Annotated in this window: 53 protein-coding genes, 2 tRNA genes and 1 pseudogene; 30 read left to right on the top strand and 26 right to left on the bottom strand. The window is 72.7% G+C overall.

Annotated elements, in window-relative coordinates:
- Positions 1-95: 95 nt before the first annotated feature.
- The gene (locus EIO00_RS06565; RefSeq protein ID WP_140176171.1) at positions 96-1637 is read left to right on the top strand and encodes a HEAT repeat domain-containing protein; all 1542 of its coding nucleotides are present in this window, start codon (positions 96-98) and stop codon (positions 1635-1637) included.
- A 141-nt stretch (positions 1638-1778) separates the two neighbouring features.
- Positions 1779-2153: a hypothetical protein gene (locus tag EIO00_RS06560; RefSeq protein ID WP_140176169.1), complete on the top strand. Its 375-nt coding sequence runs from the start codon at positions 1779-1781 to the stop codon at positions 2151-2153.
- Positions 2154-2456: 303 nt separating this feature from the next.
- Here EIO00_RS06560 and EIO00_RS06555 read toward each other — a convergent pair whose 3' ends face one another.
- The gene (locus EIO00_RS06555) at positions 2457-3053 is read right to left on the bottom strand and encodes a hypothetical protein (protein WP_140176167.1); all 597 of its coding nucleotides are present in this window, start codon (positions 3051-3053) and stop codon (positions 2457-2459) included.
- Between the two features lie 419 nt (positions 3054-3472).
- Between EIO00_RS06555 and EIO00_RS06550 the strand changes: the two genes are divergently transcribed.
- Positions 3473-4213 (top strand): PIG-L family deacetylase, encoded by a 741-nt coding sequence (locus tag EIO00_RS06550; protein WP_140176165.1) that lies wholly within the window; start codon positions 3473-3475, stop codon positions 4211-4213.
- Between the two features lie 109 nt (positions 4214-4322).
- On the opposite strand, the gene EIO00_RS06545 is transcribed toward EIO00_RS06550, so the two are convergent.
- The 3 genes from EIO00_RS06545 to EIO00_RS06535 form a co-directional block, all read right to left on the bottom strand.
- Positions 4323-5828 (bottom strand): glycosyltransferase family 39 protein, encoded by a 1506-nt coding sequence (locus tag EIO00_RS06545; protein WP_206664058.1) that lies wholly within the window; start codon positions 5826-5828, stop codon positions 4323-4325.
- A gap of 195 nt (positions 5829-6023) precedes the next feature.
- Positions 6024-6740, bottom strand: coding sequence for an SMI1/KNR4 family protein (locus tag EIO00_RS06540; protein WP_140176163.1), 717 nt, complete (start codon positions 6738-6740; stop codon positions 6024-6026).
- A 166-nt stretch (positions 6741-6906) separates the two neighbouring features.
- Complete coding sequence (locus tag EIO00_RS06535; RefSeq protein ID WP_140176161.1) at positions 6907-7266, bottom strand: hypothetical protein; 360 nt, start codon at positions 7264-7266, stop codon at positions 6907-6909.
- Between the two features lie 241 nt (positions 7267-7507).
- On the opposite strand from EIO00_RS06535, the gene EIO00_RS06530 reads away from it, so the two are divergent.
- The 3 genes and pseudogenes from EIO00_RS06530 to mptB form a co-directional block, all read left to right on the top strand.
- On the top strand, positions 7508-7843 hold the full coding sequence (locus tag EIO00_RS06530; protein ID WP_140176159.1) for an STAS domain-containing protein: 336 nt from the start codon (positions 7508-7510) through the stop codon (positions 7841-7843).
- 362 nt (positions 7844-8205) lie between these two features.
- The gene (locus EIO00_RS06525; RefSeq protein WP_140176157.1) at positions 8206-8955 is read left to right on the top strand and encodes a glycosyltransferase family 2 protein; all 750 of its coding nucleotides are present in this window, start codon (positions 8206-8208) and stop codon (positions 8953-8955) included.
- Positions 8956-8978: 23 nt separating this feature from the next.
- Positions 8979-9959: pseudogene (mptB, locus tag EIO00_RS25985) on the top strand (polyprenol phosphomannose-dependent alpha 1,6 mannosyltransferase MptB); the annotation flags it as partial.
- 553 nt (positions 9960-10512) lie between these two features.
- Here mptB and EIO00_RS06520 read toward each other — a convergent pair.
- Positions 10513-12699 carry a hypothetical protein gene (locus EIO00_RS06520; protein WP_140176155.1) on the bottom strand — a complete coding sequence of 729 codons (2187 nt, stop codon included), beginning with the start codon at positions 12697-12699 and terminating at the stop codon, positions 10513-10515.
- Positions 12700-12777: 78 nt separating this feature from the next.
- Between EIO00_RS06520 and EIO00_RS06515 the strand changes: the two genes are divergently transcribed.
- From EIO00_RS06515 to pheA, 3 genes are all read left to right on the top strand, one after another.
- Positions 12778-14082: a glycosyltransferase 87 family protein gene (locus EIO00_RS06515; protein ID WP_140176153.1), complete on the top strand. Its 1305-nt coding sequence runs from the start codon at positions 12778-12780 to the stop codon at positions 14080-14082.
- On the top strand, positions 14079-14534 hold the full coding sequence (locus tag EIO00_RS06510) for a DUF4446 family protein (protein WP_140176151.1): 456 nt from the start codon (positions 14079-14081) through the stop codon (positions 14532-14534). The genes EIO00_RS06515 and EIO00_RS06510 overlap by 4 nt, the downstream gene beginning before the upstream one ends.
- 174 nt (positions 14535-14708) lie before the next feature.
- Positions 14709-15626, top strand: a complete 918-nt coding sequence (gene pheA, locus EIO00_RS06505) for a prephenate dehydratase (protein WP_140176148.1) — start codon at positions 14709-14711, stop codon at positions 15624-15626.
- Between the two features lie 33 nt (positions 15627-15659).
- Here the strand turns inward: pheA and EIO00_RS06500 are convergent, their stop codons facing one another.
- Positions 15660-16310 carry a ComEA family DNA-binding protein gene (locus tag EIO00_RS06500; protein ID WP_140176147.1) on the bottom strand — a complete coding sequence of 217 codons (651 nt, stop codon included), beginning with the start codon at positions 16308-16310 and terminating at the stop codon, positions 15660-15662.
- A gap of 180 nt (positions 16311-16490) precedes the next feature.
- Between EIO00_RS06500 and serS the strand changes: the two genes are divergently transcribed.
- The 4 genes from serS to EIO00_RS06475 all read left to right on the top strand — a co-directional run bounded on the left by serS (position 16491) and on the right by EIO00_RS06475 (position 20150).
- The gene (gene serS, locus EIO00_RS06495) at positions 16491-17750 is read left to right on the top strand and encodes a serine--tRNA ligase (protein ID WP_140176145.1); all 1260 of its coding nucleotides are present in this window, start codon (positions 16491-16493) and stop codon (positions 17748-17750) included.
- A gap of 611 nt (positions 17751-18361) precedes the next feature.
- Complete coding sequence (locus tag EIO00_RS06485) at positions 18362-18823, top strand: hypothetical protein (protein ID WP_140176141.1); 462 nt, start codon at positions 18362-18364, stop codon at positions 18821-18823.
- The gene (locus tag EIO00_RS06480) at positions 18820-19146 is read left to right on the top strand and encodes a transcriptional regulator (RefSeq protein WP_140176139.1); all 327 of its coding nucleotides are present in this window, start codon (positions 18820-18822) and stop codon (positions 19144-19146) included. The genes EIO00_RS06485 and EIO00_RS06480 overlap by 4 nt, the downstream gene beginning before the upstream one ends.
- A 152-nt stretch (positions 19147-19298) precedes the next feature.
- A complete protein-coding gene (locus tag EIO00_RS06475) occupies positions 19299-20150 on the top strand; it encodes an HAD family hydrolase (RefSeq protein ID WP_140176137.1) in 852 nt (283 codons plus the stop codon).
- Positions 20151-20236: 86 nt separating this feature from the next.
- On the opposite strand, the gene EIO00_RS06470 is transcribed toward EIO00_RS06475, so the two are convergent.
- Entirely contained in the window at positions 20237-20794 is a 558-nt protein-coding gene (locus EIO00_RS06470; RefSeq protein ID WP_140176135.1) for a bacterial proteasome activator family protein, read from the bottom strand.
- 13 nt (positions 20795-20807) lie between these two features.
- Entirely contained in the window at positions 20808-21764 is a 957-nt protein-coding gene (locus tag EIO00_RS06465; protein ID WP_140176133.1) for an NAD(P)H-quinone oxidoreductase, read from the bottom strand.
- Between the two features lie 194 nt (positions 21765-21958).
- Between EIO00_RS06465 and EIO00_RS06460 the strand changes: the two genes are divergently transcribed.
- Both EIO00_RS06460 and EIO00_RS06455 read left to right on the top strand, forming a co-directional pair.
- Entirely contained in the window at positions 21959-23797 is a 1839-nt protein-coding gene (locus EIO00_RS06460) for a MinD/ParA family ATP-binding protein (RefSeq protein ID WP_241661170.1), read from the top strand.
- 77 nt (positions 23798-23874) lie between these two features.
- A tRNA-Ser gene (locus tag EIO00_RS06455) sits at positions 23875-23963 on the top strand.
- A 56-nt stretch (positions 23964-24019) separates the two neighbouring features.
- On the opposite strand, the gene EIO00_RS06450 is transcribed toward EIO00_RS06455, so the two are convergent.
- Together EIO00_RS06450 and EIO00_RS06445 are read right to left on the bottom strand one after the other, a co-directional pair.
- Positions 24020-24916, bottom strand: a complete 897-nt coding sequence (locus EIO00_RS06450) for a serine/threonine-protein kinase (RefSeq protein ID WP_140176131.1) — start codon at positions 24914-24916, stop codon at positions 24020-24022.
- Between the two features lie 138 nt (positions 24917-25054).
- Complete coding sequence (locus EIO00_RS06445; protein ID WP_140176129.1) at positions 25055-25786, bottom strand: M15 family metallopeptidase; 732 nt, start codon at positions 25784-25786, stop codon at positions 25055-25057.
- A 166-nt stretch (positions 25787-25952) separates the two neighbouring features.
- On the opposite strand from EIO00_RS06445, the gene EIO00_RS06440 reads away from it, so the two are divergent.
- Positions 25953-26324 carry a hypothetical protein gene (locus EIO00_RS06440; RefSeq protein ID WP_241661169.1) on the top strand — a complete coding sequence of 124 codons (372 nt, stop codon included), beginning with the start codon at positions 25953-25955 and terminating at the stop codon, positions 26322-26324.
- Positions 26325-26361: 37 nt separating this feature from the next.
- Here EIO00_RS06440 and EIO00_RS06435 read toward each other — a convergent pair whose 3' ends face one another.
- Positions 26362-26823, bottom strand: coding sequence for a MarR family winged helix-turn-helix transcriptional regulator (locus EIO00_RS06435; protein ID WP_140176125.1), 462 nt, complete (start codon positions 26821-26823; stop codon positions 26362-26364).
- A gap of 211 nt (positions 26824-27034) precedes the next feature.
- Here EIO00_RS06435 and EIO00_RS06430 point away from each other — a divergent pair, with 211 nt between their 5' ends.
- The gene (locus tag EIO00_RS06430; RefSeq protein WP_140176123.1) at positions 27035-28048 is read left to right on the top strand and encodes a pirin family protein; all 1014 of its coding nucleotides are present in this window, start codon (positions 27035-27037) and stop codon (positions 28046-28048) included.
- Between the two features lie 101 nt (positions 28049-28149).
- Here EIO00_RS06430 and EIO00_RS06425 read toward each other — a convergent pair whose 3' ends face one another.
- The 5 genes from EIO00_RS06425 to EIO00_RS06405 form a co-directional block, all read right to left on the bottom strand.
- Complete coding sequence (locus EIO00_RS06425) at positions 28150-29007, bottom strand: alpha/beta fold hydrolase (protein ID WP_140176121.1); 858 nt, start codon at positions 29005-29007, stop codon at positions 28150-28152.
- 72 nt (positions 29008-29079) lie between these two features.
- Complete coding sequence (locus EIO00_RS06420; protein ID WP_161602662.1) at positions 29080-29694, bottom strand: 2'-5' RNA ligase family protein; 615 nt, start codon at positions 29692-29694, stop codon at positions 29080-29082.
- 268 nt (positions 29695-29962) lie between these two features.
- Positions 29963-30577 carry a TenA family protein gene (locus EIO00_RS06415; protein ID WP_140176117.1) on the bottom strand — a complete coding sequence of 205 codons (615 nt, stop codon included), beginning with the start codon at positions 30575-30577 and terminating at the stop codon, positions 29963-29965.
- A gap of 400 nt (positions 30578-30977) precedes the next feature.
- Positions 30978-32252 carry a cation:proton antiporter gene (locus EIO00_RS06410; protein ID WP_140176114.1) on the bottom strand — a complete coding sequence of 425 codons (1275 nt, stop codon included), beginning with the start codon at positions 32250-32252 and terminating at the stop codon, positions 30978-30980.
- Positions 32253-32255: 3 nt separating this feature from the next.
- Complete coding sequence (locus EIO00_RS06405) at positions 32256-32738, bottom strand: cation:proton antiporter regulatory subunit (RefSeq protein WP_140176112.1); 483 nt, start codon at positions 32736-32738, stop codon at positions 32256-32258.
- A 165-nt stretch (positions 32739-32903) separates the two neighbouring features.
- On the opposite strand from EIO00_RS06405, the gene EIO00_RS06400 reads away from it, so the two are divergent.
- Positions 32904-33311 (top strand): hypothetical protein, encoded by a 408-nt coding sequence (locus EIO00_RS06400; RefSeq protein ID WP_241661168.1) that lies wholly within the window; start codon positions 32904-32906, stop codon positions 33309-33311.
- Complete coding sequence (locus tag EIO00_RS06395) at positions 33308-33643, top strand: transcriptional regulator (RefSeq protein ID WP_140176110.1); 336 nt, start codon at positions 33308-33310, stop codon at positions 33641-33643. The genes EIO00_RS06400 and EIO00_RS06395 overlap by 4 nt, the downstream gene beginning before the upstream one ends.
- 140 nt (positions 33644-33783) lie before the next feature.
- On the opposite strand, the gene EIO00_RS06390 is transcribed toward EIO00_RS06395, so the two are convergent.
- Positions 33784-34890: an aminotransferase class V-fold PLP-dependent enzyme gene (locus EIO00_RS06390; RefSeq protein WP_175596142.1), complete on the bottom strand. Its 1107-nt coding sequence runs from the start codon at positions 34888-34890 to the stop codon at positions 33784-33786.
- A gap of 785 nt (positions 34891-35675) precedes the next feature.
- Positions 35676-35758: transfer RNA gene (locus EIO00_RS06385), tRNA-Leu, on the bottom strand.
- Between the two features lie 113 nt (positions 35759-35871).
- Here EIO00_RS06385 and EIO00_RS06380 point away from each other — a divergent pair.
- The 7 genes from EIO00_RS06380 to pknB are packed head-to-tail and all read left to right on the top strand — an operon-like array spanning position 35872 to position 45196.
- A complete protein-coding gene (locus EIO00_RS06380) occupies positions 35872-36624 on the top strand; it encodes an FhaA domain-containing protein (protein WP_140176106.1) in 753 nt (250 codons plus the stop codon).
- Positions 36625-36635: 11 nt separating this feature from the next.
- On the top strand, positions 36636-37130 hold the full coding sequence (locus EIO00_RS06375; protein WP_140176104.1) for an FHA domain-containing protein FhaB/FipA: 495 nt from the start codon (positions 36636-36638) through the stop codon (positions 37128-37130).
- Complete coding sequence (locus EIO00_RS25550) at positions 37127-38788, top strand: Stp1/IreP family PP2C-type Ser/Thr phosphatase (protein WP_140176103.1); 1662 nt, start codon at positions 37127-37129, stop codon at positions 38786-38788. The genes EIO00_RS06375 and EIO00_RS25550 overlap by 4 nt, the downstream gene beginning before the upstream one ends.
- Positions 38788-40344, top strand: coding sequence for an FtsW/RodA/SpoVE family cell cycle protein (locus EIO00_RS06365; protein ID WP_140176101.1), 1557 nt, complete (start codon positions 38788-38790; stop codon positions 40342-40344). The genes EIO00_RS25550 and EIO00_RS06365 overlap by 1 nt, the downstream gene beginning before the upstream one ends.
- Positions 40345-40381: 37 nt before the next feature.
- A complete protein-coding gene (locus EIO00_RS06360) occupies positions 40382-41863 on the top strand; it encodes a peptidoglycan D,D-transpeptidase FtsI family protein (RefSeq protein ID WP_241661167.1) in 1482 nt (493 codons plus the stop codon).
- Positions 41860-43332, top strand: coding sequence for a serine/threonine-protein kinase (locus tag EIO00_RS06355; protein ID WP_241661166.1), 1473 nt, complete (start codon positions 41860-41862; stop codon positions 43330-43332). Before EIO00_RS06360 ends, EIO00_RS06355 begins: the two co-directional genes overlap by 4 nt.
- A gap of 31 nt (positions 43333-43363) precedes the next feature.
- Positions 43364-45196, top strand: coding sequence for a Stk1 family PASTA domain-containing Ser/Thr kinase (gene pknB, locus EIO00_RS06350; RefSeq protein ID WP_140176099.1), 1833 nt, complete (start codon positions 43364-43366; stop codon positions 45194-45196).
- A 278-nt stretch (positions 45197-45474) separates the two neighbouring features.
- Here pknB and EIO00_RS06345 read toward each other — a convergent pair whose 3' ends face one another.
- From EIO00_RS06345 to EIO00_RS06335, 3 genes are read right to left on the bottom strand one after another with little or no spacing between them, the layout of a single operon-like run.
- A complete protein-coding gene (locus EIO00_RS06345) occupies positions 45475-46053 on the bottom strand; it encodes an anthranilate synthase component II (RefSeq protein ID WP_140176097.1) in 579 nt (192 codons plus the stop codon).
- Positions 46054-46067: 14 nt separating this feature from the next.
- The gene (locus EIO00_RS06340; RefSeq protein WP_140176095.1) at positions 46068-46262 is read right to left on the bottom strand and encodes a hypothetical protein; all 195 of its coding nucleotides are present in this window, start codon (positions 46260-46262) and stop codon (positions 46068-46070) included.
- A gap of 35 nt (positions 46263-46297) precedes the next feature.
- On the bottom strand, positions 46298-46888 hold the full coding sequence (locus EIO00_RS06335; protein ID WP_241661165.1) for a class E sortase: 591 nt from the start codon (positions 46886-46888) through the stop codon (positions 46298-46300).
- Between the two features lie 381 nt (positions 46889-47269).
- On the opposite strand from EIO00_RS06335, the gene EIO00_RS06330 reads away from it, so the two are divergent.
- Positions 47270-47527, top strand: coding sequence for a cell division protein CrgA (locus EIO00_RS06330; RefSeq protein WP_140176093.1), 258 nt, complete (start codon positions 47270-47272; stop codon positions 47525-47527).
- A gap of 379 nt (positions 47528-47906) precedes the next feature.
- Here the strand turns inward: EIO00_RS06330 and EIO00_RS06325 are convergent, their stop codons facing one another.
- Together EIO00_RS06325 and EIO00_RS06320 are read right to left on the bottom strand one after the other, a co-directional pair.
- Positions 47907-48812, bottom strand: a complete 906-nt coding sequence (locus EIO00_RS06325; protein ID WP_422100030.1) for a rhomboid family intramembrane serine protease — start codon at positions 48810-48812, stop codon at positions 47907-47909.
- A 43-nt stretch (positions 48813-48855) separates the two neighbouring features.
- Positions 48856-49389, bottom strand: coding sequence for a peptidylprolyl isomerase (locus EIO00_RS06320; protein WP_140176091.1), 534 nt, complete (start codon positions 49387-49389; stop codon positions 48856-48858).
- A 228-nt stretch (positions 49390-49617) separates the two neighbouring features.
- On the opposite strand from EIO00_RS06320, the gene EIO00_RS06315 reads away from it, so the two are divergent.
- Together EIO00_RS06315 and EIO00_RS06310 are read left to right on the top strand one after the other, a co-directional pair.
- Positions 49618-50049 (top strand): hypothetical protein, encoded by a 432-nt coding sequence (locus EIO00_RS06315; protein ID WP_140176089.1) that lies wholly within the window; start codon positions 49618-49620, stop codon positions 50047-50049.
- A 265-nt stretch (positions 50050-50314) separates the two neighbouring features.
- Complete coding sequence (locus EIO00_RS06310; protein ID WP_140176087.1) at positions 50315-51085, top strand: acyltransferase; 771 nt, start codon at positions 50315-50317, stop codon at positions 51083-51085.
- Positions 51086-51104: 19 nt separating this feature from the next.
- Here the strand turns inward: EIO00_RS06310 and EIO00_RS06305 are convergent, their stop codons facing one another.
- Both EIO00_RS06305 and EIO00_RS06300 read right to left on the bottom strand, forming a co-directional pair.
- The gene (locus tag EIO00_RS06305) at positions 51105-52508 is read right to left on the bottom strand and encodes a sulfatase family protein (RefSeq protein ID WP_241661163.1); all 1404 of its coding nucleotides are present in this window, start codon (positions 52506-52508) and stop codon (positions 51105-51107) included.
- Positions 52509-52861: 353 nt separating this feature from the next.
- On the bottom strand, positions 52862-53326 hold the full coding sequence (locus EIO00_RS06300) for a pyridoxamine 5'-phosphate oxidase family protein (protein WP_140176085.1): 465 nt from the start codon (positions 53324-53326) through the stop codon (positions 52862-52864).
- Positions 53327-54508: 1182 nt separating this feature from the next.
- On the opposite strand from EIO00_RS06300, the gene EIO00_RS06295 reads away from it, so the two are divergent.
- Entirely contained in the window at positions 54509-54796 is a 288-nt protein-coding gene (locus EIO00_RS06295) for a hypothetical protein (RefSeq protein WP_140176083.1), read from the top strand.
- A 200-nt stretch (positions 54797-54996) separates the two neighbouring features.
- On the opposite strand, the gene EIO00_RS06290 is transcribed toward EIO00_RS06295, so the two are convergent.
- On the bottom strand, positions 54997-55494 hold the full coding sequence (locus EIO00_RS06290; protein WP_140176081.1) for a hypothetical protein: 498 nt from the start codon (positions 55492-55494) through the stop codon (positions 54997-54999).
- Between the last annotated feature and the right edge of the window lie 47 nt (positions 55495-55541).

Here is a 55541-nt window from a genome sequence, read left to right as displayed (position 1 = left end):
GGGGGCGAAAGCACCCCTGGCCGGAAACGGCCGACGCCCTGGCGCGCACCAGGCGTGCCGTCCGAGCGTCCCATCCTTCGAAGGGGGCGGCGCGCATGGGAACCGGACACCAGATCGCTTTCTTTGTGCGGGAACTGTCGCAGGCGACCGATCCGAAACGGCGCGCGGCGGCGGCGAAAGGGCTCGGGCGGCTCGGAGGCCCCGAACACGCCGCACCGCTCACCGAGGCGGCCCGCGACCCCGACCCGGCCGTGCGCACCGCCGCGGCGATCGGACTGGGCCGCCTCGGCGCCCCCGGAACGGATCACGTGCTGATCACGCTGACGACGGACGACGCCCCCCAGGTGCGCCGTCAGGCAACGCGCGCCGTCAACCGGCTGGCCCTGACCGGCCCTCAGGTCGTCGAAGCGTTCGCGAGGCTGCTGACCGACGAGGAATGGCACGTGCGGCTGAACGCGGTCACCGGGCTGCGCCGCCTGGGCGTCCCCGGCGACGCCGACGCGCTGCTGCGGCTGCTCGACGATCCCCACCCCCAGGTCCGGGGACATGCGCACGCACTGGTCAGCGCTCTGATGCCCGACGACGACACCGTGTCGGCCGCGGTGCTGCGCACGGCATGGCACGGTCCTGACCGGGCCCGGGCCGCGGCGCTGCGGATGCTGCCCGCCCCGCCCACGGCCGAGGCCCGCCGATGCCTGCTCACAGGCCTGCGGTCCCGATCCCCCGACGTACGGCTCGCGGCGGTGTGCGCCCTGCATCACGACCCGGCGTCGCAGACCACCGACGCCCTGGTGACGGCGCTGGAGGCCGAACGCGCACCGCAGGTCGCGCAGGCCCTGCTGAGCGTTCTGGGCCGCCGCGGGGAACACCGTCTCGCTCCGACGGCGGTGCGCTGGCTCGACCATCCGGACGTGGCCGCATGGGCCATGCACGCGCTGGCCGACATCGACGCGCCCGGCGCCGTGGAACGGATCAGGTCCGCCCTCACCCGGTGGCGGAACGTCCCCTCCGTCCGGGCGGCCGCCGCCCGGACCCTGGCCCGGCTGGGCGACCGGCACGCCGCCGCCACCCTGGCGGCCCTCGCTCACGACCCCGACCTGACCGTGCGGTACGGCGCGATGGACGGCATGGCGCTCCTGGGCGACCGGCGGCGGCCACGCCGGGAACGCCGCATGATCACCGAGGTGCTCCTCGACCGTCTGACCGGCGACCCGGCCCTGGTCTGGTTCGCCAGGAACGCGCTCGCCCACTATCCCGAGGCGCTTCCCCGGCTGCGGCGGCTGACGGCCACGACGACGAGCCACCAGGTCCGCGCCGCGGCGCTCTCGCTGCTGGAGCCCCACGACGTCGACTACTTCCTGGCGCATCTGAACGACCCGGTCCCCGCGGTCCGCCACCAGGCCCTGTACGGCCTCCTCCGCTGCGTGCGGACCCATGGGGATCTTCCGCCGAACGCCCGCGACGGTGCGGTCGGCGTCCTCACCGACCTGGCCCGCGACGACGACGCCCCCCATGTCCGCGAAGCGGCGCGCACCGTCCTGGAAGCCCTCGGCGCCCCGCCCGGCCGGGCGGCCGGGAACGCCGCGGACGAGCCCTCCGGGTCGCGGCCGGATCCCGGGCCGTCACCGGGGGCATGAGCCCCCGGCCGTGCACCGGGAAAGCCGGCCCCGCCCGCGGAGCCGACGAGCGGCTCCGAACGTCTGAACGGACGCGAAGTCGACCCAGAGCGAACAGGAGGCCGGGTGTACCCACCCCACGGACACGGGACCGTCCCGATCATGATCGACGCCAAGTACCCGACGAGCGGCGGCAGCTTCCTGGGCCCGCCCAAGCTCATGGCGTCGATCGGCGGCCATGTGGTGGAGCTGCAGCCCGGCCCCAACCGCATCGACATGCCCCCGGGCGTATGGCCCGTGGAGGTCTGGTACGGGTACGCGCGCAGCAACTCCAGGTGGAGCCGGGCCTCCACGACCGTGGACACCACGAACGGGCAGCCCGCGACCCTCTACTACGCCCCTTCGTTCGGGTTCGGGTCGGGCGCGCTGGACCATCAGCCCGTCGGCCGGCCTGGCTGTTTCTCGTTCGTGGTCCTTCTGGTCGCGCTCTGCGGGCTGACCGTCGGCATCGGCCACGCCGCGCCCTTCATCTCCTGAGACCCGCCCTCACGGCGCGATCCGCCGAACCGCCGGAGAGCCCCGCGACGCCGGACGCCGCCCACGGGCCGTGGATGCCGGGGCGCCCCTGCCGGAGCCGCACGACCCCCTCGTCCCCCTCGTCGTCTCGGCTCCGAGGCGGGCGCCCCGGGCGGAGACGCGACGCACCGGAGCCCTGAGCCGATACGCCGGACGTCGGCGTCCGGTGACGGCCGTGCCCCGGTGCGGCGGCCGCCCGGGCATCGCTCCCGCCGCCCGACGCGAGCCCGAAGGCGCGGCCGCCGGCGGCGGGCGTCGAGGGCCTCACCGGGCCGCGGGCCGGGTGGGGGATCCCGGCGGCGCGGTGGGCTCCTCGGGCGGGAGGCCGGACGGCGGCGTCCCCCGGCGGCCGCGACGACGCCTCATCACGAGGGCGACGACCGTGCCGACCATCGAGACGACGGTCACCCCGGCCGCCGCCACGATCGTGATCGCCGCCACTCTGTCCAGCGGGCTGATGAGGGCCTCGTGGTTCCAGATGGAGAATTCGTCGACCTTGGCGTTCCCCGGCGAAGGGCTGCACTCGCCGACAGGAGGAAGGGACACCGCGGGAGACTTGAGGAGCACGTGGTACCGGCCCAACTTGGGATCCCAGTCGTCGCCGTAGACGGTCGTCGAGCCCATCAGCTCCGCCCGCCCGCCGCCCTTGGCGAGCTCGCCGCCGGATCTGCCCTGCAGAAAGACGGTGAAGTCATACGCATAGGAGGAGCCTCCCTCCCCCTGCAGCACCGCCGACAGGCGCAGATTCGCCGACACCCCCTTCTCCAGAACGAACGTCTTCCCGTCCGGCTGGGCCAGCACCGCCGGATCGAACCCCCACGCCTGCAGCCGCACCCTCACATAGAGGTTCTCGTGTCCCATCCAGCTGGCATCGACCTCGACCCTGGCCTGTCCCTTGCGAGTGCAGCCGAGGTCCACCGGGGTCGTAGAGTCGTCCGCGGCATGAGCCGCCGGCGCGGTCACGAGGGCCGCCAGAAAGGTTGCGACGAGAGCGAACGCGGCCGGTCTGCGCATGTCCCTTCCTCCCAGCCCGTCACCGGTCACGGAGCACGCCCACAGGTCGCCCATGGGCCCGGCGCACCACATCGTGCGAGAGGCCGCCGATTCATGGGAAGCCCCCGTGGCGTGATGTGATCGTCTGTGTATCTGGGAGTGCCGTAGACGTCGCCGTGTTCGGCCGGTGCGTTGTTCCGTTCATGCGTTCCCGTTCGCGCATTCGCCCGCCCGCCCCGCCGCCCGACCTGCCATCATGGCCGTCCGGCCCGGCGGAGGAGGCGCCGATGGGACTGATGTGCGTGCACGCGCACCCCGACGACGAGGCGATCTGGACGGGCGGGGTGCTCGCCCGCGCCGCCGACGAGGGGATCCGCACCGCGGTGGTCACCTGCACGTGGACCGAGGGCACCCGGCGGGCGGCGGAGCTGGCCCGCTCGCTGGAGATCCTCGGCGCCGGCCGGCCCCGCCTGCTGGGCTACGCCGACGCCGAGGTGCCCGAGTCGGGGCCGTCGAGGTTCGTGGACGCTCCCCTGGAGGAGTCGGTGGGACGGCTGGTGGCGCACATCCGCGACTTCCGGCCCGACACCGTGATCACCTATGACGCCTACGGCGGCTACGGGCATCCCGATCACATCCACGCTCACCGGGTCACCCTGGCCGCCGTGGAGGCCGCCGCCCATCCCCGGCTCCACCCCGAGGCCGGGGATCCCTGGCGGGTGCGGGAACTGCACCTGGTCACGTTCCCGCTCTCCGTCGTCCGGACGTTGTGGGAGGAGCTGCTCGGCGCACCGCCCGAGCCGGACCGGGCGCTGCCCGGCGTCCCCGACGAGATGGTCGCCCTCACGGTCGACGTGCGCCCGTGGACCGGCCGCAAGTGGCGGGCGCTCCAGGCCCATGAGTCCGAGGCCGAACGCGGCGCCGGCCCGGCCATGCTCAGCGGGCTCTCCGAGGAGCAGCGGGTCCGTCTCCTCGGCACCGAGTACTACATCCGCCGCCCGCTCACCGGCGATCCCGCCCCCGGCTGACCCGGCGCCGCCCCAGGACCGTCGACGCCGGGCGGCGAAGCGGCCGCCCCGCCGCCCCGGTGTCCGCCGGCGGACGCGCACCGGCCCGGGAGGTCCGGGACCGAGGGGCTCAGTCGAGGTGCTTGAGACGCGGCCACAGCACGGCCCACGGTTCCCGCTGCCCGCGGCAGATCCACACGGGGGTCCCCTGCTCGTCGTTGTCGAGCCCCACTCCGTTGTCGACGCGCCCCGCCATCGTCACCTCCGACCAATGGCGCCGCAGCAGCGGCGCCTCCCCGCCGACGACGATGACCGGGCCGCCCGTCTCCGGCGGGCGCCCGAAATGCCAGTAGCCGTTGTGGCCGCTGTAGGGCCGGGGCAGCCCGAACCGGGGGCCGTACCGGTCGAGCGCCCCCGCCTGGCCGTAGTTCACCGTGAACACGACCGCCCGGGCGCGTTCGGCGGGCGGCAACGACCGGTGGACCCTGGCCGCCTCGGCGACCAGCCGCGGCCAGCCCACCGTCTCGGCCGCGTCGGCGTTGATCGCCGGCTGCGGGGTGTCGGCCAGCACGGACACCGAATACACCGGCAGCGTGAGGGCCGCCGCGACCACGGCGGTGATCGCATAGGCGGGCGGGGAGACCGCCCAGGCCCAGCCGCGCGGCGCCGAACGGCGCTCCACCTCCACCGCGCCCGCCGCCCACAGCGCCGGCCACAGTCCCGCCAGGTAGTACGGCTTCCCGGCGGTCAGCAGGAAGACCCCGCACGACAGCAGATAGGCGCAGCCGAGGAAACGGAACGGCGCGAGCTCCGGAGAACGGAACAGACGCCACAGCCCATACAGCCACAGCCAAGACAGCACCACGCCGGTGAGGATCAGCTGGAACGGCAGGAACCCGACCCGGCCGCCGAAGTCCCCCTCCGCGGCGATCCGCTCCGACATCTCCAGCTGCGGCCACCCGTGCCGGGCCTGCCACAGCAGCCCGGGGAGCATCGCGGCCACCGCCACGGCCGCCCCCGCGTACGTCATCGGCCGCCGCAGGAAGTCCCGCGGCCCGACCGCCAGCAGCCCGCAGACCAGCGCCCCCAGCAGGAACCCCGCCAGGTACTTGACGTTCGACGCCAGCCCCGCCACCGCCCCGATCACCAGCAGCAGCCGCTGGTCACGGGTGCGCACCCAGCGGACCGCCAGCCAGACCAGCACCGCCGACGACAGCAGGTCGAACGTCGCCGTGGACAGCAGATGCCCGACGGCCAGGAAGAACGGGCACACCGCGAACGCCCCGGCCGTCATGAGCTGCGCCCGCCTGCCGCCGCCCAGCTCCCGGGCCGTCAACGCGGCGACGACCACCCCGGCGGCCACCGCCAGCGCGGACGGCAGCCGCAGCAGCACCAGCGAGTCCCCGAAGACCTCGGTGATCCCCCGCGCCAGCAGCGGCACCAGCGGCGGCTGATCGGGATACCCCCAGTCCGGGTGCCGCCCGGCCACCCGGAAGTACAGCTCGTCCCGGTGGTAGCCGTACCGGCCGCTGAAGACCGCCAGCAGCAGGCCCGCGGCCCCGGCCACCATCAGCACCGGCCGCCGGGCAAAGGCGGCCGGTGTCGGGCGTTCGGCCGCCCGCGCCGTGGTGGCCATGCGCGCAACCTAACCCGATTCCACCGTCCCGTCACGCTCCTCCGCCGGCCACATCCCCCTGCCCCTCGCCCCGGACCGGGGCAGGGCCGTGCGGACCGGGGCTTGTGCGGACCGGGTCATGGGAGCCGGGGTCCGCGGGGACCGGAGGGCTCATGCGGGCCGGGGACCGGTGCGGGTCCTTCCGGTCGGCGGGCGTCAGCGGTCCAGGTTCCACTCCCCGAGCAGCGCCTCCCGCGCCGACCGCAACGCCCGGGCCGTGCGGGCGCGCACCCACACCCACTGCTCGGCGTCCTCCCGGAGGATCACGTCCGGTCCCGCATACCAGCGGATCGGCGGTTCGTCCGACGTCGCCCACCACGCCGGATAGGCGGGGATCGGCAGCCGCTCGTACCTCTCCCGCAGGGCCCGCCCGGCGTCCTCGTCCCACTCCCGGTTGTCGCAGAGCCCGTGGTCGGCGAACAGGCTCTCGCTGAGCACGATCTCCACCGCGGCGAGCGAGAAGGACTCCAGGAACGGCCGCCACGGTTCCGGTTCGCCGGGCGCCCCGTTCGCCCAGTACCACACCGGCGGATCCGCCAGATGCAGCAGATGGGCCGGGATCCCCCACTCGGCGCAGTGCTGGTTCTCGACGCGGAAGACCAGGACCTGCGCGGACTCGTCCTCCCAGCCCGGCGGCACCACCTGGTCCTGGTTGCCGGTCAGCTCCCTGCGCCGCCCCAGCATCAGGTAGAAGTCCCGAACGGCCGGAGGCAGCCGGACGCCCAGCAGCTCCTCGGCCTTGCACAGCTCCCGCTCGGTGTAGCCGTACCAGTCCTGCAGCGGGACGCCCAGCCACTCGGTCACATAGCGGCGGATGAACTCATACCGCTCCTCCGTCGACCGGGCCTGCCGCAGCGCGGCCGTCAGATCCATCTCCGCCCCTCGTCCTCGCGCGCGGGCGGCCGCGTCCGATCGCACCGGCGCCCGCGTCCGTCCTCCGCCTCGTCGACCGTTCCTCGTCTCGTCGAGACGTACGACGGGCCGAGCGGCGCGCCGGTGCCGGTCCGGGGCGCCGTCGACGTCCGTCCCGGCCGGCGGGTCAGCCGCCCACGGCCTCGTCGATGATCTGAAACGTCGGGCACGGCCACCGCCACATGCACGCCCGGCACCGCAGGATCGGGAAGCCGGGGTCGCTGGAGATCCCTCCGGCGTCCCGCGGCTGATGCAGCTCGACCAGCCGCAACGCCAGATCCGCGAACGCGATCACCTCGTCTCGGGCGCCGGTCAAGAACACCAGATCCGCACGGGACAGCCGGGCCGAGATCGGCACCACGCCCTCCCGGTTGATCAGCGGGGTCAGGTAGCGCCCGGCGGCGTGCCACGGGCTGGACTTCTCCGACCGTGCGCGGATGGTCTCCAGCCGTTCGCGGAGCCGCACCCGGCGGGGATCTTCCTCCATGTGGCCGGTCCGTGGATACACGTGGACAGCATTCCGTACCCGGCCGCCGCACGAGAGTGAAACTCCGCAGTTCACCGGTCCTTGACCTGCGCAAAGAAGGGATCTGTCGCAAAATTCCCGCCATGCCCGCCGGAGCAGAACCGGGGCGAATCCGAACGGAAACCCAACGCAGGCTCAATGCCTCGCCATCCTCGTCGCGGACCCTGGCCCCCGGGCCTGGAGGGGGGATAGTGTGCCGAGCGTGGAGCTGAACGTCTCGACCACGCATCGGGCCGGGCACGCCGTCGTCACCGTGACCGGCGAGCTCGACCTGTACACCGCGCCACGGCTGCAACAGGAGCTGGCGGCGCTGATCCGCGACCGCGCCGAGCGGGTGGTGGTCGACCTGGGCGGCGTCGAGTTCTGCGACTCGACCGGGGTCAACGTCCTGCTCGCCGCGCACCAGCGACTGGCCGACCAGGGCGGTTCCCTCGCCTTGGCCGCGCCGACCTCCACCGTGCGGCGCATCCTCCAGGTCACCGGCCTGGACACGGTGTTCACCGTGCTCGACGCGGTCCCCGCCTTCGACACCCGCTGACCCCGCCGCCCCTCCCCGCCCGAACCCGCACGGCGGACCGACGCCCCGCTCCGCCCGGATCCACCGCGCCCATCCGACCGGTCCCCCTCCGAGACCGGCCCGACCCCCCTGCGAGGGGTCGACCGCCCTCCACTCCGCAAAGCTCCGCTCCGGTCGCCTGACCCACCACCCCTGGGGGCCGACCCCCAAACCCCCGACCCCCGGCAGCTCCGCCGCCCTCCACTCCGCAAAGCTCCGCTCCGGTCGCCTGACCCACCACCCCTGGGGGCCGACCCCCAAACCCCCGACCCCCGGCAGCTCAGCCGCCCTCCACTCCGCAAAGCTCCGCTCCGGTCGTCTGACCTGCCACTACGATCGGCTGCATGCAGCCACAGCAGCGTTCCGACGGCGATGTCGCGGTGATCATCCCGGCCAAGGACGAGAGTGAGCGGATCACCGCCACCGTCAAGGCGGTCTGGGAGCTGCCCGGGGTCGACCTGGTCGTGGTGGTGGACGACGGGTCGGTCGACGACACCGGCCGGCTCGCCGCGCAGGCCGGCGCCCGCGTGGTCCGGCACGGCCGCAACCGGGGCAAGGGCGCGGCGATGGAGACCGGGGCGGAGGCCGTCCGGCTGCTGGAGGAGGAAGAGGACCGCCAGGCGCCCCGCCATCTGCTGTTCCTGGACGCCGATCTGGGGGAGACGGCGTCCGCCGCCGCTCCGCTGATCGAGCCGGTGCGGCGCGGCGAGGCGGACATGACGATCGCCGTGTTCACCACCACGGTCAAGCTCGGCGGCCATGGGTTCGTGGTCCGGCTGTCGCGGGACGGGATCCGCCGCGCCACCGGCTGGGAGGCGACCCAGCCGCTGAACGGTCAGCGCTGCCTGACCCGGGCCGCGTTCGAGGCGGGGCTGCCGCTGGCGCCGGGTTTCGGGGTGGAGACCGGCCTCACCATCGACCTGATCCGCGGCGGTTTCCGGGTCAAGGAGGTCGAGGTCCCCCTCGCCCACCGCGCCACCGGCACCGACTGGCGTTCTCAGCTGCACCGCGCCCGCCAGTTCCGCGACGTGGCCCGCGCCCTGGCCGTCCGGGAGCCCGCCATCGCCGCTCGCCTGCCCCGCACCCGCAGGTGACCGCCCGGTCTCCGGATCCCTCCATGCCCCCCGACGGTCTCGCCGGCGAGCGGTCCGCGGCCGCACCGGACGCGGCGGCCGGCGCCGTCCCGGGGCGGCCGGCGGCGTCGCCCGCCACAGGCGAGGGACGGCGCGGCGCCGGCCCGCGAGGACGCGCCGCGGCATCGGACGGGCGCGGCGCCGAGGCCGCCGGCGGGACCGGGAGGACCCGGTGGGGCCGGCTGGGACTGGGACTCGGCGCGGGGAGCCTGGTGTGCTTCCTGCTGGTGGCCCTGCTCGGGCCTTCGGTGATGCAGCCCGCCCTGGGCGGCGGAGGCGTCCCCTTCTCGCTGGACGCGGGGGCCTCCCCGTATCTGGTGATCGGGCTGACCGCCGCGGGGATCGTGCTCGGCACGGCGGGGCTGGCGGCGTGCTTCGCGGCGGTGCGGCGGGGCTGGCGGTGCCCTGCCGGAGGGCTGGCGGCCGCCGGGGCGCTGGCGGCGGCGGCGTTCGCGATGATGCCGCCGGTCGGGTCGGCGGACCATCTCAACTACGCGGCCTACGGGCGGATGGTCGTCACCGGGCACGACCCGTACGCCACGCGGGCGGTCGACATGCCGGGGGATCCGATCGCCGACGCGGTGCAGGAGTGGCGCGGCGCGCCGTCCGTGTACGGGCCGATCGCCACCGCGCAGCAGGCGTTCGCCTCCTGGGTGGGGGGCGAGTCGGTGGCGTTGACGGTGTTCGCGCTGTCGGTGACGAACGCGCTGGCGTTCGTGCTGACGGGTCTGGTGCTGCATCGGGCGTGCCGGACGCCGGAGGGGCGGATGCGGGCGGCGCTGCTGTGGACGTGCAACCCGCTGCTGCTGTTCCAGCTGGTGTCGGGGGCGCACAACGACGCGCTGGCGATCTGCGCGGCGGTGGGGATGCTCGCCGTCGCGGCGGGCGCCTCCCGGCCGGTGCTGCGGGCGGCGGCGGCCGGGGCGTGCCTGGGCGCGGCGGGGGCGATCAAGTTCCCGGCGGCGCTGGCGGGCGGCGGGCCGGCGCTGCGCATGCTGCTGCGGCGGCGTCTCGCGCCGCTCGCGGCGCTGACGGGCGCCGCGGCGGCCGTCGCCGGGGTCGCCTACGCGCTCGCCGGAGGACATGCGTTCGACCAGGTCAGGCGGGCCGCGAACTCGGTGTCGCTGGCCACCCCCTGGCATCTGGTGGACGTAGCGCTGGGGGTCGGCCAGCACCGCGTCGTCATCCGGATCGGTTCGCTGGCGCTGCTGGCCGCGCTGGTCTGGCTGCTGGTCCGCGCCCTGCCCCGCGATCCGCGGCGGGATCCCGAGACGGCGGAGGCGCTGGTGCTGTCGGCGGCGCTGGTGCTGGCCTGGCTGTGGTCGGCGACGTACGCGCTGCCCTGGTACGACGGGCTCGGCTGGGCGGTGCTGGCGCTGCTGCCGTGGTCGCGGCTGGACTGGGCGGCGCTGGGGCACACCGCCGCGCTCAGCCTGGCCTATCTGCCGGCCCGCGACCCGGTGCTGATCGGCCTGCCGGAGGAGTTGATGTGGCTGGTCACCGTGCTGCGGTCGGACGTCATCCCGTGGCTGCTGATCGGTCTGCCGGTGTGGGTGGCGGTGACGGCGCTGCGGTCCCCTCGGCCTCGTCCAGCTCCAGCGCCCGCACGCTCACCGCGAGGGTCAGCGGCACCGCCAGGCTGAACGCGATCGCCGGGACCACCACGCCCGAGTCGTTCACCAGCATCCCGGCGATGGCCAGCGTCAGCGCCGACAGCAGCGCCGGACGCAGGCTCGGGCCGCGGTGGTAGGCACGTTCCAACAACGCCGCCCGCCACTGCAGCGGCTGGGCCAGCACGAAGTACAGGAAGCACAAAGCCCCCACCGCCGCCACCGTGAACGGCCAATAGCCCAGGCTGCGCAGCATCGCCCCAGCCTTGCGGGCGATCACGTCCCACGCCTGCCCGTCCGCCAGGTCGCGGGCGAACCGGCCCAGATGCGAGGGGTCCTCCCGCAGCGAGTCGGCGAACGCGATGCCCAGCACCAGCGCCGCGCCGGCCGCGCAGAACACCGTGATCCGCAGCGCCGAGACCCGCCGCCCGGCGATCAGCAGCCCCAGCACGGCGAACGCCGGGACCATCGCGATCACGCCGCCGAAGTCGCTGCCCCAGCCCGGCCAGCCGTCGACCGCCACCGCCACGACGCCGACCGCCGCCACCGTCGCCACCGCCGTCCGGCGCCGGCCGTCCCGCAGCGGGCGCTCGGCCAGCCAGGCCGCCGTCAGCAGCGCCGCCACCGCGAACAGGGCGAACGCCTGGTTGCCGAACCCGTAGAACCGGCCCGCCACCAGCGCCGTGTAGCCCATCAGCGCGTTCAGCTGCAGCCGCGAGCCGGTGAGCACGTCCACCCCGAGCACCAGCACGGTCACCGCGGCGATCACCAGGCCCGACCCGAGCAGCGAGCGCCGCCACGGGCCGGCCAGCGCCAGGCCGGTGACCAGTGCGATCCACAGCGTCACCCCGGCGATCAGGGCGGGCAGCGGATGCTCCGACCGCCACCACGGCAGCAGGTTCGTCAGGAACGACGCCACCGGCGCCGCCGCGCCCACCAGCGCGATCAGCCTGGTCGCCGCGAGGATCCGGCGGCGGTCCCGACGCGCGCCCTCCCCGCCCCAGCGGCGCCGCAACGCCACCGTGGCCAGGCCGTACAGCACGAGCTGGCCGCCGAACAGCACGATGAAGAACGCCGGCTGCACCCGCCGGATCGCCTGCGCGGCCACGTCCTCGTCGTCCAGGTCGTGGACCTTGGCCGCGGCCGCGGCGTCGGTCGGCTCGGCCCGCCAGACCGAGCCGATCGCCCCCTCGGGGGCGTTCAGGCCGAGGGCGCGCAGCGCGGTCGTGGTCAGATCGGTCAGCGTGACCAGGCCCGGCTGCCGGGTCGCGTTCGAGGTCAGGTAGCCGGGGCCGTAGTCGGCGCCCTTGGCCAACGCCACGTGCAGATGCGGCACGGTGCCGGTGTCGGACAGGCCGGCGACCAGCAGGGTCGCGTCCCGCGGCGCCGCCTCCAGCAGCCGCCCCAGCTGCCGGTCGGCCGCCGCGACCGCCGCCGCCCGGTCCCGCTGGTCGGGCGGGATCGGGGCCCCGTCGACGTCCACGCCGGTGCGGATGTGGGCCCGGTGCACGTCGTCGATCTCCACGACCGTCAGCGGGCAGCGCGTCCATCCGCCGGCGGGCACCTGGGCGATGGACGGGGCGTACGCGTCGACCCGCCCGGCGGCGTCGGCCGCTCCGAGCACCGCGCCCGCGCCCACCGCCGTCGTGCAGCCGCCGGCCCGGTGGACGGCGTCGCCCAGCAGGCCCGGGCGCGCCTTGTAGGCGGTGGCGGCGTTGTCGCGGACGATGTCGGCCCAGCCGGTGACGCTCGCCGCGGCGCCGGAGACGTGCGGGGCCGGGGCCAGGGCGCACTCGCCGTGGGCGAAGCGGGCGCGCTGTCCCGCCGACAGCGTCAGCCAGCCGTCGGCCGGGCAGGTGTTCGCCCGGGTCGTCCGCACGCTCAGCGCGCCGGCGGAGCCCTCCCGGGTGAGCCGCCACAGGTGCGGGGTGTCGTGCTCGTCGAGGTCGCTCCACCGCAGGCCCGGGACGCCCACGACGATCACGGGGCCGGCGGCTCCGGCGGGGGCCGCGGCGGCGGCGAGGGCTCCGGGGGCGGCGAGCACGCCGACCATGAACACCAGCATGGTGGCGCACAGCGCGCCGATGCGCGTCACGGTCGGTTACCTCCATCGTTCCGGTCCGCCCCCAGGCTATTGAAGGAACGACCCCGAGGTTGCGCCAGGATGGGGGGCATGGCTGGAGGAGACGGCGACGGGGCGGCGCGGCGCGCCCGCAGGTCACCGGCCGATGCGGCGATCGCGTTGGCCGGGGTGCTGGTCGCGGTGGCGGCGGTCGCGCCGATCGCGGTGCGCTGGCTGACCAATCCGCCGGATCAGCGGCTGGTGGACGTGGACGTGTACCGGTCCGGCGGGGAGGCGGTGCTGCGCGGGGCGCCGTTGTACGAGTTCCTGACCGAGCCGCCGCAGCTGCTGCCGTTCACCTATCCGCCGTTCGCGGCGCTGCTGGCGGTGCCGCTGGCGCTGCTGCCCTGGGCGGTGGTGCAGGTGCTGTGGGTCGCGGGCATCTATGCGGCGCTGGCGGTGGGGGCCCGGCATGCCTTCCGTCCGCTGCTGGAGAGGGCCGGCCGGTATGCGCCGCTGGCGCTGGGCGCCCTGGTGGGGGCGCTGGCGTATCTGCAGCCGGTGCACGACCAGACCCGGTTCGGGCAGGTCGGGTTGTTCCTGATGGCGTTGTGCGTCGCCGACTGCCTGACCCCCTCCCCGCGGTGGCCGCGGGGGGTGCTGGTGGGGCTGGCGACGGCGATCAAGCTGGTGCCCGGGGTCTTTCTGATCTACTTCCTGGTCACCGGGCGGCGGGAGGCGGCGTGGAACGCCGTGTTGACCGCCGCCGCCGCGTCGCTGCTGGCGTTCATGGTGCTGCCGCACGACTCGCTGGCGTTCTGGTTCGACGCGATGCTCGACAACGAGCGCGTCGGCGCCAACAACGGCACCACCAACCAGTCCCTCAACGGGATGCTGCTGCGGCTGTACTGGCCGGACGCGGTGACCTCGCTGCTGTGGGCGGCGTGCGTGGCGCTGCTGGCGCTGGTGGGGTTCCGTCTGGCGCGGCGCGCCTCGCTGGCCGCCGGCCGCCTGGAGGGGGCGCGCGCTCACAGCGCGGAGCTGGCCGGGATCGCGATCACCGGGCTGCTGTCGGTGCTGCTGTCCCCGGTCGGCTGGGTGCATCACCTGGTGTGGGTGGTGCCGGTGCTGGGGGCGCTGGTCGGTGACGGTCGTGACCTGCGGCGCTGGCTGGTGGCGGCGCCGGTGGCGGTGTTCTACGCGTTCCGGATCCCCTGGTGGGGGACCCGGCTGATCGGCGAGGGGCACAGCGCGCTGGAGCGGTTCACCGGGCGGGTGGTGCAGGACGCCTTCGGGCTGGCCGCGATCGCCCTGATCTTGCTGTTGGGCAAGTGGTTGATCGACCGTCTCCAATCCGAACCTGACCCTGCGGTTTCTTCTCCAGGAAACGCGCAGATGGGTACGCTCGCCCCGTGATCCTCGTCGCAGTGGCCCTAGCCGGAGTGGTCGCCGGGGTGGCCGGCCTGTCCTTCGCCATGGTCGCCCACAACCGCGTCAACCGGGTCGTCGATGAGTGCGCGGAGATGCTCCGCCGTCAGCTCGCGACGCTCGAGGGAACGGTGGACAACCAGGCGCTCCGAGACGTCGCGGTGGTGCACTACGACGCCCTCAAGGAGATGTCCGGGCGCCGGTCGTTCTCCCTCGCCCTGCTGAACGCGCTGGGCGACGGCGTGATCATCAGCTCCATCAACGGCCGGACCGAGACCCGCACCTACGCCAAGGTCGTCCACGGCGGGCGCAGCCTGGAGGTGCTGTCGCCGGAGGAGGACCAGGCGCTGCGCGGAGCCCGGCTGGGCAAGGGCCCCCAGGTGTCGATGGACGACCCGCTGCCGGACTTCGGCGGCAACACCACCTCGGCGCACGCCTGAGGACGGCGAACGCGTAGACTTCCTTCACACCGCGTCCTTTCCGTCTCACGGCCGGCGTGCATCGGCCCTTCACCACGAACGAACGGCGTTCCGGGGCATTGCCACAAGCGCCCGGCCCGGACGCCTGCGACGTCGAGGAAGGTCTGCTCCTCGCCTCGGCGGAGGAGTCCTCAGATGCGATTCGCCTATCTCGGTCCTCAGGGCACGTTCACCGAAGCCGCGCTGCGCTCCCTTCCGGAGGCCGACGGCGCCGAGCACATCCCGTACGCCACCGTGCCCGCCGCCCTGGACGCGCTGCGCCGGGGCGAGGTCGACTCCGCCGTGGTCGCCCTGGAGAACTCCGTGGAGGGGTCGGTGCCGACCACGCTGGACGAGCTGGCGACCGGGGAGCCGCTGCAGATCGTCGGCGAGGTGCAGCTGCCGGTGTCGTTCGCGCTGCTGGTCCGGCCGGGCACGCAGTACGCCGACATCAAGACCGTCGCCTCCCACCCGCACGCCCAGCCGCAGTGCCGCCGCTGGCTGGAGGCGCACGTCCCGGACGCCGAGTGGCGGGCCGCCACCTCCAACGCCGAGGCCGCCCAGATGGTCGCCGACGGCTACTACGACGCGGCGCTGGCGGGGTCGTTCGCCGCCGCCCGCTACGGACTGTCGGTGCTGGCCGAGGACATCCACGACGTGGCGGACGCGGTGACGCGGTTCGTGGTGCTGTGCCGCCCGTGCGTCCCGCCGCCCCGCACCGGGATGGACAAGACCACGGTGGTGGCGTTCATCGGGGAGGACCACCCGGGCGCCCTGCTGGAGATCCTGAACGAGTTCGCGATCCGCGGCATCAACCTGACGCTGATCCAGTCCCGCCCCACCGGCGCGGGACTGGGGTCGTACCTGTTCTGGATGGACTTCGAAGGGCACGTGGCCGACGCGCGGGTCGGCGAGGCGCTGATGGGGCTGCGCCGCATCTGCGCCGACGTCCGCTTCATCGGCTCCTACCCGCGCGCCGACAAGGTCCGCCCGGAGATCCGCCGCGGCACCCATGACGCCGACTTCACCGAGGCCGCCGCGTGGCTCACCGCCATCCGCAACGGCCACGCGTGACCGTCGGCCGTCCCCTCGGCCGCTCCTTCGGCGTCAGGGCAGGAACACGCCGTACTCGGCGAGCCGCGAGGTGAGGTTCGGGGGCAGGTCCGCCAGGGCGGCGGCCTCCTCGGCGGAGACGAACCCGCCGCACTGCTCGCGCGCCCGGATGAGCTGCTCCGCCTGCTCGGGGGTGATCCCCAGCACCGTCACCAGGGCGGAGGCGGGGGCGTGGTTGACGTCCACCAGGCCGCCGTCGTCGTAGGAGCGGGGCAGGTCGGGCCGGCCGATGCGCATCTCGATGGCCATCGCGGGGTCGTTACGGGCGATCTCGGCCGCTTCGGTGCGCAGCTTGCGACGCTGTTCGATCTCCTTCTGGGCCCGCCGGAACGCGAGCGAGCGGCGGTCGGGCTCCAGGAAGACCCGGTCCTTGATGGCGAAGGCGTGGACGGTGGCGCCCACGCTCCCGATCGCGCACGCGATCACGAAGGCGACGTCCTCGGCGGTGCCTTCGGAGGAGTCGGCGGTGACGAACATGGTGATCCAGGCGATCAGGTAGAGGCCGGTCGCCAGCCACAGCGTCCAGGATCTCAGCCGGGCCGCCGCATACCCGAACGTGAGGGGCGTCCCCATCCCCACGGTGACCAGCGGACTCAACGCCCACGCGAGGCTCAGACCGGGCCGCTGCGGCTTCTCCTTCGCCATGATCTCCCTTCCCCGTCACCTTCTATGACGTATGGCCTAATGAAATAGTTGTCATGACAGATGTCCTGTTGCCCCCGCCGGAGGGGGCGCCCGCCCGCGAGGCGGCCCATCGACCCGATCACGGCGTCGCCGCGGATTCCCGCGCGCGCCGAGGGGTGCGGCACCGGTAGCCTCGGGGGTGTGATTGACCTGCGTGCTCTTCGAGAGGACCCCGAGCGGCTGCGCGCCTCGCAGCGCGCCCGCGGTGAGGATGAAGCCGTCGTCGATCGGCTGATCGACCTGGACGAGCGGCGCCGGTCGGCGCTGTCGCGGTTCGAGTCGTTGCGGGCCGAGCAGAAGAGTTTCGGCAAGTCGGTCTCCAAGGCCAAGGGTCCCGAACGCGAGGCGTTGCTGGCTCGGGCCAAGGAGCTGGCCCAGCAGGTCAAGCAGGCCGAGGCGGAGGCCGACCGGCTGGAGGGCGAGCTGGCGGAGCTGCTCAAGACCGTCCCGAACATCATCGAGGACGGCGCGCCCGCCGGCGGCGAGCAGGACTACGTGGTGCTGGAGCACGTGGGCGAGCCGCCGAGCTTCGACTTCACGCCCCGTGACCATCTGGAGCTGGGCGAGCTGCTCGGCGCGATCGACACCGAGCGCGGCGCGAAGGTCTCCGGCGCCCGGTTCTACTACCTGACCGGGGTGGGCACGCGGCTGCAGCTGGCGCTGCTCAACCTGGCGATGGACCAGGCGATCGAGGCCGGCTTCGTCCCGATGTATCCGCCGCTGCTGGTCAAGCCGGAGGCGATGGACGGCACCGGCTTCCTCGGCGCGCACGCCGCGGAGGTCTACCGGCTGCCCGACGACGACCTGTATCTGGTGGGCACCTCGGAGGTGCCGCTGGCGGCGTACCACATGGACGAGATCATCGACGATCTCCCCCGCCGGTATGTGGCCTGGTCGTCCTGCTTCCGCCGGGAGGCCGGCTCCTACGGCAAGGACACCCGGGGCATCATCCGGGTGCACCAGTTCGACAAGGTGGAGATGTTCTCCTACTGCACGCTGGAGGACTCCCATGAGGAGCATCTGCGTCTGCTGGAGTGGGAGAAGCAGATGCTCGCCAAGGTCGAGCTGCCGTACCGGGTGATCGACGTGGCCGCCGGCGACCTGGGCGCCAGCGCGGCCCGCAAGTACGACTGCGAGGCCTGGATCCCGTCGCAGAACACCTACCGCGAGGTGACCTCCACCTCCAACTGCACCGAGTTCCAGGCGCGCCGGCTGTCCGTCCGCCACCGCGACGACAGCGGCAAGACCCGTCCGGTCGCCACCTTGAACGGCACCTTGGCCACCACCCGGTGGATCGTCGCCATCCTGGAGAACCACCAGCTGGCCGACGGCTCCGTGCGGGTCCCCAAGGCCCTCCAGCCCTACCTGGGCGGCCAGGAGGTCCTCGAGCCGGTCCGCTGAGCGCGGCGGCCGTCCCGTCACCGGTTTCGACCGCCCGAGTTCGTCCGTCCGACGCCGGGCCCGGATCCACGGGCCCGGCGTTCGTCGTCTTCGCCCGTCGCAGCCGGCCGCCGGCCCCGCCCGGTCCGGTCCTTCGCCGCCCGGCCCCTCGCCGCGACCGGCGGGCCTCCTCGCTCGGCCTCTCCGCCGGTCCCGCCCCGGCCCCTCGGCGGGAGCGGCGGCCCTCCCCGCCGGTTCCGCCGGTCCGCCTGATCCGCCCGCCGGAGACGACGCCCTCCCCGCCGGCCCGCCTGACCCCGCCGGCCCCGCGCCTGCCCCTCCCGCCGCGACCGGCGGGCTTCCCCGCCTTCTCGCGGGTCCTTCCGCTTCGCATCCCCGCCGGCCCCGTCGGCCCGTCCGGCCTTTCCACCGGTCTCGTCGGCCTCTTCCGGCCTTCCCGTGGACTCGTTCACCGAGGCCGGCGGCTCTCGGCGGTCCGGGGACCGGCGGCCGTCCTCGCGGCGGGGCCTCGACGGCGTCGCAGGGGCGGGCCGGAGCGCCCGCGCAGCATCTTTCCACCATGGAAAGTCGTGACTTGACGACCTGGAAAGTGAGGTGCTTTACTTTCCAACATGGAAACACGAGAGTTCACGCAGGGGCCGCTGCCCTCCCGGCAGGAGGCCGCGGACGCGCTGGCGGCGGTGGAGCAGGCCCGGACCGCGGTGGAGACCGCCCAGTGGCCGATGTGGTACTTCGTCGCCCTCGGGGCGTGGGTCACCCCGCTCGGGCTGCTGTCGTGGATGCCGACCGAGTTCCCCCAGGCGCTCTGGGGGGTGGCGGCGCTGGCGGTGTGGGCGGCGCTGCTCGGCGCCCTCGTCGGGCTCGGCGCCGCGCGGGCCGGGGTGGTGCCCTCCCCCTCCCGCAAGCAGGTGGTGCACATGGCCGCGATCCTGGTGCCGGTCGCCGTCGCCGCCGTGCCGATCTCCCGGATCGTCGGGGAGGACTGGATGTGGCCGGCCCTCAGCGCGCTGGAAGGGGCCATGATCATCGTCTACGCCCTGGCGCTGCGCCTGCGGAGCGCCCGATCGGCATGACCGCCGCGGGAAAGACCGTGGGAAAGACCGTCGACGGTTTCAACCCCGTGATCCACGCCCCCAACCGGCTGCGCATCTGCGCCCTGCTCAGCGCCGCCGACCAGGCGGAGTTCTCCTTCGTCCAGGAACGGCTCGGCGTCAGCGCCTCCGTGCTCAGCAAGCACGTCAGCGTGCTGATGGACGCCGGGTACGTCAAGCAGACCAGGGCCGTCCGCGACACCCGCCAACGGGTCTGGCTGTCCCTGACCAAGGAGGGGCGCTCCGCCTACAAGGCCCATGTGGCCGCCCTCCAGGCCATCGTCGGCGGCAACCAGGACGCCTGACGGCCCGTGGCGCGGTCTGCGGAGCCATGCGGGACATATGAGATGTTCCATCCCGATCCCCGGCCACATCGGGACATAAGTGACAGGACACTGCTGAGCGCAGCATTATGGTGGGTCCGCTGTCCGAGGACGCGGGGCGTGAGGAGGGCGGGATGAGGCGGGCGTACAAAGGCGGGGAGGACGACCTGGCCGAACGGAGGCCGGCGCCGCCCCGCCTGGTCGCGACCGACCTGGACGGGACCATCGTCCGCTCGGACGGCGCCATCTCGGCCCGCACGGTGCGGGCGCTCGCCCGGGTGGAGCGCGCCGGATCCATCCTGGTCATGGTCACCGGGCGGCCGCCGCGCTGGATGCACGACGTGGCCGCGGCCGTGGGCCATCGCGGCGTCGCCATCTGCGCCAACGGGGCCGTGCTCTACGACCTGCACACCGAGACCGTGGTGCGCACCCGGCTGATCGAGCCTCCGGTGCTCGCCGAGGTGGTGCGTCGACTGCGCACGGTGGACGGGGAGCTGCGGTTCGCGGTGGAGTACCCCGACGGATTCGTCTTCGAGGAGCGGTTCCGGCCCGGGCGCTGGGACGCCGAGTCGATGGGCGGACGGGCGGTGGACGACCGCACCCTGGTCAGCCGGGGCTGCACCAAGCTGCTGGCGCTCCACCCCGACGCGCACCCGGACCATCTGGCCGAACGCGTGCACCGGGCGGTGGGCGACCTGGTCACCGTCACGCACTCTTCGGGCCGGGGGCTGATGGAGATGAGCGCGTTGGGGGTCACCAAGGCCACCGCGCTGGCCGAGCTGTGCGCCGAGCACGGGGTGACCGCCGAGGAGGTGGTGGCGTTCGGCGACATGCCCAACGACCTGCCGATGCTCAGCTGGGCCGGCACCTCCTACGCGGTGGCCAACGCCCACCCCGCCGTGCTCGACGTGGTCACCCACCGCACCGCCCGCAACGACGACGACGGCGTCGCCCAGGTGCTGGAGCGGCTCTTCCCCGACGGCTGACGCATCGCCGGGGCGGCGTCACGCCCGCGGCCGGCCGCGGCGGACCGTCCTCTGCCCGGGGAGCAGAGGACGGGACATGCGCGGTCTCACAGATAGGGGCCGGAGGTGTGGCCGGGCCGCTTGGAGTGGTCCTCCTCGGACTGCTGCTGGCCGCCGTGCATGATCCCGGCGGGCAGGGCGCGGCGCATCTGCTCCAGCTGGGCGCGGGCGGCCATCTGCTGGGCGAACAGGGTGGTCTGGATGCCGTGGAACAGGCCCTCCAGCCATCCCACCAGCTGGGCCTGGGCGATCCGCAGCTCGGCCTCGCTGGGGACCTCGTCCTCGGTGAACGGCAGCGACAGCCTCTCCAGCTCCGCCACCAGCTCGGGGGCGAGCCCATCCTCCAGCTCCTTGATGGAGGAGGCGTGGATCTCCTTGAGCCGAGCGCGGCTGGCCTCGTCCAGCGGAGCGGCCTTGACCTCCTCCAGCAGCTGCCGGATCATCCCGCCGATCCGCATGACCTTGGCGGGCTGCTCCACCATCTCGGTGACCGGCCGGTCCTCGCCCTCACCGGATTCGTCCCGGGATCCGACCGGAACACCGTTGGGGCCGACCACCACGACCTGAGGGTTCTGGGCGGATTCGGTGCTTGGGGACTCGTTCATGGTCTCTCCAGTCTCACGCGGTGAGCAGGATCTTGCCGACGTGGCCGCCGGCTTCCAGGACGCGGTGCGCCTCGGCGGCATCGGCCAGCGGGAGGGTGCGGTCGATCACCGGCCGGACTGCGCCGGACTCGATCAACGGCCACACGTTCTCGCGCACCTCCGCCACGATCGCGGCCTTCTCCTCCGGCGGGCGGGCCCGCAGCGATGTGGCGTGCACGGCGGCGCGTTTCATCAGCAGCGCGTTCAAGTCGAGCTCGGCGCGCCGGCCGCCCTGCAGACCGATCACCACCAGTCGCCCGCCGGTCTGCAACGCCTCCACATTACGCGCCAGATACTTGGCGCCGATGATGTCCAAGATCACGTCATAGGGGCCGGAGTCGACGAAATCCTCGGCGGTGTAGTCGATCACCACGTCCGCGCCGAGCGCGCGGCACCGCTCGGCCTTCTCCGCGCTCCCCACCGTGCAGGCCACCCGCGCGCCGCGCGCCTTGGCGAGCTGGATCGCCATCGTGCCGATGCCGCTGCCGCCGCCGTGCACCAGCAGCGTCTCTCCGGGGGCCAGCCCGGCCAGCGCGAACACGTTCGACCAGACGGTGCAGGCGACCTCGGGCAGCGCCGCCGCCTCCACCGTGGTGAGCCCGCGCGGGATCGGCAGGAGCTGCCCGGCCGGCACCGCGACCCGCTCGGCGTAGCCGCCGCCCGCGAGCAGCGCGCACGCCTCGTCGCCGACCCGCCAGCTGGTCACGTCCGCCCCGACCTCGACGATGCGGCCGGCCGCCTCCAGGCCCGGGTAGGGGGGAGCGCCCGGCGGCGGGGGATACAGGCCGCGCCGCTGCATCACATCGGCCCGGTTGACCCCGGCGGCCGCCACCTCCAGCACCACCTCGCCGGCCCCGGGCTTCGGATCGGGCGCCTCGATCCACTCCAGCGCCTCGGGGCCGCCGGGCTCCCTGATCGCAATGGCACGCATGTGAATCACGCTACCCGCGTGCTCGCGCAGGGCAGAAAGCCGAAACCGGACACTCGCGGGTGACGAAGCGACGACATTGGCTTGAACGCGACGTTGGCACGGCGCTGCGCGGTATTGGTGGAGGATACGGTGCCTTAGTCTGCTGAGGACCTGTTCTTGACCAGTCGTTCGGGGACAGTCCGAAGGGAGAAGCGGTGGCTAAGAATGACCAAGATCGCCGTTCCCTCGAGGAACAGCTGGCCTCCCTGGACGCCATGAGCAAGGAACAGGACGCGCCGCACGAGGCCGCCGACGCCCCCGCGCCGGCCGACGCGTCCCCGGGGAACGACGGTCAGACCGCCGACGGGGTCGCCGATCCGGCCGCCGGTCAGATCGCCGACCAGGCCGACGGCCGGACAGACGGCCAGGGCGACGCCCGGGCGGACGACTATCCCGGCAACCCCTGGCCCGCCTCTCCGCCGCCCTTCCCCGCGCAGCTGGGCTATGAGCCGCCTCCGCTCCCCGCCCGGCCCGAGCCCGGCGGCCCGCAGCCGCAGGACTTCTCCGAACCGCCTCCGCTGGACCCGCTCCCCGACACCCCGGCCCCGGGCACCGCGTACCGGGAGGAGGTCCTGGCGGACTTCCCGCCCGCGGAGAACCCGCCGCCTCCCACGGGCCCGCCCGTGGAGGGACCGCCGCCGCCTCCCGCCTACGCCCCGGCCGCACCGCCGCAGGGTCCCGCGGCCGCGCACCTCCAGCCGCCCCCGGCGCCGGACGGCGTCATGCCCCCTCCGCCGCAGGGTCCCCCGGTCACGGACGTGCCGCCGCCGCCCGGAGCGGTGCAGCCTCCCGCCCCCGCCGGGCAGCCTCCGGCGCCCGCGGCGCCCTCCGCCCCGGGCGCGTCCGCTCCGCCTCCGGCGCAGCCGACCGGTGAGGCCCCCGGCGGGTACGCGCTCGTGCCGCCTCCGGGAGGTCAGCCCGCCCTGCCCGCGGCGCCCGACCAGCCCGGCGTGTACGCGCCCGGGACCCCGATGGGGCAGCCGGGGACGAACGCCCCCGTGTCCTACGGGGCCCCCGTGCAGGCCCCCGCCTCCGGGACGGCGCACCAGCATCCGCCGCAGCCGCCGACCTCCGACAGCCTGAGCGCGGAGAACCTGCTGCGCCCCCGCCGCAAGGCCCCCGCCGGCGGCTGGCGCAAGATGATCTACAAGGCCACGGGCGGAGCGATCCATCCGGGAATGTCCCCGGCCGAGCGACGCCGGCAGGAGCTGATCAAGCGGGCCTGCACGCCGGTCGCCCGGGGCCACCACCGGGTCGCGGTGATGTCGCTCAAGGGCGGCGTCGGCAAGACCACGACGACGGTGGGCCTCGGCGCCACGCTGGCGTCCCTGCGCGGAGACCGGGTGATCGCGGTGGACGCCAACCCCGACCGCGGCACGCTGTCGGACAAGGTCCCGCTGGAGACCAACGCGACGGTCCGCGACCTGCTCAACGAGCGGCACCGGATCCAGCGGTACGCCGACGTCCGGGCCTTCACCTCCCAGGGCTCCTCCCGGCTGGAGGTGCTGGCCTCCGACCGGGACCCGGCGGTCAGCGAGGCGTTCAGCGCGGACGACTACCGCGCGGTCGCCGAGGTGCTGGAGCACTTCTACTCCATCTGCCTGACCGACTGCGGCACCGGTCTGCTGCACTCGGCGATGGAGGGCGTGCTGAGCCTGGCCGACCAGCTGGTGCTGGTCAGCTCCCCCTCGGTGGACGGCGCCCGCTCCGCCAGCGCCACCCTGGACTGGCTGGAGGCGCACGACTACGGCGAGCTGGTGCGCAACGGCGTGGTGGTGCTGTCCATGGTGCGGCCCCGCACCAAGAGCACCGTGGACCTGGACCGGCTGCAGGCCCACTTCGAGAGCCGCTGCCGCGCCGTCGTCCGCATCCCCTACGACGACCACCTGGAGGAGGGCGCGGAGGTGGAGCTGGATCAGCTCTCCCCCGCCTGTCAGGAGGCCTATCTGCAGCTGGCCGCCGAGGTCGCCGACGGCTTCGCCCAGCCGGCCTGAGCCGGCGCGAAAGCGCCCGCGCATCCGGAGGGCGTTCCCCGCTATCGTGGTGAACGCCCCCGTTGCACGGGGGCGGAGGAGAGTTCGCACAGTGGACTAGTGCAGGCGCCTTGAAAGCGCCCAGGGCTGGGGACAGTCCTCGTGGGTTCGAATCCCACACTCTCCGCTGGAACGGATTCTGCGCGCGGGCGGGCGCCCGCCCGGCCGAGACGAGGGCCGTCGTCACCGCATCCGCCGGTGCTCCGGTCCCCGCGGTCGAGGCGCCCGGGGCCGGCGTGCGCCCGTGCGGGACACGGCGGCCCGTCCGGGTGCGCGGTCGAGGACGCGCCAGAGCATGACGGCGGCCTGCGGCGCGGTGAGGCGGGCGTCGATCTCCCTGCGCATCAGTCCGGTGATGACCGGCGCCAGGGGGCCGGCGTGGCACGGCGGGACGGGCTCCCCGGTCAGGATCGCGCGGACGATCGCGGCGGGACCCGGTCCGAGATAGGGGCGATGCCCCTCGACCGCGTAGAACAGGGTCGCGCCCAGCGACCACAGGTCAGAGGCCGGGACGGCGGGTTCGCCTCTGGCCCGTTCGGGGGCGGTGTAGGCGGGCGCCCCCGGCACGACCCCGGAGCGGGGGAGCGCCGGCTCCCCCGCGAGGGCGGCGATCCCGAAGTCGGCGAGGACGACGCGGCGCCGGGCGATGAGGACGTTGCCCGGCTTGACGTCGCGGTGCACCACTCCGGCGGCGTGCGCGGCCCGCAACGCCCCCAGCACCTGCAGCCCCACCCAGGCCGCCTGCCGGGGCGACAGCGGCCCATGCTCCCTGACCAGGGCGTTCAGGGGACGCCCGGGGACCAGCTCCATGATGATCCACGAGCAGTCGCCGTCGTGGGCCGCGTCGTAGACGGCGACGGCGGACGGATGCGCGACGCGGGCGGCGAATCTGGCCTCCCGCAGGCCGCGCTCGCCGAGGTCGCTCCCGCCCGCCCCGGCGGGCGGGAGCAGCTGCTTGGCGGCGACCCGGCGGCCCAGCCGCTCGTCACGGGCCCGCCAGACCACGCCGAACCCGCCCCGGCCGATCCGCTCGAGCAGGCGGTACCGCCCGGCGACCAGCGTGCCCGGGCCGTGGACCATGTGCCGGACGATAAAGGCCTCTCGCCCGGGCGGAACATCACCTGCGGGCGCGATCGCCGTTCCCGGCGAGCGCTCCCGGCGGCGTCCGCGGGGCGCCCGGCGCCGCGGCCGGGTCCCGGCCGACGCCGGGCCGCGCGGTCACCGTCCGGTGCTGCTGAAGTGCTGGTAGTCCTTGGCGCCGGTCCACGAGCCGCCCCAGCCCCAGCCGATGGAGGCGAAGGCCTTGACCACGGCGTCGCCCTTGTGGATGACGCCGGGGTCGGTGCGGCTGCGGTCCTTGAACTTGATGCAGTCCTTGTGGGCGACCCGGCCGCTCGCGGTGACGTAGGGGTTCTGGCAGGGGTTGAGGTCGACGGCCAGTCCGTAGGCGTGCTGCGACCAGCTGCTCGACCCGGTGGCGCGCCGGCAGTTGAACGCCGAGGTGTTGTTGGCCTCGATGGAGTCGAAGTCGCTGCCCCGGTACTTGTCGACCGGCTCCATCCGTTCGATCGGATAACGGCGCTCGAACAGCGTGCGGAACACGCCCACCAGGTCCTCGGCGGCCGAGGCGTTCACGACGAGCCGGCCCTCGTGGACCCGGCCGTCCATCCCCCAGTGGGTCATGTCGATCGCCCGCAGTCCCGACACCGGCACCGGGCAGCCCGGTCGCCACGAATGCGGAAGGTCCGAACGCGACAGCTTCTTGATCTCCGCGGTGAACCGTGCCGGCTTCCGCCCGTCCTCCTCGGGCCGGGCGGTCCCGGCCGCCGTGGGAGGGGCGACGGTGCCGCCCGGTCGGCGTCCGGCCTCGTCGTCTCCGCCGCCCCCGCAGCCGGCCGCCGCCGCGAGCCCCAGCAGCAGCACCGCGCTGATCAGCGGTTTCCTTGCCATTTCCCCAGCATGACACGGGTCTGGCGGGATGCGGTCATCCCGGCGTGCCCGCTGGCCGGGGGTGGGGACGCCGAACTACGGTGCTGCGATAGATGGCGTTCGTCCGCACCGTCCGGGGATCGCGATGACCGACCCGCAACAGGACACAGGAGACGCTCCGACGCTCGTGGACGAGCTGCTCGGACCGGCGTCCGACGACGCCGATCATGCGGGGCGCGACGAGCCTCTCCTCAAGGTCCCCGACACACCGCCCTGGGAGCGGCTGTCGGTGAGCCGCGCCGATCTGCTGCGCGGGGCGGCGGGGTTCCTCACCTTCTGCTTCGTCGACCTGGTGATGATGTACGCGCCGCTGATGGGCGTGTACCGGTCGAGCCTGCTGCCGCAGTTCGTGGCGCTGCTGGTGGTGGCGTTCGGGCTGGGCGGGCTGCTGGCCTGGCAGGTGCGCGGGGCGTGGCGGCCGTTCGGGTACGGGATGATGCTCGCCTGGGTCGCGCTCACCTTGATCTCGGTGGGCTTCCTCACCGGCGTGATGCGGTGAGGCGCCCCCCGCGGCCGGGGAGGGGCCGGCGCGGGGGTCAGCGGGACTGGGCGATGCGCTCGGCGACGGCGCGGAACGCGCGTCCGATGGCCTTGAGGTCGTCGGGGTCGATGACGTCGATGAAGAAATTTCGTACGGTTTCGACGTGATCGCGTGCGGCGCGTTCCAGGACGGCGAAGCCCTCGTCGGTGAGGTGGGCGAACACGCCGCGCTTGTCGCTGGAGCAGGACTCGCGGCGGACCAGGCCCTTGGCCTCCAGCCGGGTGCAGGTGTGGGACAGCCGGCTGCGGGACTGGCTGGCGTGCTCGGCCAGCTCGGCCATCCGCAGGCAGCGGCCGGGCGCCTCCGACAGCCGCACCAGGATCTCGTACTCCGACCCCGACAGCCCGTGCTTGGCCTTCAGCTCGCGGTCCATGATGTCGTGCAGCCGGAGGCTGCCGTCGATGAAGGCCCGCCAGTCCCGCTGCTGCCCGGCGTCGAGCCATCGGGGTTCGCTCATACTCCGAGTGTACGACAGGTAATTTAAATTTCAACCATTGACTTCGTCGCAACCCCCGGCACGGGATCGGCGACGCCGGGACAGCGCCCGGGCGCCCGAGGCTCCGGAACGGTGAGGGCGGCGCGGAGGGGTTCCTCCAGAGCCAGGAATAATTTAGATTTCAACCAACGTTCCCCGAGGGCCGGAACGATCCACCTACCTGGAGGTCCCGATGCCCGCCATCACCGCCGACACCCTCACCCTGCCGCGGCTGCCCCGCATGCCGGAGTCCGAGCGGACCGCCCGCCGGGTCGCCAAGGTCGTCCGCGCCCGCCGCTTCCTGGAGGGCGAGGGCTTCGAGGTCCGCCGCCCGTTCCCCGGGATGGACCTGTCGCTGGCCGACCCGTTCCTGCTCCTGGACCACATGGGCGCGGTGGAGTACGCGCCGGGCGAGGCCAAGGGGACCCCCTGGCACCCGCACCGCGGCTTCGAGACCGTGACCTACATCATCGACGGGGCCTTCCAGCACCAGGACACCACCGGAGGCGGAGGCCTGATCTCCGACGGCGACACCCAGTGGATGACCGCCGGCAGCGGCATCCAGCACATCGAGCAGCCGCCGCCGGAGCTGGTCGCCAAGGGCGGGCTGTTCCACGGCGTGCAGCTGTGGGTCAACCTGCCGCGCGCCCAGAAGTGGGCGCCGCCCCGCTACCAGGACATCCGCGCCACCGACATCAAGCTGCTGGCCGGCGCGGACGGCGCCTCCCTGGTCCGGGTGATCGCCGGTGAGCTGGCCGGGCACGAAGGCCCCGGGATCACCTACACCCCGATCACCTACCTGCACGCCACCGTCGCGCCGGGGGCGCGGCTGACCATGCCGTGGCCGCCGGACTTCAACGCCCTGCTGTACGTGCTGTCCGGCGACGGCTTCGCCGGTCCGGAGAACCGCCCCCTCAGCGAGGGGCAGCTCGCCGTCTTCGGCGGCTCCCCCCGCACCGAGCACGGCGATGCGCTGACCTTCCAGGCCGCCGACACCCAGCCGCTGGCCAGCAAGAACGGCTGGGAGGTCCTGGTGCTGGGCGGCCTGCCGATCCGCGAGCCGATCGCCCGCTACGGCCCGTTCGTGATGAACACCCGCGAGGAGATCATCCAGGCGTTCGAGGACTTCCGCGCCGGCCGCATGGGCACCGTCCCGGCCGGGCGCGTCCCCCACCGCTCCAGCGCCGACGAGAACCTCGACGGCTGACCGGCCCCCGCGTTCCGGCCGCCGCGGCGGCCGGAACGCGCGCCGGGGAGGACATGCGCTCCTGGACGCGCCCCGGGCGCCTCAGCGCGCACGAGGAGCCCTCAGGCCCGGCTGAGCAGGGTGCGGAGGATCTCTTCAGAGCGGGTCCACAGGACGGCGCCGCCGATGCCGGGGACGACGTGGCGGACGGCGCCGGGGATGCGCGTCGCCAGCCTGGCCCCGTTGTCGGGGGAGTGCGAGGCGTCCTCCTCCCCGTACCACAGATCGACGGGAACGGTGATGGCCCCCAGGTCGAACGGCCACCGGCCCATGGCCAGCACCGTGTCCCGGGCATAGCCCGCCGTCCCCTGGGCGAACCCCTCCTCCAGCGCCTTCCGGTAGGCGTCGGCGAACGCCGGGGCCTGGTAGACGGCGAGGTCGGACTTCGGGCTGCCTCCCATCACCATGTCCCACATCGCCTGGAGGCTGAAGCCGGCGAAGACGCCCTCGGCGCGGGCCGGGTCGGTCTTCACCGTCTCGACCAGTCCGCGCAGCTCCTCCGGCAGCATCGGCGCGAACACGGGGTCGGCGATCTCGTCGCTTCCCGAGGTCACCGTCAGCGCCGCCACGACCCCCTCGACCGCGCAGGCGAACCCGAACGGCGCCCCCTGCGAGTTCGCGACCATCAACGGCCGCCCCAGGTCACGGCGTTCGGCCAGCTCCTTGATGTCGGCGGCGTGGTCGGCGAACGTCCGCCCGGGCGCCGGCGTCGAGACGCCCAGGCCCGGCCGATCCACGGAGATCAGCCGTACGCCCAGCTCATCGAGCACATCCCAGCCGAATCCCAGCCATCGGCTGGTCGCCGCCCCCGGGGACAGCAGCACCGGCCTGCCGTTGGGCGGTCCCCATTCGGCCCAGCCGAGCACCCGCCCGTTCCCCAGGCGGGTCTCGCCGAGCCTGACCGGATCGTCCACATGCATGACCGCCATTGTGATCATCGCCCTCGCGACACGACCACTCGTTTTCGGTCTTTCCGCAAAGGAGGGACGAGGTCAGCCGGCGAGAGGGACGGAGGCGCGAACGTCCCACCGGTACAGGCGCCCGTCGCGGACCTGCTCGACCAGGTGGGCCTGGTGGACCGTCAGCCGGCACGGGGCCGGGGGGTCGGCGAGGGCCTGGAGGATGGGGGCGGTGGGGAGGTCGGTGTTGCTGTAGGCGACGGTCACATGCGGGGTCCAGTCGGGCTGGTCGGCGAGGCGGTGCGCCGTGACGGTGCGCGCGACGCCGGCGTCGATGGCCTCGCGGACGGGGTCCAGGGCGCCTTCCGGCTCGATCCCCATCGCCACGCCCTCGTCGTACAGGTACGGCCGGCCGATCCGCACGGTGATCGGCGCCAGCGCCCCGAACGCCTCCGTCACCGCGGACACCATCGCGTCCGCCTCGGCGGCGGGGATCTCGTCGGCGAACCCCACGACCCGAGTGGTCATGTGCAGCCAGGCGTCCGGAACGGGGTCCAGCCCCGGCATCCCGGCGAGCCGTGCCCGGTACCGCCGCGCCAGCGAGCGCAGCTCCGGCCGGTCCTCCGTCAGCAGATGCCACACCAGCATGCTCCGCCCCGGCCGCATGCCGGGCCGCCACCACCAGTGGTCCCGCAATCGTTCGGGCACCGCGCCTCCTCGGGCCGCACGCTCACTCGTCATCGCGCCGAAGGGGTTCTCCGGGCGGCGGGGCGGGTTCCGCGGCGGACCGCACCGCCGCGTTCACGAGAGCCGTGGAACGGCCCGGGCGGTCGGCCGGGCCGGGTGCGCGCCGGGGTCGGCCGCGCGTCCCGGTTCCGGCGGCCCGGCCGCCGCGTCGCCCGAGATGCCGCCTGAGATGCCGCGTCCCGCTCGTCGGCCCGCGGGTCCCCTCGCCTCGGCGCCGGTCCGGTCGGCCTCACTCGTCGAGCGGAACGTCCCAGAACGCCACTTCGTGGCGCATGCCCTCGAGGAACAGGCGCTCGGCGCGGGCGCGGTCGGGGGCGGCCTCGTCGATCATCTCGCCGATCCGGCGGGCCAGCGCGGCGAACTCGGGGTCGGCGTAGGTGTCCACCCAGCGCCGGTACCGGGGTTCGTCCGGGGGGTTCTCGGCCAAGATCGCCCCCAGCGTGGAGTAGCCCCACATGCAGGGGTAGAGCGCCGCCAGCCCGTCGCGGTAGGAGGCCGCCGAGTCCAGCAGGAACTCGGTGTAGGCCGCGCACACCGGACCCTTGCGGGCGCCTTCCAGATCGGCCCCGAACTCCGCGGACAGCGACCGATGCAGGTTCAACTCCTCGTGGAGCGTCGAATGCGCCAGATCGACCAGGTCGCCCAGGTGCCCGTCCGGCGCCTGCCAGGCCAGTCTCGAGAACACCCGGACGTAGTCGAGCAGGAACAGATAGTCCTGCTCCAGCCAGGACCGGAAGATCCGCTCCTCCAGGTCCCCGTTGGCGATGCCGACCACCGTCGGGTGCTTGAGCTGCTCGTTGAGCAGCGGCCGCCCGAGCTCCTCCAGATGTGCGGCAAGACTCATGCCCGCAAGTGTCACATGAATCCGGTCAGTGATCACAAACCGGACCAGAATTCATCCCAGGTCGTCCGGCGGACGGGCTCCCGCCTTCCGACCTGCGCCCTTCACCGGCCTCTCACCCGCCTCTCACCGGCCCCGACGCCGGACCGCGTCCGGCGCCGACCCCGAGAGCCGGACCTCCTCGTCGGCGGCCCTGGGATCGGCTCCACGGGTCCCGGAGGACGCTTCTCCTCCAGGGCGTCGGGCCGCGCGGTCGACGCCGGGGCGCCGCCGGGGCGTGATCCCTCCGCGTCCGGCGGGCGTCGACCGGGCCCTGTGGCGACGGCGGCCCCTCGGGTTCGCCCACGGCGACGCCAGCGACATCACCGGCGGCGTCCGCCGGTGCGGCGGGGCCGTGGGGGCGTCAGTCCTTCTTGTAGACGAATCCGGAGGTGGGCAGGGTCTCTTCGGGGGATCCGGGCTGCAGGGGGACCTGCGCCTCGCTCTCGGCGGGCTCGACGTCGAACTGCGGGCTGGGGCGACGACGTCCGCTGATCTTGCGGGCCAGGGGTTCGGCGCCGCGGGCGAGCAACGGGCCGGCCACCGCGAGGATCAGCACGTACGCCGCGGCCAGCGAACCCAGCCGAGAGTCGGCGCCGCCGGAGACCGCCAGCCCGGCGATGACGATGTTGAACTCCCCGCGCGGGGCCAGCGCCGCACCGGCTCGGATCCGACCGGTCAGGTGCACGCCCGCACGGCGGGCCGCCAGCCAGCCGCTGGCCAGCTTGGTGGCGATGCCGACGACCGCCAGCAGGACCGCGATGCCCAGCACCGGCGGCAGGTCCGCCGGGTCGGTGTGCAGTCCGAAGAACACGAAGAACACCGCGGCGAACAGGTCCTTCAGCGGGGTCAGCAGCCGCTGCGCCTGGTGCGCCAGCGGACCGGACAGCGCGATGCCCACCAGGAACGCGCCGACCGCGGCCGAGACCTGCAGCTGCGAGGCGATCCCGGCGACCAGCACGGTCAGGCCCAGCACCTTCAGCAGCAGCACCTCTTCGCTGGGGCTGGCGACGAACTTCTCCACCAGGTTCCCGTGCCGCAGCGCGATGTAGAGGATCACGGTGACGGTCAGCGCCGCGATCGCCAGGCTCTGCATGCCCGCGACCAGGCCGGCCCCGGCCAGGACCGTGGTGAGGATCGGCAGGTACACCGCCATCGTCAGGTCCTCGAAGACCAGGATGGACAGCACCGCCGGGGTCTCGCGGTTGCCCAGCCAGCCCAGGTCTCCCATGACCTTCGCGGTGATCCCCGAGGAGGTCACATAGGTGACGCCGCCCAGGGCCAGCGCGCCCACCGGCCCCCAGCCCATGAGCAGTCCGACGATGACCCCGGGTCCGGCGTTCAGCACCAGGTCCGCCAGGCCGACCGGCGCCGAGGTGCGCAGGGTGCCGACCAGTTCGCCGGCGGTGTACTCCAGTCCCAGGGTGAACAGCAGCAGGATGACGCCGACCTCGGCGCCGATCTCGACGAAGTGCTCGCTGTCCTCCAGCGGCAGCAGCCCGCCCGATCCGAACGCCAGGCCGCCGATCAGGTACAGCGGGATCGCGGAGATGGAAAAGCGCGTGGCGATCGACCCCAGCAGGCCGAGGGCCAGGATGATCGCACCGATTTCGATGAGCTGTATCGCGATCGAATGCATCCCTCACCCGCTCGCAAAAATGCGGGCCGCCGCCGCGGTGCCCTCCGCGGTTCCCACGACGACGACCTTGTCACCGGCAGAGAACACGAAATCGGGACGCGGGCTGGCGATCACCTCGGCGTCGCGCACGACCGCCACGATCGACGCCCCGGTCCGCGACCGGACCTGCGCCTCCCCCAGTGTCCGTCCCGCGTAGGGCGACCCTTCCGCGATCGGGATCTTCTCGGTGACCAGTCCTTCCACCTGCCGGTGCAGCTCGTTCAGCCGCTCGATCACCCTGCCGGTGCCCAGCAGCTCGGCCAGGAACGCGGCCTCCTCGGCGGTCAGCTGCACCGTCACGATGCAGGTGTCGGGGTCCTCCTTGTCGTAGACCGCCAGGTCCCGGCGGCCCGACCGGTGCGACACCACCCCCACCTGCCGTCCCCGGCTGGTGGTGAACACGTGCTGTAGTCCGATCCCGGGCAGCGATGTCCGTTCGACGTCCACGATGACCTCTTCCTGAACAGCGCGAAATTGCTCTTTACGGCCGTGACGAGGGTAGCGGCACCGCATGGCTGCGACTCGCCGCGCCCACCGCACACAGGAAAGTACTTGCCGATTCGGCAAGTACTTTTCTAACGTAAAGTACCGTCGCCGAGGAAAGGTGATGCCGTGTCAGAACCCATGGACGCCCGTGCCGCCCTCGCGCGCGCCCGCGCCCTCCAGGAGCGGGTGCGGCATCGCTCCCGCTGGTACGCCCGCTTCCTGTGGCTCTTCGGAGCGGGCTCGTTCGTCACGACCCTGCTCCTGGCGTTCGGCACCCCGGTCCGGCTCGTCGCGGCGGGCCTGTGGGGCGCCCTCGTCATCGGCCTGTCGGTGTACGCGGTCCGTCAGCCCGTGGCCCGCCACGGCTTCGGCGTCCGCCACGGCGTCGTCATCGGCGTCTGGGCGACCGTGTACGCCGTCGTCGTGACCGTGGGCGTCACCGCGTTCGACGGCGACCTGCGGTGGTGGCTCCCCGGCGCCGTCGCCGTCGCCCTCCCCGCTCTGATCGGCGCCCGTCTGGAGGGCCGTCGATGAGCCATCCCCGTCACCGGCTCGACGAAGTCATCCACGCGCCCGTCCGCTTCGCGATCGTCGCCGCGCTGGCCGCCGCGGAGAAGGCCGAGTTCGCCTTCGTCCGCGACACCGTCGAGATCACCGACTCCGCCCTCTCCAAGCAGGCCGCCGCCCTGGAGAGGGCCGGATACGTCAAGATCACCAAGGGATATGTGGGCAAGCGCCCGCGCACCTGGCTCTCCCTCACCTCCGCGGGACGCGCCGCCTTCGCCGCCCACTGCGCGGCCCTGCGCGAGATCGCCGACGGCGCCCTGGGCGCCGACTCCGGCCCCGGCCCGAGTCGGGGCCGGTGACGGTCGCGGGACGCCCCGGGCCGCGGGGCCGATCCACAGATCGCGGGGCGAGGCGGCCGGCCCGGCATCGCGGCGGTGGGCGACCTCGTCCTCGGCCTCGTCCTCGTCGGCCGATCCGCTCCCGCCCGGCCGCGTTCCGCTCACCCGCGCCCGGCGAGCGGGCCCAGCGCGCTCAGCACGCGCTCGACGTCGTCGTCGGTGTTGAACCCATGGAACCCGAACCGCAGCGCCCCGGCCCGCGCCGTCGCCCGGATCTCCGCCTCCTCCAGCAGGGACACCGCGGCGTCGGCGTCCGGGACGGCCACCGAGACGATGTGGCTCGGCCTCTCGCTCGGCAGGCACCTCAGCCCCAGCTCGGCCGCGCCCTCGCGCAGCATGCCCGCGAGCCGCAGGCAGTGCTCCTCCAGCGCGACGGGGTCGAGCTCGCCGATCAGCTCCAACGCCGCGCCCGCACCCGCCCATGAGGGCCAGCACTGGGACATGTCCAGCCGCCGGGCGTCCGGCGCGTACTCCAGCGGCCCTCCGTAGTACTCCTCCCACGGCCGGGGCCCGTTGCGGACCGTGGGCGCCAGCGGCGTCAACTCCTCGAGCCGGTCGGGACGGACGTACAGCCAGGCGGCCCCGCGGGGGGACAGCAGCCACTTGTATCCGTGCACCGCCACGAAGTCGGGCCGCACGGTCTCCGGCAGCCGCAGCACCCCGGCGCTCTGCGTCGCGTCGACGAACAGTCGCGCCCCGACCTCCCGGCACCGTTCCGCGACGGCCGCCAGATCCACCCGCGACCCCGAGGCCGACTGCACATCGCTCACCGCGACGAGCGCGGTGTCCTCGGTGATCGCCTCGATCAGCGCCGTGCCGTGCAGCACGCCCTCCGGCATCGGGACCCGCCGCACCCGCACTCCGCGCCGCTCGGCCGCCAGCCAGGGGAACAGCACGCTCCGATACTCCAGCTCCCCCACCACCACCCGGCTTCCGGCGGGCAGCGAGGCGGCCACGGTGGCGGCGCCCTCCGCCACCGACTGCACCAACGCCACGTCGGCCGGGGAGGCCCCCAGCATCCGGGCCATCATCTCCCGGGTGCGCTGCGCCGGCAGGCCCCGTTCCCGCCAGGTGGAGGAGTCCCAGGCGTCCAGCTCGGCCCGGACCGCCTCCACCACCCGCCGCGCCCCCGGCGCGCAGCTGGGCGTGAACAGCCAGCACACCCGCTCCAGCACCGGGAACTCCTCCCGGAACCGCTCCAGCTCCACAGGCCCTCCCCTGACGTCCTCGCGCACCGGCCGGGAACGCCTTCTCCCGGCCGGCCTCCCCGGCCCCCAAGCGGTCGCCCGCGCCGGGATCCGACCGGGCGCGGCCGCCTCCCGACGGACCGCTCCGACGACCGTCCTTCCCCGCCGGATCGCCCGTCGGATCATCCCTCAAACCGCTTCATCGCGCCCCGCCCCGCCGGCCGGCACGGACGGCCGGCGGGTGATCGACGGGTGGTCGACGGGTTATCGACGGGTGATCGACGGACGATCGGCGAGCGATCGACAGGCGATGCGGCGGTGAGGTGATCGATGAGCGACCGACGGGCGATCGCCGAGGCCCGTACGGAGCCCTTCGGCGGCCGCCCGTCCGCCGGGCCGACGCCGCGACACCGCCCCCCAGAGACGTCATGTGACGCACATCACATATACTCGCCGGCATCGGAACCCCGGCCGCAACCGCCCACCACCTTCACCTTCCCACCCATATCACCCGAAAGATCTCAACCAGAAGATCGAACTCTCACCACGATCCGAGCAGCGACGAGCCATGAACGCTTCAGGCCATGCATCCCCGCCCCACCGACAGCCCGCGCCCTTGCCCGCCGCGCGGCTCCTCACTCAGGCCTTCGTCCAGGTCGCCGGGCCGATCACCGGCCGCCCCGCCGCGGCGGCGCGGTGCGGGCGCACCGCGACCGAGGGGCGCCGAAGGCCGCCCGCCGGGAAAACGACCAAGGGCTGCGAGGAGGGAGGCAAAGCCTCCGACCTCGCAGCCCTTGGTTCTCGAGTGGGCGAGGAGGGATTTGAACCCTCACGTCCGCAAGGACACACGGACCTGAACCGTGCGCGTCTGCCGTTCCGCCACCCGCCCTTGCCGGTTGCTCGAAAAGATTAGCACGAGTCAGGGAGTGGTTCGGTACACGCATACTCTCTGCGAACCCGAGCCCGGATACGATCGTCTACCAGTGGAGAAAGGAGGTGCCCGTGGGTGTCCTACAGCGCTTCGAGCGACGTCTTGAGGGCATTGTGGAGGGTGCCTTCGCTCGTACGTTCAAGTCGGAGCTGCAGCCGGTCGAGGTGGCCAGCGCCGTTCAGCGCGAGATGGACGAGCGCGCCGCGATCGTAGCGGCCGGACGCACACTGGTGCCGAACGACTTCGTCGTGGAGATCTCGCAGGCCGACGGTCAGCGGCTGGCGGTGTACGCCGACAGCCTGAGCCAGGAGCTGGCCAACCTGGCCCGCGAGTACGCCAAGGAGCAGGGGTACTCCTTCGTCGGCCCGGTGCGGGTGCGGTTCGAGAACGTGGGCGACCTCGCGACGGGCATGTTCCGGATCCGGTCAGGGGTGATCCGCGGGTCCACGGTCGAGGGCGGGGAGATCCGTCAGCCGGTCAGCGACCTGCCGCCGGGGCGTACGGGGGGGTTCGCCGGGCGGCCGCGTCTGCTGGTCACCACCGCACAGGACGCGGGGCCGAGCGCGCAGCAGACCTACGAGATCACCACGCCGGTCACGCTGCTGGGTCGCGGCACCGACTGCGACCTGCGCCTGGTCGACCCGGGGGTCTCCCGGCACCATGCCGAGATCCGCGTCGAGGGCCCCGAAGTCGTCCTCGTGGATCTAGGGTCGACCAACGGCTCGTTCGTGAACGGCAATCCCGTCCGGCGGGTGACCCTCGTCGACGGGGCCCGGGTCACGATGGGCCGGACCACTCTCGTGTTCCGCCGCGATAGGGAGTAGCCCCCACTCCGATGTCCGAATTCACCCTCACGCTGATCAAGCTGGCGTTCCTCGCGGTGCTATGGCTCTTCGTCATCGCCGCCGTCGGCGTGATCCGGGCCGACCTGTTCGGCTCTTCGCGGGCCGTGGCGCGCGCCGCGAGACGGTCGCGCACCCCCCGGCGGGAGCGGCAACCGCGCCAGCCGCGGCAGGCCGCCGCCCCGCAGCCGCGCATGCCGCGTCAGCTCGTCATCACCCAGGGCAATCAGGCGGGCATGACCCTGGACCTGTCGGCAGGGGCCCCCATCACCATCGGTCGCGCCAATGACTCCACGATCGTCGTCTCCGACGACTACGCTTCGAGCCGGCATGCCCGACTTTACGCGCAGGACGGTCAGTGGATCGTGGAAGATCTCGGCTCGACCAACGGGACCTATCTCGGACACACGAAAGTGACCCATCCCCAGCCGGTGCCCCTCGGCGTCCCGATCCGTATCGGCCAGACCGTGATCGAGCTGCGCCCATGACCATAGGAATCCGTTACGCCGCACGCTCCGACGTCGGCATGCTGCGCGAGGGCAACGAGGACTCGGCGTACGCGGGCGCGCACCTGCTCGCGGTCGCCGACGGCATGGGCGGACACGTCGGCGGAGAGATCGCCAGCGCCGCCGCCATCGGCGAACTGCGCAAGCTCGACACCGACATGCCGGCGGACGAGCTGCTGGGGGCGCTGGAGCGGACCGTCAAGGCGGCCAACGAGAAGCTGAGCCGGATGGTGGAGTCCGATCCGGCTCTGCAGGGAATGGGCACCACGCTGACCGCCATGCTGTGGTCGGGCAGCCAGGTGGCGCTGGTGCACATCGGCGACTCGCGCGCCTACCTGCTGCGCGACGGGAGCCTGTACCAGATCACCCACGACCACACGCTGGTGCAGTCGCTGGTGGACGAGGGCCGGATCAGCCCCGACGAGGCCGCCTCGCACCCACAGCGCTCACTGTTGCTGCGGGCGCTGGACGGTCGCGGCGAGGTCGATCCGGACCTGTCCCTGCGCGAGGCCAAGGTCGGCGACCGCTACCTGCTGTGCTCCGACGGCCTGTCCGGCGTGGTCACCGCCGAGACGATCTTCCAGGTGCTGACCGAGTACGCCGACCCCGAGGACGCGGTGCGCCAGCTGATCGACCTGGCCAACCGGGGCGGCGGACCGGACAACATCACCTGCGTGGTGGCCGACGTGATCGAGCTGGGGCCCGGGCAGCCGCCGCCGCAGTCCTCGCCGCTGGCGGTCGGCGCGGCGGCCAACGTCTCGCGCACCGAGCCGCCGGACGCCGGTCCGGCGGGCCCGGGCGGCCGGCCCGGAGGTCAGCCGGGCGGCCAGGCGGGCGGATCGGCGCCGCCGTCCCCGCAGGGACGGCAGTCCGACACCCCGGCGGGCCGTGCCGCACAGCTGCGCGACACCATGCCGCAGCCGCCGGTGGCGGTGGACGAGATGCCCCCTCCTCCGCCGCAGGCGGCCGCCCCCATGTCCGAGCAGCAGCTGATGGGCCGGGCGGCGGGTTCACCGCCGCAGGAGACGGTGCGCGCCCCGCGACGCCGCTGGACCTGGCTGATCGTCGCGTTCGGCGTGGTCGCGGTGGGGCTGGCCGGTGCCGGCGCGTTCGCCGTGCACTCGATGCGCAACGACGGCTACTACGCCACCGAGGAGGGCGGCCGGATCGTGGTCTACAAGGGCCGGCCGGAAAGCCTCGCCGGGCTCAGCCTCCACACCAAGGCCTCCCAGCAGCCCAACCCCCCGATCCTGGTCGCCGATCTGCCCCAGCGCCTGCAGATGGACCTGCGGAACGGCGTCATCGACCTCAAGGGCCCCGACGGCTGGCGGAACCTGGCGCAGCAGGTGTGCCGCTACACCCTGCAGCCCGACAAGGACAGGGTGATCATCTGGAGGGGACTGGGCCAGCGCCAGAACGGCTGCGATGAGGAGAAGGTGGTCGAGTCGCAGATCAGGCTGAGCGACCTGCCCACCTCCGATCAGCAGCGGCTGCTGAACGGCGAGCTGACCTTCCCCAACCGGCAGCAGGCCGAGGACAAGCTGAAAGACCTGCAGAAGCGACGCGACGCCTGCCGCGAACCGGCGGCCACCGACATCCGCGACTGCCCGCGAGCGGGCCAGGGAGGCGAACGCTCCTGATGACCTCACCCCCCGACCGGCTCCCCGAACAGGTCCCCGTGGCGACTCAGCCGCGCAAGGGCGCATCCCTGGCGCTGCTGATCTTCGCCATGGTGATGACCTTGGCGGCCTTCGCCGAGGTCGGTCTGGCCCGTGACGGCCGGATACCGACCGGCCTGTTCGGCTACGGCGGCGGTCTGGTGGTGCTGGCCGGGGCCGCGTACTACGTGCAGGCCCGTTTCGCCCCCTACGCCGACCCCCTGCTGCTGCCGCTGGCGACGGCGCTGAACGGGCTGGGCCTGGCGATGATCTACCGGCTGGACCTGTCCACCAGCCGGGACGTGCAGGACGCCATCCGGGACGGCAAGAAGGTGGTCACCTCCGGGCTGGCGTCCGCGGGCACCCAGCTGCAGTGGACCTTCGTCGGCATCCTGCTGTTCGCGGTGACGGTGCTGCTGCTGAAGGACTCCAAGATCCTTCAGCGCTACATGTACACCCTCGGCGCGTGCGCGATCATCCTGCTGCTGCTGCCGATCGTGCCGGGGCTGGGCGCGGAGATCAACGGCGCCCGGGTGTGGATCTTCATCGGCCCGTTCTCGGTGCAGCCGGGCGAGTTCGCCAAGCTGCTGCTGGTGGTGTTCTTCGCCGGCTATCTGGTCAAGAAGCGGCAGGCGATGTCGCTGGTCGGCAAGAAGATCGGCCCGCTGTCGCTGCCGCGCGCCCGGGACCTGGGCCCGATCATGGTGATCTGGCTGTTCGGCCTGGGCATCCTGTTCGTCCAAAAGGACCTGGGCACCGCGCTGCTGTACTTCGGGCTGTTCGTGTCGATGCTCTACATCGCCACGCAGCGGATCTCCTGGGTGCTGATCGGCGTGGGGATGCTCGCACTGGGCGTGCTGGTGGCCACCCAGCTGCCGTTCCTGGGGCACGTCAACCAGCGGTTGAGCATCTGGCAGAACCCCGAGCCCTACTTCGACGGCGGCTGCCTGCTGCCCGACGGCAAGGTGGTGTCGGTGGCGCCGGGCACCGAGCCCTACATCCAGGCCGGCAACACCATCGGGTCCGGGCTGACCGCCTGCCTGAAGATGGGCGGCGACTACGCCGACAGCGCCCAGCTGATGAAGGGCATGTTCGCGCTGGGCGAGGGCGGTGTGCTGGGCAAGGGGCTGGGCCAGGGCGAACCGTGGCGCACCCCGCTGGCGTTCAGCGACTTCATCTTCGACTCCATGGGCGAGGAGCTCGGCCTGACCGGGCTGATGGCGATCCTGCTGATCTATGCGCTGATCGTGCAGCGCGGCATGAAGACCGCCATCGCGGCCCGAGATCCGTTCTTGAAGCTGTTCGCCGGCGGTGTGTCGTTCGTGCTGGCACTGCAGGTGTTCGTGATCGTCGGGGGAGTCACCCGGCTCATCCCGCTCACCGGTCTGACGACGCCGTTCCTCGCGCAGGGCGGCTCGTCCCTGATGGCCAACTGGATCTTGATCGGCGTGCTGGTGCGCATGAGCCACCAGGCACGTCAGCCCGCCCCCCAGTCGATCCAGGACGAGGGCATGACGCAGGTGGTGAGCCTGAGATGAGGGACGAGGGGCGGCGAGCGATCGGGGGACGGCGCGCATGAACCTGAACATGGACAAGCCGCTGCGGCGGGTCACCATCTTCGCCCTGCTGCTGATCTTCGCCCTGATGGTGCAGGTCAACTACATCCAGGGCAGCCAGGCCGAGAAGCTGCAGACGCACAAGCTGAACAACCGGCAGTTCCTGGACGTGTTCAAGCGTCCGCGCGGCAAGATCCTGGCCGGCGGCGAGGTGCTGGTCTACTCCAAGCAGCAGCCCAACAGCGAGAACTACGCCCGCTACTACAAGGACGGCGAGATCTTCGCCCCCGTCACCGGGTTCTTCAACGGCGGCGCCAGCGGCATCGAGCGGGCCTACCACTCGCTGCTGGACGGCCGGGACAAGCGGATCACCAACCAGCGCTGGTTCGACCAGTTCATCGGCAAGCCGGCGATCGGCGCGGACGTGGAGACCACGATCATCCCGAACGCGCAGCGGCGCGCCTACCGGGCGCTGGCGCAGGCCAACCCCAACCTGCGCGGCGCGGTCGTGGTGATGGACGTGCGCACCGGCGCGATCGTGGTGATGGCCAGCTACCCGTCGTTCGACCCCAACGAGGTCGCCCCGCAGACCGGCGAGAAGGGCGCCAAGCGGCTGGTGGAGCTGGAGGGCAAGCCGAACGACAAGGGCGAGGTCAACGAGCGCAACAAGCGGCTCAAGCCGCTGGTGAACAACGTGCTGGAGGACACCTTCTTCCCCGGCTCCTCGTTCAAGTCGGTGATCGCCGCCGCGGCGCTGGACAACGGCCTGAACAAGAACTCCACCGTGCCCGCGCCGTCCACCTACACCCTGCCGGGCACCAACACCCAGCTCCCCAACAGCCATGAGGGCGGTGCGTGCGGCGGCGCCGGCCAGGCCCCGCTGATCCTGACGTTCGCCGAGTCCTGCAACACCACCTACGGCATCCTCGGCGCCGAGCAGCTCGGCATCGACAAGGTCCTGGAGACCACCAAGAAGTTCCACTACGACCAGCGGATCGAGGTCGAGCCGGACCTGAGGACGGTGCCGAGCAAGTTCCCCGAGATGAACCAGGCCGAGACCGCGCTCGCCTCGATCGGCCAGGGCAACAACACCGCCACCCCGCTGCACATGTGCCTGGTGGCCGCGGCCGCCGCCAACGACGGCCGGATCATGAAGCCGTACCTGGTGCAGCGGGTGCGCGCCGCCGACCAGAGCGTCATCGAGGAGGCCGACCCGCAGGAGCTGTCCCGGGCGATGTCCCCCGGCCAGGCCGAGCAGCTGGCCGACATGATGCGCGAGGTGACCCGCACCGGCACCGCCAGGAACGTCCCGCAGCTCGCCGGCAAGACCGGCACCGCCGACTTCGACGGAGTCGAGTACAACAACCGCTGGTTCGTCGGCTTCGCCCCGGCCGACAAACCGCGGTACGCCTTCGCCGTGATCACCCAAGGCATCGGCTCGGGTGGTGAGGCCGCCGCGCCGATCGCCGCAAGCGTCATGCGCGAGGTGCTCAAGAAGTGACCTCGGCAGGCCTCGTTCTGGACTCCCGGTACCGGCTGCTGGAGCGGCTGGCCACCGGAGGCATGGGCGAGGTCTGGCGCGGCGAGGACGAGCTGCTCAGCCGTCCGGTCGCGGTGAAGCTCCTGCGTCAGGAGCACGTGTCCGACGAGCAGGCGCGGGCGCGTTTCCGGGCCGAGGCGCGGTACGCGGCGGCGCTGCAGCACACCGGCATCGCCCAGGTGTACGACTACGGCGAGCACGAGGACCGCGCCTACCTGGTGATGGAGCTGGTGGAGGGGGAGCCGCTGTCGCGGATCCTGGCCCAGCGCGGCCCCCTCAGCCCGCAGACCACGCTGGACGTGGTGGCGCAGGCGGCACGGGCGCTGCAGGTGGCGCACTCGGCGGGCATCGTGCACCGGGACATCAAGCCGGGCAACCTGATGGTGAGCGCCGACGGCACGGTCAAGATCACCGACTTCGGCATCGCCCGCGGGCTGAGCGTGAGCACCCTCACACAGACCGGCATGGTGATGGGGACCGCGCACTATGTGTCCCCCGAGCAGGCCTCCGGCCAGAAGGTCACCTTCGCCTCCGACCTGTACTCGCTCGGAGTGGTGGCGTATGAGTGCCTGACCGGGCATCCTCCGTTCGACGCCGAGCAGCCGGTGGCGATCGCCCTCAAGCACGTCCGGGAGGCGCCGCCGGAGCTGCCCGAGGAGGTGCCCGAGCCGGTCCGCGGACTGGTGCGGGCGCTGCTGGCCAAGGACCCGGCCGACCGCCCGGCCAGCGCCCAGGAGGTCGCCGACGAGGCGTACCTGATCCACGACGCGCTGGTGACGGGCGCGCCGTTGCAGGACCTGCACGACGACGCGATCCCGGCGGATCCCGGGGACCGGGCCACCGCCGCGGTGCCCGGAACCGACGCCGAGGATCTTCTCGGCACTCGGATCTCTACCGCATGGTCCGAGTTGGACGGTGACGACACGCCGGATACCCTCGCGGGAGTAAAGTCTTCGGATTCGGACGGCAATGCGAGGTCCGCCACCGCCGCCACCCCGGCCCAGGGGCCGATGCGACGACGCATCATGCTGGTGGCCGCCTCCGCCGCGGTCGGGGTGCTGCTCCTCGGGCTCATCGCGGTCGAGCTGCTGGACCGTGGTCCCGCCTCGGCCGAGCTGAAGGAGACCAAGGGGCGGGTGCCGTCCACGGCTCCCGGTGCTCCCCGAACCGTTCCGACCGAGGTACCGTCGTCGGCGAACCCGGACGGACCGCCGACCACCACCGGCCGGCCGCCGTACGGGAACAACTTCACCGCGTCAACGACACCGACGCCCAGTGCGTCCTCTACGGGGAGGGCCACCACCCCGCCGCCCAGTCCGACGACCTCCGAAAGGCCACCGACCACATCTCCACCGCAGGACGGGGAGTCCTCTCCCAGTCCGGACCCGCCGGAGGCGCCTCCGGGCGGCGAGGGAACACAGTCGCAGTAGGTGTAGACGTACGAGGGAAAGTGCATTCGACATGACTCAGCCTCGGCTGCTCGGTGGCCGCTACGAGCTCGATAGCGTCGTCGGGCGCGGCGGCATGGCCGAGGTCTACCGTGCCAAGGACCTGCGGCTGGACCGAATCGTCGCGGTCAAGACACTGCGTTCGGACCTGGCTCGGGACCCGATCTTCCAGGCCCGGTTCAGCCGGGAGGCGCAGTCGGCGGCCTCGCTGAACCACCCGTCGGTGATCGCCGTGTACGACACCGGCGAAGACCAGGTGGGCGACACCTCCATCCCGTACATCGTGATGGAGTACGTCGAGGGCCAGACCCTGCGCGACCTGCTCCGCGAACAGGGCCGGCTGGCGCCCGAGCGCGCGCTGGAGATCACCGACGGGATCCTGCGGGCGCTGGACTACAGCCACCGCGGGGGCATCATCCACCGGGACATCAAACCGGCCAACGTGATGCTCACCCGCAATCACGAGGTCAAGGTGATGGACTTCGGCATCGCCCGGGCGATGGCCGACACCGCCGCCACCATGACCCAGACCGCGCAGGTGATCGGGACCGCCCAGTACCTGTCGCCGGAGCAGGCCCGCGGTGAGCGCGTCGACGCCCGCAGCGACCTGTACTCCACCGGCTGCGTGCTGTACGAGCTGCTGACCGGGCAGCCTCCCTTCACCGGCGACTCCCCGGTGGCGATCGCCTATCAGCATGTGCGGGAGGAGCCGGTGCCGCCGTCGCGGATGGACCCGGCGATCCCGCAGTGGTGCGACAACATCGTGCTCAAGGCGATGGCCAAGGATCCCGCCCATCGCTACCAGACCGCGGCGGAGTTCCGAGCCGACATCCAGCGGGCCATGCAGGGCATGCCGGTGGCGGCGAACGCGGCGTCCACCATGCTGATGGACAACGCCGCGCAGGGCACCCGGGTGATGAGCCCGGCTCCCGGCGGTCCCGGCGGTCCTCCGCCGCACGCCCGGCCGCGCCGGCCGCCTCGCGACGACGACTACGACCTGCCTCCGGTGGAGTACGACGAGGAGGACGACCGCCGAGGCGGCAAGGGCAAGCAGATCGCCATCTGGGCGCTGGTGGTGGCGGTGTTCATCGGCGGTGCCGCGCTGATCGGCGTGGCGCTCTCCCGCGGCACCGGCCCCAGCGGCGGCGCGAGCAACAGCCCGTCGGCCTCCGTGCAGGCCGTCGAGGTGCCCGATGTGGAGGGCAAGCGGCGGGAGGAGGCCGAGAAGGCGCTCACCGACGCCGGGCTGAAGGTCGGCGAGGTCACCGAGGAGTACAGCGACGAGGTCGCCAAGGGCCGGGTGATCAGCACCGACCCGGCGGCCGGGGAGCAGGTGGCCACGGGCGAGTCGGTCAACCTGGTCGTCTCCAAGGGCAAGGAGCCGCCGCAGAAGGCGCTGGTGCCCGATGTGACCGGCCAGCCGGCCGAGAGCGCCCGTCAGACGCTGGAGCAGGCCGGCTTCAAGGTGAGCCAGCGCAGCACGCCCTCCAACGACGTGGAGAAGGGCCTGGTCGTCCGCACCACTCCCGGCCCCGGTCAGGAGGCCGCCCAGGGGTCGACGGTCGTCATGTACGTCTCGTCCGGCCCGCAGAACATCACCGTCCCGAACGTGGTGGGGCAGACCGAGTCGCAGGCCGACACCACGTTGCGCACCGCCGGCCTGGACGTGCGGGTCGTGCCGGTCCCGCCGCAGCACCCCGCTCAGGAGGGCAAGGTGGTGCGGCAGAGCGTCCCGCCGGGCCAGCAGGTGGCGCCGGGCACGACGGTCACCATCTTCGTCGCCCAGCGCGCCGACGGCGGCGGGGACGACGATGGTCCGGAGTTCCCCTTCCCCGGCAGGAACTGACCCGTCCGCTCACGCCGAAGGCCCCGGTCGCGAGGACCGGGGCCTTCGGCGTTGCTCGGGCCGGTGTCGTTCTCGAGCCGGTGTCGCTCCGGACGGCGTCGTTCGGGCCGGTGTCGCCCGGGCCAGAGCGGGCGGACCGGCCGACGGACATGAGTGAGGGCTTCCGCCACTCGGGGGCAATGGCGGAAGCCCTCATGGGGTGATTCGGATGGGAGGGGGAGGTTGTTACAGGGGCCGGCGGATTTTTCGGGACGGTCGCGACGGCGCGCCGCCGCGGCTCAGGCGGCGCAGCAGGCCAGCCAGTTGGCGAACAGGCGATGGCCGGCCTCGGACAGGATGGACTCGGGGTGGAACTGGACGCCTTCGATGGGGCGATGGCGGTGCCGGAGGGCCATGACGATCCCGTCGGGGGTGCGCGCGGTGACCTCCAGGACGTCGGGCACGGCGGCGGGATCCACCGCCAGGGAGTGGTAGCGGGTGGCCTCGAACGGGTCGGGCAGGCCGGACAGCACGCCCGTCCCGTCGTGGTGGACGGGGCTGGTGCACCCGTGGACGGGTTCGGGGGCGCGCAGGACCTTGCCGCCGTAGGCGTGGGCGATGATCTGGTGGCCCAGGCAGACGCCCAGCAGGGGGAGGCGGCGCCGGTCGGCGTGGTCGACCAGGTCCAGGCAGACGGCGGTGTCGGCGGGATGCCCCGGTCCGGGGCTCAGCAGGACGCCGTCCACGCCGGCGGCGTCGGCGACCGTCACCGCGGACCGGTCCTCGACCCGGCACTCGGCGCCCAGCTCGAGCAGGTACTGGACGATGGTGTGGACGAAGCTGTCGTGGTTGTCCACCACGAGGATGCGCGGGGCCATGGCGGGCGACCCGTTCAACGCCCGGTGGGGGTGGAGGTCACGGCGGAGCCGCCGTGTTCGACGGTGTTCCGATCGAACTGGATCTTCGATTCGGCCCAGGGGAACGCCACGTTCCACAGCAGCAGCACGACCACGGCCGCCAACCCGAGCGCGATCAGTGCCCTGACCGGTCCCGAGCCGGGCAGATGCCGCCAGATCCACGCATACATCGGTTCTCCTCGTCGGTCTCCCGCAAGGAGGGAGGCTACCCGCCGTCGGAGGGTTGCAGGCGGCGGGGACGTCGTTCCGCCAGCTTTCCGAAGACGATGAGCCGTTTGGCCGCCGAGAACTTGGGGTGGCAGGTGGTGAGGGTGATCAGCCGTTCGGTGGGCTTGGCGCCGGGGCGGAACGGCACGGGCGCGGTGACCTCCACCGCGGTCGGCTTGACCACCCGCCGTCCGGTGACCTTGTAGACGTACTGGGCGGTGCGGGTGTCGATGAGGATGCGGTCGCCGTCGCGCAGCCGGTCGAGGCCGTTGAACGGGGCGGAGTAGGTGGTGCGGTGCCCGGAGACGACGAAGTTGCCGATCTGGCCGGGCATGGCGCTGCCGGGGTAGTGGCCCGGCCCCTTGCGGAGGTCCCGGGGTTCGACGCCCTCGACGATCACGTACCGGTAGTCCTTGCCGAGCCGCGGGATGCGGATCATCGCGATCCCGTTCCCCAGTTTGACCTTCTCGGTGGTGACCCGGGCGGGGGGCGCGTTCCAGGACCGGAGGAGCTGGTCGCTGAGCCGGTCCTGCTGCTCGCGGGTGTACCGGCCGGTCCCCCACAGCTCGTACGCCATGAACAGCAGCACGATCAGTCCGGCGGTGATGCACAGCTCGCCGATGCCGCGGATGATGGCTCGCAGCGTTCCCCTCCGTCCGTCCGGTCGTGCCCCTATGGTGGCATTCGCCTCGCCGTCTCCGACCGAGGTCGCCGCCCCGCTCGAAGACGCCGTTCCCCGGCCGGGGTCGCCGCCTCCGCTCAGGGACACCGTCGCCCGCCGGCGGGAGCGGCGTTGTGCGCGGACATGACGCAGGGGCCGGATCAATGCCGCACTGCACGTGATTCGGTCACGGGCTCTCGCTCCGACGGCCTGTCAGGCCTTACTCTGCTCACCAGCGACTACCCTGTCGGCAGAGCTGCCCATGCGCGGACTGCCGCGCCGCCGTCCGCCCGAGGAGAACGAGCCACCGTGGCCAAGTCGAAAGTCCGCAAGAAGGCCGTCTACACGCCGCCGCAGAAGACGCAGAAGGTCGAGGTCAGCCCGCGCTGGCTGGTCCCGACGATGCTCTCCCTGTGGCTGATCGGCCTGCTCTGGATCGCCACCTTCTATGTGACGGCCAGCACCGGCACCGAGGTCCCGCTGATGACGGACCTGGGCAACTGGAACCTGGGCATCGGCTTCGGCGCCATCATCCTCGGCGTGGTGCTGTCCACGCGCTGGCGCTGACCGACCGGCCTCCGCACGCCCACCGGTCGCCGCCCGGCCCTGCGGCGGGACCGCCTGCGGGGCACGGCCTCAAGGGACGCCGGGGCCGGGATCACGGCGCCCACCGGCGCAGGAGCGCCTGCGTGACCGGCGGCGCATCGGCCGAGTGGCGGGATCCGCGGCGCCGTCCGCCGGACACGCGCCGGGTGTCCCGCCGTGTTCCGCCGGGGCGGTCCGATCGCTCGCCGCACGCCCCGGCGCCACGACGCCGGCGCCCCGGCCGCGCCCGCCCGGCCGCCTCGGCGGCGTCACCGTGCGACACCGCCGGCGAAGCCCGGGCCCCGGGAATGCCCGACCGGCGACCGGCCCGGCGGCATCGCCGCACGAGGGTCGCCGGAGCTCACAGCAGCACCGTGACGTCGCTGAGCCGGGCGGTCTGGACGACGACCAGGGCCATCAGCAGCAGGCAGGTGCCCGCCACCGCGGCGACGTGCAGGGCGGTGCGGTTGTTCCGCGGCGCGAACGCGAAGGCGGCGGTGAGGAGGCTCCCGACGACCAGGCCGCCGATGTGGCCCTCCCAGGAGATGCCGCTCACCGTGAAGGTGATCACCAGGTTGAGGGCCAGCAGGGTGACGATGCCGCCGGTGGGGGCGTTCATCCGCTTGGCGACCACGAAGTAGGCCCCGAACAGACCGAAGATCGCGCCCGAGGCCCCGACCGCCACACCGGTGGGGTTGACCAGGTAGAGCAGGACCGAGCCGCCGAGCGCCGACAGCAGGTACAGGGCGGTGAACCGCCACCGGCCCAGCACCTGCTCCAGCTGCGGCCCCAACACCCACAGCGCCCACATGTTGAACAGGATGTGGGTGATGCTGAACGAGCCGCTCGGAGGCGAGTGCAGGAACGCGGCGGTGATCAGCCGGTGGAACTCGCCGTCCACCACCCCGCCCGGCTGCACGATGCCGAACTGGTCGACCCACACGCCCAGCATCGCGAACCGGTCCACCATCCGGTCGGAGACGATCTCCGCCACGTACGCCAGCACGTTCAGCGCGATGAGCGTGTAGGTGACGACCGGGGTGTGCGAGACCCGCCCGCCGAACACGGTGCGCGCCTGCCGCACGGTGCGGTTGCCCTCCTGCACGCACTCCACGCACTGGTGCCCCACCGCGGCGTCCCGCATGCACTCGGGGCAGATGTAGCGGTCGCACCGGGTGCACCGCACGTAGGTCTCCCGCCCGGGGTGGCGGTAGCAGCTCGGCGCCTCGGCGGGGGCTCCGGGGACTTGTGGGTTCAACGGGGTCACGCTCCTCGGGGGGGCGTGAACGCGACGGAGATGCTCACACCCTCTATGACGACTGACGGCGCTCGATCGTCACCGACTCGATCGTAATGTCCTCCACAGGGCGATTCCGGGGGCCGGTGGGGACCTTGGCGATCCGGTCGACCACCTCGGCGCCCTCGATCACCTCGCCGAAGATGGTGTGATGACCGGTCAGGTGGGCGGTCTGCTCCACCGACAGGGTGATGAAGAACTGCGAGCCGTTGGTGTTGGGACCGGCGTTGGCCATGGCCAGCAGGTACGGCCGGTCGAACGCCAGCCCGTTGTCGACCTCGTCCTCGAACTTGTAGCCCGGGCCGCCGGTGCCGGTGCCCAGCGGGTCACCGCCCTGGATCATGAAGCCGTCGATCACCCGGTGGAAGATCGTCCCGTTGTAGAGCGGCTCGTTGGAGGGGCGGCCGGTGCGCGGGTCGGTCCACTGCCGCGACCCCTCCGCCAGGCCCACGAAGTTCTCCACCGTCTTGGGCGACCGGTCGGGGAACAACCGGAGCTTGATCGGCCCGTAGGTGGTGGTCATGGTCGCGATGAGCTCCTCAGCCATGGCGGCTGCCTCCTTCTGTCGTGGAGCCGGATGTGCAGGGGACGGGCGGTGTCCCTACCCGTTCGTGCGGGCCTGGATGCCGGCTTGATCCCTTTCCACCGCAATACCGGGCCGATGCATGCCTCCGCGAGGGGTGACCGCATCCTCCCACGTCCCGGGTTTACCCCATGTCACGTGGGAAGGGTGCAGGGCGGGACCTCGCACACAGGGGAGGTTAGCGTGTCCTCATTGATCTCAGTCCGCCGGAAGTCGGAAGTCCAGATCGACACCTCGCGCATCCGCCAGCTGCGGCATGCCGCCCGGCAGAGCGCGGCGGTGGCCGCCGAACGGGTCGGCCCGGTCGCCGCCCGCTCCCGCGAGTACGCCGCCGAACGCGTGCTGCGGGCCCGCCGCTGGAGCGCCCCTCGGCTGGAACGCGCCGCCGGATACGTCGAGCGGGACCTCGCGCCGCGCCTGAGCGCCTGGCTGAACGACACCGCCCACCGGATCGAACCTCCCGCGCCGCCCGACCGTCCCCGCAACACCGGCCTGATCGTGCTGGCCGCGATCGCCGCGCTGGGCGCCGCCGGCGCCGCCATGACCCGGCGGAACGCGTTCCAGACGCCGTACGAGCAGTACCCGCAGACCGCCGCCGCGGAAGACGGCACACCGGCCCACTGACCCCCGGCCAGCCTGCTCCGGCGTCGGTGGCACGCGTCGAGCCGGCTTCGGGCTTCCGGCGACGAAGACACGCGTGAAGGGACCCGCCACCGACGGCGGGTCCCTTCACGTGCCCGCGCCCGCGATCGGTCGCCGCCCGCGCACGCCTCCGGCGCGGGCGGGCGGCGGGTGCGGGGGCCGACGACGGGCCGGCGGAGAGGATGCGGAAGGGGAGGCGGGAGGGGCATGGTGCCGTTCGCCGCTACCAGCCGGTAGCGTGTGCGCCATGTCGCTGAAACACGTTCTGGCCACGCTGGCTCGGCGGATGCTGCACTCCGCCGTGCACCGCGGCTGGGAGTGGATCCAACGGCACGGTGAGATCACCCCCGCCACCCCCGGACGACACCGCTTCGCCTACCTGGGTGAGGGGGCCTGCATCGGCTTCCCGGCGGGCGCCATCTACGGCGAGCCGTGGATCTCGATCGGAGACCACACCCTGATCGGCACCCACGTCACCATCTCCGCCGGCTTCGTGCCCGGCCTGGACCTGGGCCCCGACCTGATCGTCAAGATCGGCAAGAGCTGTTCCCTGGGCCGCGGCACCTATATCGTCGGCCACCAGTCGATCGAGATCGGCGACCACGTCTTCACCGGCCCGAACGTCTACATCACCGACCAGAACCACAGCTACCGGGACCTGGACACGCCCATCGGCCGCCAGTGGCCGGAGAACAAACCGGTCGTCATCGGCGACGGGTGCTGGATCGGCGCCGGCGCGATCATCCTCCCCGGCACCAAGCTGGGCCGCAACGTCGCCGTCGCCGGCGGCGCGGTCGTCCGCGGCGAGTTCCCCGACCACTGCGTCATCGGCGGCGTCCCCGCCAAGATCCTCCGCCGCTACGACCCTGACCAGGGCTGGGTGCCTCCCCTGCGCTCCCCCCGCCCCCTGGCCTCCCTGGAAGAGCTCGCCAGGATCTCCGCCGAGGAGGCCGACGACCGCCCCTCCCGCGAGGAGCTCGACCGGGAGCAGGAGACCCCCCGCGAAGCCGCCGGCTGACGGCGGCCCCGCGCCCCGGTCACCGGAAGGCGGACCGGACGGGGGCCAGCCGGGCCGACAGCCGATCGACGCCCAGGCGACGCCAGGCGTCCGGGGCGGCCCCGTGCAGGAGGTTCCGCACCTGGTGCGGATCGGCCCGCAGGTCGTAGTACTCACGGTGCACGACCGCACCGTCGCCCTCGAGCCGGCCGTCGTCGTTCAGCCTCAGGTCGTAATGCTCGATGTACTGGAAATCGCGGCCGACCACGGAGGCCCAGCTGTGCCCCGCCTGGCCGCCGCCGTGCTTCCACCACTCGAGCAGCAGATCGTCGCGGTCGCCGGGACGCAGCAGAGAACGGCCGTCCGCCTCGGCGGGGATCCCGGCGGCGTCCAGCAGGGTGGGGGCGATGTCGATGGTGGCGACCAGCCGGTCATCACGACGCCCCGGCCCGAACCCCCCGGCGGGCCAGTGGATCGTCAACGGGATCCTGGTCGACGGGGCGTACGGGACGTTCTTGCCCACCCAGCCGTGATCGGCCCAGCAGTAGCCGTTGTCGCTGACCACCATGACCAGCGTGTCGTTCAACGCGTCCTGGGCGGCCAGCTCGTTCCACAGCGCGCGGAACAGATCGTCGACGGAGCGCAACGCCCGGAGCTGTGCCGCGCGGATGCGCCGGCCGTGCTCCGGGGTGCCGTCGGCGCCCCGGATGTAGGCGGGCTTGCCCTCCCTGCCGGTCCGCGCCACGGCGGGATTGCCGTCCCACGGCGGAACGGCGAGATCGGCGTACGCCGACTCCGGCCAGAACGGCTCATGCGGCGCGTACGGGGTCACGTACAGGAACCACGGACGCGGATCGCCCCGGCGCCGCCGTAAGAAGTCGACCGCGTACTGCCTGATCAACGAGGTGGTGTAGGCGGCCTGGGTGACGATGGTGCCGTTGAGGTTCCACCGGGCGTGCTCGTACAGGGGCGGATGCATGACCGCGTACTCGTCGAAGTACGGCGGAGCGTCCCGCAGATGCCACCCGTTGAGGTACTTGCCGACGATCGCGGTGCGATAGCCGCCCTGCTCGCGAAGCAGGCACGGGAGGGTGGAGCGCATGTCGAGCCGCTGCGGCCAAAGGTTCTGCAGGACCCCGTGGTTGTGCGCATACCGCCCGGTCAGGATCGACGCCCGGGACGGCCCGCACAGCGGCGTGGTCGCATACGCCCTGGTGAACGTGGTGCCGCGGATCGACGGGGTGGCCCACTCGGTGCCCAGCGGCTGGTCGTCGGTGACGAGGAGCACGATGTTCGGCCGGCCGCCCGGCCGCCGCCGGCCCGCGACGACCGGCTGAGGGGCGCTCCCGCAGAGCCCGCCCACCGCCGCCAGTCCGGCCGCCCCCGTCAGAAACCTGCGACGGTTCAGCAGGGGGCCGCCTGATCCCGCACTCGCACCGAACACGCACCGTAATTTATTGAGAACGCCAGGTGATGCAAAGGTTCGTTCCGTTCAGCGTGCCGTCATCGCTCTCGGGACGCTCCGGGCGGGCGGACGAACCGCGCCGACCCCCACGGTGCCGGTTCGGCGGGTCCCCGCGGTGCCCTCTCGGCGGGATCGTCCCCATGGCGCCGCTCCCCTTGCGATGCCGCTCCCGCCGGGCCGGCCCCGGATGCCGTGCCGGGCCCGGCCGCGAGGGCTCGAGGACGAGCGGCCGCCGGGCGGAGCGATGATCTCGGCGGACGGACGCGACGGCACGATGGCGGCAGGCCGGTGCGTCCCCCGTGCTCTCTACCGACGCCGTCCCGGCGGTGCCGTCAGGCGCCGGTATGGGTGATGCGGCGCCCGGTGATGCGGGTGGGGATGATCCGGATGAACGTCTCCTTCTCCCCGCCGGGCCACGGCTCGACGCCCGCCCGCCGCACCGAGGCGCGTTCCTCCTCGGAGTCCACATGGTGCGCGGACCCCTGGACCAGTACGCTCCAGCCCTCCTTCCGGTCGGGATCGATGTGGTCGATCTCGAAGCCCACCTTGTACTCGGCGCCGCTGATGCCGGTGCGCAGATCCTCATCCGTGGGGCTGCTGTGCGAGGTGCGGAAGACGATGGTGCCCTCGTGCAGCGCATAGTTGACCGGCAGCACCGTCACCCCGTAGCGGCCGGTGAACGCCAGCCGCCCGATGCCGCCCGGCGCGATCAGCCGCAGGCACTCGGCCTCGTCCAGATGCTGGGTCACCGGCTGCCGCCCCCGGTCCGGAGGGACGTGCGGGCCGTTGTCCGCCATCAATGACCTCTTCCCTGAGCTTCCCTGAGCTTCCCTGAGCGTCCGAACCTCTCCGTGGTCGCCTCTACCCCGCCGCCGATCTCCCGACTCCACACGCCCCCTGTGTTTCTCACGACTCTGCTCACGATCCCGCTCGCGTTCCCGACACGGCCCTCGCTCAGACGCCGGCACGACCTCGCTCATGCCCGGCGCGATCTCAGCGCGGCCTCGCCCGTGCCCTCCGGTGCGACCTCGGTGCGACCGGCTTGGAGCGGCCGTCGTCCGCCTGGACGGCCGAAAATCGAGACGATGGGCCCACGCGGACGAGCGCTCCGAGCCGCAGGAAGACTGGGGGACGGTGCAGCCTTCCAAGGGGCGCTCGATCAGCCTGGGGGACAGGAGGAGGAACGCCGGGCCGCCGTGCCCGTGAGGCGTCCTCACCCCTTGCCGTCCGGGATTCGTGCGTTCTACCAGGGCGGTTGCACAACCGGCGATCCGTTGCAGAACCAGCCCGTATCCGGCGGGCTTCCGTCGCCCTGGCCTGCGGTTTTACTCTGGGGTCGCTCATCACCCCTGGAGGGATCGCAACCGCTGCTGGCGGACGCTGACCGGGCCGGCCTGGAGGTCGCTCATCACCCCTGGAGGGATCGCAACGCCGTGTGGTCGGCCGGGGGCGGGGCGGTGCGCAGCAGTCGCTCATCACCCCTGGAGGGGTCGCAACGGCAGGTGGCGGCTGATGGCGCAGGTGACCTGGTAGCGGGTCGCTCATCACCTCTAGAGTGGGATCACACCGCGTTGTAGACGATCCGGGCAGCCTGCTCGAGAGGCGCTCATCCTCCCAGAGAGATCGCAACGCGTACTCCTGGGTATCGTGCAGGAGCACCCGAAGCAGTCGCTCATCACCCTTGGAGGGATCGCAACGCTCACCCTCAGCGAGCGTGCGCCTTGTATTTGAGGCGCTCATCATCCCTGGAGGGATCGTGAGCAAGCGAGCAGGCAACATGCTGATCCGCTCGCACAGGTTCAGCCGCTCGGTTCCTCATCATCCCTGGAGGGATCGCGACCCGGCTGCAGTCGGCCGCTGTGGTGATCAGCGCACGGAGGTCCTCATCACCCTCAGAGGCGGCACAACGAGAACGGCTGCGAGGCTTCCCCAAAACGACGCAGGAGTCGATCACCCTCTGGAAGGAGGGCTACCGGGCAGTGAGGGCCCTGGCCGGCGGCTGTGGGTGGCGCCCGGTCCGATGGTCACCGTTCAGCGGCCGGGCGGCGACGACCCGTCTGCATGCCGCGGACGACCATCGCCGCCGGCTCGCCGGCGCGCTCACCGCCAAGGCCGCCGCCGAACGGGCGTTCACCGGGCTGCTGCTCGGGCTGGGCGGTGTGGCGCTGCCGGTCGGCGGTCTCGGCGCCCCCGATCGGGCACCTGACGGGCGCGCCGGTGACAGCCCTCCCAAACGATCGAAGCCCAGGCGGAGCGAGCTGCTCTGACCTGGGCTTTCGGCTGGGTGGAGCCTAGGGGAGTCGACCCCCTGACACCCGGCTTGCAAAGGCCGTAACGATCAAGCCTCCTGACCAGCCGACTCTCTGACCTGCGCGTCCCTAGATCATTTCCTCGCAAGTGACCGTGAGTCCCCGCAACTCCCCCTGCCATCGGGCACGCAACGGGCACGGCCATGAACGGGGCGACTTCACCTGTTCTGGGTGGCCGGCAACCACACGCTGGGCGAGATCTCCACTGAGCTACCGGGAACGGGCTCGCGTATGAGCCGTAGACGAGTGATCATGTATTGGCCGCGCTCGCGGGCGTCCACCACTTCCGGCCAGAGTGCCGTTGCCTCTGGCTGCCAGGCGGATCCTATGTAACCGCTGTACGAGCACACGGCCACGGGACGGACTCTGGCATCCCAGGTTGGGTCTGGTAGCAAGATCGCGGGGTAGTAGGCTCCGCGTTCATCCTGGTACATGGGGTCAAGAGCGGCCAGTTGCGTTAGCCGCGCCTCGTTGTGCTCGTAGTGGGTGCCGCTCAGCCTGAAGTAGACGCCAAAGCGGTCCGGATGGACGGGAACGAGCCGTCGGCCCCAGGTGAGCAGGCCGGTCATGTAGAAGCGCCGGGCGTTGTCGAGGTCACGGACCCTGATCCCATCAGGCAACCCGTCAACTTCCCATGGCGGTACCGACTGCCCCATAGCTCTCCTCCACCTCGCCAAGACGCCATCATCACCGACCCATCGGC

The sequence above is a fragment of the Thermomonospora catenispora genome (assembly GCF_006363815.1).
Classification (GTDB): Bacteria; Actinomycetota; Actinomycetes; order Streptosporangiales; family Streptosporangiaceae; genus Thermomonospora; species Thermomonospora catenispora.
This window is presented reverse-complemented; position numbering and strand designations above follow the sequence as displayed.

Coding starts and splice junctions, on each gene's coding strand:
- EIO00_RS06565 (WP_140176171.1), top strand. CDS start 96: ATGGGAACCGGACACCAGATCGCTTTCTTTGTGCGGGAACTGTCGCAG.
- EIO00_RS06560 (WP_140176169.1), top strand. CDS start 1,779: ATGATCGACGCCAAGTACCCGACGAGCGGCGGCAGCTTCCTGGGCCCG.
- EIO00_RS06555 (WP_140176167.1), bottom strand. CDS start 3,053: ATGGGACACGAGAACCTCTATGTGAGGGTGCGGCTGCAGGCGTGGGGG.
- EIO00_RS06550 (WP_140176165.1), top strand. CDS start 3,473: ATGGGACTGATGTGCGTGCACGCGCACCCCGACGACGAGGCGATCTGG.
- EIO00_RS06545 (WP_206664058.1), bottom strand. CDS start 5,828: ATGGCCACCACGGCGCGGGCGGCCGAACGCCCGACACCGGCCGCCTTT.
- EIO00_RS06540 (WP_140176163.1), bottom strand. CDS start 6,740: ATGGATCTGACGGCCGCGCTGCGGCAGGCCCGGTCGACGGAGGAGCGG.
- EIO00_RS06535 (WP_140176161.1), bottom strand. CDS start 7,266: ATGGAGGAAGATCCCCGCCGGGTGCGGCTCCGCGAACGGCTGGAGACC.
- EIO00_RS06525 (WP_140176157.1), top strand. CDS start 8,206: ATGCAGCCACAGCAGCGTTCCGACGGCGATGTCGCGGTGATCATCCCG.
- EIO00_RS06515 (WP_140176153.1), top strand. CDS start 12,778: ATGGCTGGAGGAGACGGCGACGGGGCGGCGCGGCGCGCCCGCAGGTCA.
- pheA (WP_140176148.1), top strand. CDS start 14,709: ATGCGATTCGCCTATCTCGGTCCTCAGGGCACGTTCACCGAAGCCGCG.
- EIO00_RS06500 (WP_140176147.1), bottom strand. CDS start 16,310: ATGGCGAAGGAGAAGCCGCAGCGGCCCGGTCTGAGCCTCGCGTGGGCG.
- EIO00_RS06485 (WP_140176141.1), top strand. CDS start 18,362: ATGGAAACACGAGAGTTCACGCAGGGGCCGCTGCCCTCCCGGCAGGAG.
- EIO00_RS06480 (WP_140176139.1), top strand. CDS start 18,820: ATGACCGCCGCGGGAAAGACCGTGGGAAAGACCGTCGACGGTTTCAAC.
- EIO00_RS06475 (WP_140176137.1), top strand. CDS start 19,299: ATGAGGCGGGCGTACAAAGGCGGGGAGGACGACCTGGCCGAACGGAGG.
- EIO00_RS06470 (WP_140176135.1), bottom strand. CDS start 20,794: ATGAACGAGTCCCCAAGCACCGAATCCGCCCAGAACCCTCAGGTCGTG.
- EIO00_RS06465 (WP_140176133.1), bottom strand. CDS start 21,764: ATGCGTGCCATTGCGATCAGGGAGCCCGGCGGCCCCGAGGCGCTGGAG.
- EIO00_RS06450 (WP_140176131.1), bottom strand. CDS start 24,916: ATGGTCCACGGCCCGGGCACGCTGGTCGCCGGGCGGTACCGCCTGCTC.
- EIO00_RS06445 (WP_140176129.1), bottom strand. CDS start 25,786: ATGGCAAGGAAACCGCTGATCAGCGCGGTGCTGCTGCTGGGGCTCGCG.
- EIO00_RS06435 (WP_140176125.1), bottom strand. CDS start 26,823: ATGAGCGAACCCCGATGGCTCGACGCCGGGCAGCAGCGGGACTGGCGG.
- EIO00_RS06430 (WP_140176123.1), top strand. CDS start 27,035: ATGCCCGCCATCACCGCCGACACCCTCACCCTGCCGCGGCTGCCCCGC.
- EIO00_RS06425 (WP_140176121.1), bottom strand. CDS start 29,007: ATGCATGTGGACGATCCGGTCAGGCTCGGCGAGACCCGCCTGGGGAAC.
- EIO00_RS06415 (WP_140176117.1), bottom strand. CDS start 30,577: ATGAGTCTTGCCGCACATCTGGAGGAGCTCGGGCGGCCGCTGCTCAAC.
- EIO00_RS06410 (WP_140176114.1), bottom strand. CDS start 32,252: ATGCATTCGATCGCGATACAGCTCATCGAAATCGGTGCGATCATCCTG.
- EIO00_RS06395 (WP_140176110.1), top strand. CDS start 33,308: ATGAGCCATCCCCGTCACCGGCTCGACGAAGTCATCCACGCGCCCGTC.
- EIO00_RS06375 (WP_140176104.1), top strand. CDS start 36,636: ATGTCCGAATTCACCCTCACGCTGATCAAGCTGGCGTTCCTCGCGGTG.
- EIO00_RS25550 (WP_140176103.1), top strand. CDS start 37,127: ATGACCATAGGAATCCGTTACGCCGCACGCTCCGACGTCGGCATGCTG.
- EIO00_RS06365 (WP_140176101.1), top strand. CDS start 38,788: ATGACCTCACCCCCCGACCGGCTCCCCGAACAGGTCCCCGTGGCGACT.
- EIO00_RS06360 (WP_241661167.1), top strand. CDS start 40,382: ATGAACCTGAACATGGACAAGCCGCTGCGGCGGGTCACCATCTTCGCC.
- pknB (WP_140176099.1), top strand. CDS start 43,364: ATGACTCAGCCTCGGCTGCTCGGTGGCCGCTACGAGCTCGATAGCGTC.
- EIO00_RS06345 (WP_140176097.1), bottom strand. CDS start 46,053: ATGGCCCCGCGCATCCTCGTGGTGGACAACCACGACAGCTTCGTCCAC.
- EIO00_RS06340 (WP_140176095.1), bottom strand. CDS start 46,262: ATGTATGCGTGGATCTGGCGGCATCTGCCCGGCTCGGGACCGGTCAGG.
- EIO00_RS06320 (WP_140176091.1), bottom strand. CDS start 49,389: ATGGCTGAGGAGCTCATCGCGACCATGACCACCACCTACGGGCCGATC.
- EIO00_RS06310 (WP_140176087.1), top strand. CDS start 50,315: ATGTCGCTGAAACACGTTCTGGCCACGCTGGCTCGGCGGATGCTGCAC.
- EIO00_RS06300 (WP_140176085.1), bottom strand. CDS start 53,326: ATGGCGGACAACGGCCCGCACGTCCCTCCGGACCGGGGGCGGCAGCCG.
- EIO00_RS06290 (WP_140176081.1), bottom strand. CDS start 55,494: ATGGGGCAGTCGGTACCGCCATGGGAAGTTGACGGGTTGCCTGATGGG.